The following is a 55854-nucleotide window of genomic DNA, read 5'->3' as shown; positions in this document are numbered from 1 at the left end:
GCCAGCCCGGACGACACCACCCCCGGCTCCCGCCCGATCAACAACAACTGCCTGTCGCTGCCGACCGAGCTGCCCGGCGTCATCGCCGTCTCCGCGGTGGGCGTCAACGGCGACAAGTCGTACTACTCCAGCTACGGCAAGGGCGTCGTGACCGTCGCCGCGCCGGGTGGCGACGCGCGCCAGATCCCGAACACCCCGGACAAGAACGGTCGCATCCTGTCGACCATCCCGGGCAACAAGTACGGCTACAAGCAGGGCACTTCGATGGCCACCCCGCACGTCACCGGTGTGGTCGCGCTGCTCGCCAGCACCTTCCCGTGGGCCAGCCCGGACGAGCTCACCGAGCTGCTGACCAACCAGGCCGAGTCCCACGCCTGCCCGACCGGCGTCTACAACCCGACCGGCAACGGCCAGTACAACGCCACCTGCGAGGGCGGCGCGGACGACAACGGCTTCTACGGCGCGGGCATCATCAACGCCGAGAAGGCGGTTCAGTGGTGGCGCTGAGGCGCCGATCGCGGTGACCTCCTGGCGCTGAGGACGGAGCGCTGAGTACGGAGCACTGAGCCGGGGAGCGGGGCCCATCGGGTCCCGCTCCCCGGCGGCGTTTCGGCGCCGGCCCCGCAGCCCGTCCGAACCCCGCTTCCGGGGGCCGGAGTTCACTCGAAGTGATGCTCCCAGACCGTCTCCACCGACGGCTTGCCGTGCAGGTCCGGCACCTCCTGCAACCAGGCCGGCCGCCCGGCCCGGCTGCGGGCAGCCTGCCGCCGCTCGGCCTCGCGCAGCTGCTCCGGGGTGGCGAAGCCCTCCGGCAGCCACTCCTCGGAGAGCACCACCCGGGCGGCCAGGTGGGTGACGTACGCGTGCCGGACGGCGTCCACCGAGTCGAAGCCGGGCTCGTCGGCCAGCCACTCGTCCGGGACCAGCGCCAGCACCTCCTCCAGCAGCTCGACGGTGACCAGCGGCCCGAGGTCCTCGTCGGCCAGCCGGACGTCCGGGGCCGAGCCGCCGAGCGCGTGCGCGCTGAGGTCGTAGCGCTTGCCGACCGCCGCCTCGGCGGTGGCCCAGCGGTGGTGGAAGATCAGCGCGGCGCCGTTGTCGATCAGCCAGAGCCGCCCGTGCCAGACCACCAGGTTGGGGTTGTGGACGGTGCGGTCGACGTTGCCGGTGAGCGCGTCCAGCCAGACCACCCGCCCGGCCTCGACGGAGTCCACCGGGATCGCCCCCGGCTGGAAGTCCCGTGCGCCGGGCAGCAGGTCCATCCCGAGGTTGAGGCCGGCACTGGCCTTGAGCATGTCCTGGATCTCGGCGTCGGGCTCGTCCGCGGCCACCGCCGGGTCGAAGTCCACCAGCCGCAGCTCCGGCACCCGCAGCCCCAGCCGCCGGGCCAGCTCGCCGACGATCACCTCGGCCACCAGCGCCTTGCGCCCCTGGGCGGCACCGGTGAACTTGACCACGTACGTTCCCAGGTCGTCGGTCTCCACGATGCCAGGAACCGAGCCGCCGGCTCGCAGCGGATCCACATAGCGCAGGGCGGTCACCAGATCGAGCACACCGGCCACCCTATCCCGCCGCGTCGCGGGCGCGCCGCTGTGATTGGCTTGCCGGACAGAGCGGTACCCACCACATGAGGAGAGCAAGGTCATGGGACAGGTGCAGGCCACCACCGAGCGGGTCTACGACGCCGCCCCCGAGCGGGTGTACGAGGCGCTGGCCGACTACCAGGTGACCCGCCCGAAGCTGCTGCCCGCGCAGTACAGCGAGTACGAGGTCCGGGTCGGCGGCACCGGCGCGGGCACCCAGGTGCACTGGAAGCTGCAGGCGACCGAGAAGCGGGTGCGCGACTGCCTGTTCACCGTGTCGGCGCCCAAGCCCGACCAGCTGGTGGAGAAGGACGCCAACTCCAGCATGGTGATCACCTGGACCGTCTCGGCCGTCGGCGAGGGCCGTTCCAGGGTGACCGTCACCGCGACCTGGCAGGGCGCGACCGGCATCGGCGGCTTCTTCGAGCGCACCTTCGCGCCCAAGGGCCTGAACCGGATCCACGACCAGGTGCTGGCCAACCTGGCCGCCGAGGTCCGCTGAGCGGTCCGCCGAACCCGGACCCCGACGGGATTCCGGTGAGCCGGGCGAATCGCCCGGAATGTCGAGTGGTCCGTCCACCCGTACGACTCGAAAGCCGTACGGGTGGACGGACCGCCCCCTGCGGGTGACGGGGGCCGTCCGGCGCGGGGGAGCCACCCTAGGCTCGCCGCCGTGCATATGACGATCCTTCACATTTCGCAGCCGGTGGACGGCGGGGTGGCCCGCGTCGTCGCCGATCTGGTCCGGGGGCAGCGCGAGGCCGGACACCGGGTGCTGGTCGCCTGCCCGACCGGCGGCCGACTGGCCGAGGAGGCCGCCGCGGTGGGTGCGCTGGTCCAGGACTGGCCCGCCTCGCGCTCGCCCGGCCCGGCCACCGCCGCCGAGGCCTGGCGGCTGCGCCGGATCGTCCGGGCCGCCGCTCCCGACGTCGTCCACCTGCACAGCGCCAAGGCCGGACTGGCCGGCCGGCTGGCCGTGCGCGGCGCGGTGCCGACCGTCTTCCAGCCGCACGCCTGGTCCTTCGCCGCCGTGGACGGCGCGCTGGCCGCCGCCACCCTGCGCTGGGAGCGCTTCGCGAGCCGCTGGGCGCACCGGCTGCTGTGCGTCAGCGTCCAGGAGCGGGCCGACGGTGTGGCCGCCGGGGTGCACGCCGACTGGGCGGTGGTGCCCAACGGCGTGGACGTGCGCCACTACGCGCCCGCCGACCGCCGGGCCGCCCGGATCGCGCTCGGCCTCGACCTGGACGCCCCGCTCGCGGTCTGTGTCGGGCGGTTGTGCCGGCAGAAGGGCCAGGACGTGCTGCTGGCCGCCTGGCCGGAGGTGCTGCGCCGGGTGCCGCAGGCCCGGCTGGCGCTGGTCGGCGGCGGGCCGGAGGAGCAGCGGGTGGCGGAGCTGGTCCGGGGGACGGCCGGCCCGAGCCGGGTCCGGCTGGTGGGGGACGTGCCGGACCCCCGCCCGTGGCTGGCGGCGGCCGATCTGGTGGTGCTGCCCTCGCGCTGGGAGGGCATGGCGCTGGCGCCGCTGGAGGCGATGGCGGCCGCCCGTCCGGTGCTGCTGACCGATGTGCCGGGTGCCCGGGAGTGCCTCCCGCCGGCCGAGTGGGCGCAGTCGGTCGTACCGCCCGAGGACGTGACCGCACTCGCCACACGGATGGCGGAAGCGCTGTCGGATCCGATCGAGTGTGAGCGGCGCGGCGCCCGGCTGCGCGACCACGTGAGGACGCGGCACGACGTGCGCACCGTGGTCGAACAGGTGGACCGCCTCTACCGCCACCTGCTGGGTGCCGGACCGGCCGCCGGGCGGCGCCGGGCCCGTGTCCCAGAGCGGATCTGATCGTTTCACATGCCGTGAATGCCCGCCGTTTCCGGTGCTGTCGTATTCGCACCCTCAGCCGGATATAGGGCGAGGCATCAAATCAGAAATACCTATTAATGGGCGGCTGGAATGAAACGGCAAGTCAACTTCCGGTCGGTGTGGCCCGGTTCGGTATTGTCGGATTTTGCCTGCTTCGTTCAGATTTCATTCCGGGGATTCGCGGCCGGGCCTTTCGCAACCGAGTCCTCCGCGACCGGTCCCTTCGCGATCGGCCCGTTCGCGGGACCACCGGCAGGAGAACCGAAGGCCGCCCGCGGCAGCAGGTGTCAGGACCGCGCCCACCGGGCCGGGACGGCCTCCCCACGCCGATCGGCGCCGGGGCGCCGTCACCCCGGGCACACAGCAGGGGAGTTCGTGCGCTGATGACCATTGACCACGACAGTGTGCCGCGATCCGGTGGGCCTCTGTCCGGCCCGCGCAGGCCCGGTACCGGGCTGCTCGACCGGCCGACCGGGACGGCGCACACCCGGACGGTGTCGACGCCCCGGCGGTACCGCACGTCGGTCCGCTCCCGGCTCGCCCTGCCGCTGGCGCTGGTCCAGGTCGATGCGATCGCGCTGTGCACCAGCACCGGCATCGCCAACCGGGCGATCGACCCGGCCGCCCCGCTCGATCCCCTGCTCGGCGTCCCCGCCGTCCTGCCCCTGCTCCTGCTGCTCAACCTGGCCGGCGGCCTCTACCGCGCCCGGCTCACCCTCTCCGTCCTGGACGAACTGCCCGCGCTGGCCGTGCGCGCCGTGGTCGCCACCGCCTTCGCCGTCACCCTGGCCGGTTGCATGGACGGCCGCTGGCCCGACTGCGGCCCGGCCACCCCGGCCCGGCTGACCGTCCTGCTCGGCGCCCAGCTGGTGATCGCCACCGTCGGCCGCGGCTTCCTCTACCACCTCGTCCGGCGGATCCGCCGCGGCCGCCCCAGTCCCGCCCTGGTGCTCGGCGCGGGCATGCTCGGCCGCAAGGTCGCCACCGCCCTCAGCGAGCACGGCGAGTACGGGATGCGCCCGGTCGGCTTCCTGGACGCCGACCCGCCGCTGCTCGCCGGAGACAGCGGCCTGCCCGTCCTCGGCGGCCGCGAGGTGCTGGAGCGCGAGGTCCGCCGCCACCGGGTCCACCACGTGATCGCCACCGCCGGCGCCGCCGACGAGGCCGAGACCGCCGCCACCCTGCGCGACGCCGCCCGACTCGGCTGCCAGGTCTGGCTGGTGCCCGAACTGCGCGAGTACGGCTCGCTGCCCGGCACCCCGATGGCCGGCGGCGACCACCTGTGGGGCTTCCCCTGCCTGCGGGTCGACCGCCCCGCGATGCGCCGCCCCGGCTGGGCCGTCAAGCGCGCCCTGGACGTCACCGTCGCCGCGTTCGGCCTGCTGCTGCTCGCCCCCGTCCTCGTCCTCTGCGCCCTGGCCGTCCGCTTCGACACCGGCCCCGGCGTGCTCTTCCGCCAGCAGCGCACCGGCCTGGACGGCAAGGTCTTCACCGTCCTGAAGTTCCGCACCCTGCGCCCGAGCAGCGAGCACGAGTCCGCCACCCGCTGGAACATCGCCCAGGACCACCGGATGGGCGCCGTCGGCCGCCTGTTGCGCAGGAGCTCGCTGGACGAGCTGCCGCAGCTGTGGAACGTCCTGCGCGGTGACATGAGCCTGGTCGGCCCGCGCCCCGAACGCCCGTACTTCGTCATGCGGTTCAGCCAGGCCTACCCCGAGTACGCGGACCGCCACCGCGTCCCGGTCGGCCTCACCGGCCTCGCCCAGGTCAACGGCCTGCGCGGGGACACCTCCATCGAGGACCGGGCCCGTTTCGACAACCGCTACATCGAGAGCTGGAGCCTCTGGCAGGACGTCAAGATCCTCTGCCGCACCGCGGTGCTGATGCTCCACCCGGACGGGAGCTGACCCCGCGTGGCCCTGACCCTTCCCGCCCTGCCGCGGCCGGCCTTACGGCGGGCCCTGCCCGCGCTCGCCGACCGGCCCAGCCTGCTCGCCGCGGCCACCGTCCTGCTGGTCTGCGTGCCCAGCGGCGAGAAGGACGTCACCGCCGCCGTCCACGTCACCGCCGCCGACGTGGCCTCGCTCGCCCTGGTCGCCCTCACCGCGCTGAACCTGCTGCGCGGACGGCTGCCCGCGCTCGGCCGCACCGCCTGCGTGCTGTTCGGCGGGATCGTGGTCTCCGCCGCCGTCGCCACCGTCGGCTCGATCGACCCGGCCACCAGCGTCACCGGCTTCGTCCGGCTCACCCAGGTGTTCGTCCTGGTGCCCGCCTCCGTGCTCTGCTCGCTGCGCGACCGCACCGACCAGCGCCTCGTCCTCGGCTCCTTCGTGCTCGCCGCGCTGATCCAGGGCGTGGTCGGCGCGGACCAGTACCTCACCCGCACCGGCGCCTCCTACACCGGCCAGCCGATCCGGGCCGTCGGCACCTTCGGCGCGCTGGACATCATGGCGATGTCCAGCGTGGTCAGCTACGGACTGCTCGCCGCCCTGGCCCTGGCCCTCGGCGAACGCGGCCCCGGCGGCGACGCCCGGCTGCGCCGTGCGATGTTCGCCGCCGCCGCCTTCCTCACCTTCCCGCTCGCCGTCTCCTTCAGCCGCGGCAGCTGGATCGCCACCGGCGCCGCCGTCCTCGTGCTGCTGCTGCGCGCCGACGCCCGGCTGCTGGTGCGCGGCGCGGTGCTGGGCCTGGCCGCCGCGGTCGTGCTGGTCGGCGGGTTCGGCCTCGGCGCCTCCGGCGTCACCGAACGGCTCAGCTCGATCGGCTCGATCTCCGCCGCCCCCGACCAGTCCGTCTCCGACCGCTACGACCTGTGGGCCACCGCCGGACGGATCTGGCAGGACCACCCCGTCCACGGCGCCGGACCGAAGTCCTTCCCGCAGCTGCGCGACGGCCACGCACCGCTGCGGCTCTCCTCCGGCAGCGACGCCGCCGACGCCACCATCGGCTTCCAGCGCGAACCGCTGCTCTCCCCGCACAACATGTACTTCCTGGTGCTCAGCGAGCAGGGCCTGATCGGCATCACCGCCTACGCCGCGCTCTTCCTCGGCCTGCTGCTCGGCTGCCTGCGCAACCGCCGCGGCCTCGGCGCGCTCGCCCTGCTCACCTGGGTGCTGGTCGACTTCCTGTACGCCGACATCGGCGGCGCCACCACCGTGCTGACCTCCGTCATCCTCGGCCTCGCCGCCCACGCCGCCGTCCGGGAGGCGGACCACCAGTGACCACCGACCGGCCGGCCGCCCTCACCCCCATCCTCCCGGCCCCGCGCAGCGCCCCCGCCCAGGAGTCCACCCCCGGGCCGCACCAGGCGCCCCGGCGCGGCTTCCTCGCCAAGGCCTTCGGCATCACCGCCCTGCTCAGCGCGGCCGGCTCCGGCCTCGGCCTGCTGCGCGACCTGCTGCTCGCCCGCTACTTCGGCGCGAACCAGGGCACCGACGCCTTCCTGGTCGCCTGGACCGTCCCGGAGACGGCCGCGCCGCTGCTGATCGAGGACGCCATGTCCTTCCTCATGGTGCCCGCCTTCGCGCTCGCCCTGGTGCTGCGGGAGGAGGACCCGGACGCCCCCGACCCGGTCCGCCAGCTGGTCCGCGCCACCCTGCCCTGGCTGCTGCTCGCCCTCAGCGGGCTCGTCCTGGCCGTCGCCCTCGGCGCCCCCCGGCTGGTCGACCTGCTCGCCCCCGGGCTCCGGGACCCGGGCCTCGCCGTCTCCTGCACCCGGATCACCGCGATCACCGTGCTGCCCTTCGGCGTGGCCGGCTACCTGGCCGCCGCCCTGCGCGCGCACCACCGCTTCACCGCCCCGGCCGGGATCTACGTCGCCTACAACCTCGGCATCCTGGCCCTGCTGCTCGGCTTCCACGCCGTCCTCGGCGTCCGCTCCGCCGCCCTCGGCGTCGCGCTCGGCAGCCTGCTGATGGCCGGCCTGCTGGTCGGCCCGTTCCTGCGCGGACTGCGCCGGGGCCGGTCCGCGGCCGGGCGCGGCCGGCGCTCCCGCGACACGTTGGTGCTGATGCCGCTCGCCCTGCTGCCGGTGGCGGCCTTCACCCTGACCCGGCAGTCGCAGGTCTTCGTCGAGCGCTACCTCGGCTCGGCGCTTCCGCCCGGCACCATCTCGCACCTCAACTACGCCGCCAAGGTCTCCCAACTCGCCATGACGGCGGGCATCCTGATCTGCACCGTCACCTTCCCCCTGGTCGCCAGGGCGCTCGCCGCGGGGGACCTCACCGCCGCCCGCGACCGGGTCGAGAAGGACCTCGGCCAGGCCGCGGCGGTCGTCCTGCTCGGCACCGCCTTCCTGATGGCCTGCGCGCCCTCGGTGGTCTCGCTGCTGTTCGAGCGCGGCGCCTTCGGCCCCCGGGACACCGCCGCCACCGCCGCCGTCATCCGGGTGTACAGCTTCGGCCTGCCCGCCCAGGCGCTGCTCGGTGTGATGATCCGCCCGTACTTCTCGCTGCGCCCGGTGGTCCGCCGCGCGAACGACCAGGGCACCGAGGACGGCGGCCGCCGGCTGCTGGACTGGTACCCGGTCGCCGCGATGGTGCTCGGCCTCGGCGTCACCGTCACCGTCGGTCTGCTCGCCACGCCCGGCTTCGGAGCCCTGGGCCTGGCGGCCGGCAACGCGGCCGGGATCACCACCACAGCCGGGCTGCTGCTGCACGGCCTGGTGCTGCGCGGCATCCCGCTGCGGCTGCGCCGGGTGCTCGGCGGCCACGGCCGGCTGGTCGCCGCCGCGGCCGGGGCCACCGTGCTCGGCGGCGTCGTCGCCGACCTGGCCGTCGATCCGCTGCTCTCGACCGCCCTCGGGGGTCTCACCGTGGCGCTGGTCTTCGCCGCTCTCGGCACCCTCCTCGGCGCCCGCGAGGTGCGCGGCCCGCTCCTCGCCGTCGCCCGACTCAGGCTCGCCCCGAACCCGCCAACCGCCGCCGATGAAGGGAAGCCTCCCCATGGACAATGAACGGGGAACCGTCCGTTCGGCCCGGGCGGGCGTCACCAACGCCCCGCCCGCCCGGGCGCGACTGCCCAGGAGCCGCCGCCCGGTCGGCGAACCGGCCGCACCGGGGTCCTCCTGGCCGTGGATCCTGATGTACCACTCGGTGGCGGTCGAGGAGGAGGACCCGTACCAACTCACCGTCAGCCCCGATCGGTTCGCCGAGCAGATCGCCTGGCTGCACCGGCGCGGGCGGCGCGGCGTCTCGGTCCGCGAGCTGATCCGGGCCCGCGAGCTCGGCCGCGACGACGGGCTGGTCGGGCTGACCTTCGACGACGGCTACGCGGACTTCGCCCGGTACGCCGTACCGATCCTGCAGGCGTACGGCTTCACCGCCACCGCGTACGTGGTCGCCGACCTGCTCGGCCAGGACAACGGCTGGGACGCCGAGGGCCCGCGCAAGAAGCTGCTCACCGTCCCGGAGGTCACCGAACTCGCCGCCGCGGGTTGGGAGATCGGCTCGCACGGCCTCGGCCACCAGGCGCTGCCCGGCCTGTCCGCCGAGACCCTCGCGGCGCAGACCCGGGAGAGCCGGCGGTTGCTGGAGGAGGTCGTCGGCGGCCCGGTCACCGGCTTCTGCTACCCGTACGGCGCCGTCGACCTGCCGGCCGCCCAGGCCGTCCACGACGCCGGGTACGACTACGCCTGCGCCATCGCGCACTCCCCGCTCACCGGCCGCTTCGCCCTGCCGCGCTGCTACGTCGGCGCCCGCGACGGCGCCTGGCGGTTGCGGGCCAAGCGCGGCCGCCACCGGCTGCGCGACACCGTCGCCCGGCTGCGGCGCGGGCGGAGGGGGGCCAGGCCGTGAGGGTCCTGCACATCGTCACCGGGCTCGCCTCCGGCGGAGCCGAGCGCCAACTCCAGCTGCTGCTGCGCCACTTGCCGCCGCACCAGCGCTGCGAGGTGCTGACGCTGACCAACCCCGGCGCGGTGGCCCGGGCGCTGCGCGCCGACGGTGTGACCGTGCACCACCTCGGCATGCGCGGCAACCGGGACCTCGGCGCACTGCCCCGGCTGGTCCGGCTGGTCCGGGCCGGCCGCTACGACCTGGTGCACACCCACCTCTACCGGGCGCAGCTGTACGGCCGGCTGGCAGCCCGGCTGGCCGGGGTGCGCGCGGTGGTCTCCACCGAGCACTCGCTGCACGCCGGGGTGATCGAGGGCCGCCCGGTCACCCGGGGCGTCAAGGGCCTCTACCTGGCGGCCGAACGGCTCGGCAGCACCACCGTCGCGGTCTCCCGGCAGGTCGCCCAGACGCTGCGCTCCTGGGGCGTCCCGCCGGCCCGGATCGAGCTGATCCCGAACGGCATCGACGTCGCCGGCTACCGCCGCCCGCCCGCCGAACGCTCCGCCGCCCGCCGCCGGGTACGGGCCGAACTCGGCCTGCCGGAGGGCGGTTGGGTGGTCGGCGGGATCGGCCGGCTGGCCCCCGGCAAGCGCTTCGAGGTGCTGCTGGAAGCCCTGGTCGACCTCGACCCGGCCACCCGGCTGGTCCTGGTCGGCGAGGGCCCCGAGCGTGCCGCACTGGAGCGCCGGGCCGCCGAACTCGGCGTCCGGGAAAGGCTGGTGCTCACCGGCGAGCGCGACGACGTCCCCGACCTGCTGGCCGCCATGGACGTGCTCGCCTCCCCCTCCACCGCGGAGACCTTCGGCCTCGGCGTCCTGGAGGGCCTCGCCGCAGGGCTGCCGGTGCGGCACAGCGCCTGCCCCGCGCTCGACGAACTGCCGCCCAGCGCCGCCCCGCAGGCCCGCCGGATCCCCTCCGAGCCCGCCGCGTACACCGCCGCGCTGCGCGACCTGCGGCAGCTGAGCGGCCACACCGCCGACCCGCTGCCGCACCCGCCGGCCGTCGGCCACTACGACATCGCCCGGGTCGCCGCCGACCTGGGCGCCCTCTACGACCGGCTGGCCCGCGTCTGACCGCCCGCCGCCGGAACCGCCGTACCAGACCCAAGGAGCAACACCCATGACCACACCGCGCCGAAGCGCCCGTCGCCTGGTCCGCCGCTGGTGGCCGGTGGCGCTCGCGGTGCCGCTGGGCGCCGCGGCCGGCGGCGGGTACGCCGTCGTCTCGCACCCCTCGTACACCGCCACCGCCTACGTCCTCGTGGCGCCGCAGAACCCGGGGGAGTCCATGACCGCGACCAACTTCGCGCAGGCGTACGGGCGGCTCGCCGGCCAGCCGCAGGTGCTCGCGGTCGCCGCCGCCGAGACCGGCCACACCCGGGCCGAGCTGGCGACCCTGGTGCACGGGACGACCTCCCCGGACGCCCCGATGATCGAGATCAGCGGCACCGGGCGGCGCCCCCGGGATGCGGCCAGGACCGCCGACGCGGTGGCCGAGTCGCTGGTCGCCTTCGCCAACACCAGCAGCAAGGACACCAACGTCCGGCTGGTGACGCTGGCACCGGCCGCCGCGCCGGACAAGCCGACCACTCCCTCGGGCAGGTTGGACGTGGCGGTCGGCGCGGCGGCGGGGGTGCTGCTCGGGTCGCTGGTGATGATGACCCGCCGCCGGGGACCGGCCGCCGCTGAGCCCGCCGTCGCCGAGGCCGCGACCGGGCCCTCTGCTGAGGCCGATGCCGTGGAGCCCGTCGCCGTCGAGCCCGTTGCCGCGGAGTCGGCCGCCGTCGAGCCCGACGCCGTGGAGCCCGTTGCCGCGGAGTCGGCCGCCGTCGAGCCCGACGCCGTGGAGCCTGTCGCCGTCGAGCCCGTCGCCGCCGAGCCGGGCGCCGTCGAGGCCCCGTCGGCCCCGGAGCCGCCCGAGGCGGAGACCCCGGCCCCGACCCCGCCGCGCCAGCGCACCGAGGAGCAGCCGGTCGAGCCGAAGGAGCCGCAGGAACCCCGGGCCGGGGCGGAGACCGAGCCCGGGACCGAGCCCGAGTCGTCGCAGGAGCCGTCGGCGAAGGCGAAGAAGAAGGCCGACGCCGGGAGCGAACGATGAGCACCGAGGCCCGCGCCTCCCGCCCGCCGGCGCGGGCGGCCGTGCCGGTCTGGACCACCGAGCTGCGCCGCGAGGACGACGCCCTGGACACCCTCGCCGAGGAGTGGGACGACCTGGCAGCCCGCTGCCGGACCGCCACCTTCTTCCAGGCCGCCGACTGGCAGCGCTCCTGGTGGCGCCACTACGGCCGCCCCGGCGCGCTGCTGGTGGTGCTGGTCCGCCGGGACGGCCGACTGGTCGGCGCGGGCGCCTTCCTGCGGCGCGGCGGCCCGTTCGGCGGGCTGACCGGCCTGGGCGCCGGGCTGGTCGACTACACCGACGTCCTGCTCGACGACGGGTGCGCCGACCGGGCCGCCGCCGAGTTCGCCGCCGCCCTGCCGCTCACCCGCCCCTGGCACTGGCTGGAGCTGCGCGAGGTGCACCCCGAGGCGGCGGCGCAGCGGGTGTACGCGCACTGGCGCGGGACCCGGCGCCGCTACCGGGACTCGCTCTGCCAGTACCTCCCGGCCGTCCCGATGGAGCGGCTGCTCAAGCGGGTGCCCGGCAAGACCGCCCAGCGCAGCCGGGTGAAGCTGCGCAAGATCGCCGAGGCCGGGGTGCAGGTGCGCAGCACGCCGGTGGCCGAGGTGCCCGCCGCGCTGGAGGGGCTGCTGAGGCTGCACTTCCTCCAGTGGCAGGAGCGCGGCGTCACCGCCGAGCACCGCACCGAGCGCTTCGCCCGGCACCTGACCGAGTCCACCACCGGCCTGGTCGCCACCGGCCGGGCCGCCGTTCACCGGTTCCACCTGGACGGCGAACTGGTCGCGGTGAACCTGCTGCTGCTCTGCCCGTCCTTCGGCGGGCTGTACATGTACGGCGCGCACCCGGTGCTGCGCGAGCGGCTGGACATCGCCGGGCTGCTGTTCAGCGCCGCCCTGGACGAGACGGTCGGCGCGGGCGTCCCGCTGCTCGGCCTGCTGCGCGGTCAGGAGCCGTACAAGCAGCGCTGGCGTCCGGACCGACTCGCCAACCAGCGGCTGCTGCTGGGCCCGGTGGGAGCGGCCCCCGCGGCCGCCGTCCGGGCCGGTGCGGTGCGCCTGCGGCAGTCGGCGGCGCAGGTGCTGGGCACCCGCTTCCCCCGGCTCAAGCAGGCCTTGCTGGCCCGCCGCCGGGGCTGACGGGCGCTCACCGCCGCGAGGGCGTTCCCGCCGCCGAGGGGCTGTGCGGCGGCGGGGACGCCGGGGGACGCGCCGAGGGGCCGGCCGGCCCGTCCACCCTGACGGGCAGGGCCGGCGGGGTGGGCAGGGTAAGCGGGGTGGGGAGGACGGGTGCGGCCGGGGCCCCGGGCATCGCCGGCGCCCCCCTCGACCCGGACATCAGCTGCTTGAACAGCGAGGCCGAGCGCGGATTGCGGTCACACCGGAAGAAGCCGTGCGGACAGTAGTCGGTGACGGTCTGGTAGGCGGTGTCGTGGGTGCGCATCCAGTCGACCATCCGCTGCACGAACTCGGGGTTGTCGCCGTTGCGGAACAACCCCCACTCCGGGTACGAGACCGGCTTGCCGCGCTTGGCGGCGAACTCGACCTGGTCCTGAAGGCCGTACGGCTCGCGCACGTAGTCGTCGAAGGTGCTCCCGGCCGGCTGGTCGTAGTTGTCCATGCCGATGATGTCGACCACGTCGTCGCCCGGATAGCACCTGGTCCACGGGATCGCGTCCAGGCCCCGGCTCGGGGCGAAGTCGAAGCGGAACCGCTGCCCGGGCACCGAGCGCATCGCCCCGACGATCCGCCGCCAGTACGCCTTCCACGCGGTGGGGTCGGGCTTGCAGCGGTGGGTGTAGGTGACGCCGTTCATCTCCCAGCCGAGGGTGAGGACGGTGTCCGCGCCGCCGCTCGCGACCAGTCGGCGGGCGAGCCGCAGGAAGTGCCCGTCGAAGTCCCCGCGCGCGCCCTGGTCGAGCAGCTTGGCGACCTCGGCGTCCGGCACGTTCCCCTCGTTGGGCACCAGCATCGGCACGCCGAGCACCAGCATCCGGGACGGGTCGACCAGCCGCCACTGCGACCACATGCCGAGCACCAGCGGGTCGCCCTCGACGTCGCTCCAGTCGTTGCCCGCCAGATAGGTGTGGCCGACCTGCATGTTCGCGTCGCCCAGCCACTGCGCGTACTGGCCGATCTGCGGGATGTACTGGTCCCAGGAGCCGACGAAGGCGCCGAAGGGCGGTTCGTGCGGGGGCTGCTGGACCGGCGGGCGGGGGACGACGGGGCGGGGCTCGAAGGTGTCCGAGGGGAAGGCGTGCCGTTCGGTCTGGCTGAGCGGCGTCCCGGCCGGGACGCTGGCCGTGGCCATCAGCAGCAGGGCGGCGGCGGCCAGCGCCAAGCGGCCGATTCGCATGGTCTCTCCTCCGGACGTCGCGAGACGGGGGCGGACGTGACGACGTGAGCGGACGGTGGCGCCACGCTCGCCGACAGTAGGCCCGACGGAGCACGGAAATGCCGAATGTCACCCTAAAGTGGGCGATATTCGAACGCCGTCCGTCACGAGGCCCGCGTGGCGAGGCCCGCATGTATCAGCTCTGTAACGGTCCGGCCGGCCTCCCGCGGCCCGCTCCGCGACCCCCGGCGACCCGGCCGGGGAGCCGACGGCGCAGGTCGGCGGGCGGGCGTGCGGTACGGGCGCGCACGGGCGGGCCCAGGGGCGGTGCGGCGGGCCGACACCGATTCCGGGCTGACTCGCGCGCCCGGCGAAAGGTACGCTCCGGCCGTGTCCTGGAAGCCGCTGCGTGTACTCACCCCCCGCTCGATCCTGCCTGCCCTGGCGGTGATGCTGGTCCTTGCGGCCGGTGCGGCGGCGCACGCCAACAAGCCGGTGCCGTTCGGCGACCGGGTGGCGGGGCCGAGCGGCGCGGAGGCGACCCCGGTGAACTCGGAGTCGCTCAGCGCGGCCGACCTGGACCTCAAGGTGGTCGGCCCCGGCCTGGAGGCGTACCACAAGCAGACCGGCGAGCGGGCCTGGTCGTACCGCCGCGAGGGCGCCGAGGCGCTCTACCTGGCGATGGCCGGGGACAACGCGATCGTGGTCTGGGACGACGGCCTGATCACCTCGGTGCGACCCGGCGACCACGAGGTGCGCTGGCACCGCGCCGTGCCGGGCCTCGCGGACTACCTGCGCGGCGACGGCGAGCCCGGCGCCGACAAGCGGACCGACGCGCAGCGCAAGCAGGCCGCCGTGCAGCGGGCCGCCGCCGCGCTGCACACCGTCCAGCGGGACGGCTCGCCCTGGCTTGCCGTGGTGACGCCGAACCTGACCATGGGCCTGCGCGACGCCGACGGCGACCTGCGCTACAACGACCGGCCGTCCAGCGGCTGCCTCTACGACCCGCTGCGCACCGTCCACACCGACTACGCGGTGCTCATCCCGCGCAGCTGCACCAACAGCAGCGGGCAGGCCGTCTCCGGCGGCATCACCGGCTACCGGCTGGACAGCAACGGCTGGGCGATGAGCGCCGGCCCGACGGCGACGGTCAAGGTGCTGGACGCCGCCCGGGTGGAGGTCACCGACGGCCCGATCGTCCCGCCGAAGGTGTTCGACACCAAGGCGGCCGCGCCCGAGACGGCCTGCGGCAGCCTGGACGCGCCGTTCGCCGCGGTCCGCCCGCAGGGCGGCTGCGCGGACCCGTCGGCCGCCCCGGCCTCGGACGCCCCCGCCGCCCCGGCGCCGACCGGGGGAGACCAGCCGCAGCAGTAGGGCCCGTCTCCCGGGTTCTGCCGGACCCGGCAAGGACCCGGGAGCCAGGCCCGAGGCCCTGGTGCCCCGAGGCCCTGGTACCCCGGGGCGGTAGTCCCCGGGGTGTTCCGCGCGGCCCGGTAGACTGGCCGCCATGGCTATCTTCTCCGGGCAATAGCGGGCGGCGGCGCCCCCATCCACCGCGCCGACCGCCGATGAAGCCCCCTTTCCGCTGCCCGGGTCCGCACCCGGCCGCCCGCCCACGTCCCAGGAGTAGTCCCCAGCCATGATTTCCGCCAACGCCCTTGAGCTGCGTGCCGGTGCCCGGATCCTGATCGAGTCCGCGAGCTTCAAGGTCGCCGCCGGCGACCGGATCGGCCTGGTCGGGCGCAACGGCGCCGGCAAGACCACGCTCACCAAGGTGCTGGCCGGCGAGGGCCTGCCCGCCGCCGGTACCGTCACCCGCTCGGGAGAGGTCGGCTACCTGCCGCAGGACCCGCGCACCGGCGACCTCGACGTGCTCGCCAAGGACCGCATCCTGTCCGCCCGGGGCCTCGACACCGTGCTGAAGAAGATGCGCGAGAACGAGGACCGGATGGCCAACGGCAAGGGCGCCACCCGGGACAACGCGATGAAGAAGTACGCGCGCCTGGAGACCGAGTTCCTGACCAAGGGCGGGTACGCGGCCGAGGCCGAGGCCGCCACCATCGCGGCCGCGCTGGGCCTGCCGGACCGCATCCTCGGCCAGCCGCTGCACACCCTCTCCGGTGGTCAGCGCCGCCGCGTCGAGCTGGCCCGGATCCTCTTCTCGGACTCCGACGTGCTGCTGCTCGACGAGCCCACCAACCACCTGGACGCGGACTCGATCGTCTGGCTGCGGGACTTCCTGAAGACCTACAAGGGCGGCTTCATCGTCATCTCGCACGACGTCGACCTGGTCGAGACGGTCGTCAACAAGGTCTTCTACCTGGACGCCAACCGCTCCTGCATCGACGTCTACAACATGGGCTGGAAGCAGTACCAGCAGCAGCGCGAGGACGACGAGAAGCGCCGCAAGCGCGAGCGGGCCAACGCGGAGAAGAAGGCCGCGACCCTGAACGCCCAGGCCGACAAGATGCGCGCCAAGGCGACCAAGACGGTGGCCGCGCAGAACATGGCCCGCCGCGCCGACAAGCTGCTCTCCGGCCTGGAGCAGGTGCGCCAGAACGACAAGGTCGCCAAGCTGCGCTTCCCGGAGCCGGCCCCCTGCGGCAAGACGCCGCTGACCGCGAGCGGCCTGTCCAAGTCGTACGGCTCGCTGGAGATCTTCACCGACGTGGACCTGGCGATCGACCGGGGCTCCCGGGTCGTCGTGCTGGGCTTCAACGGCGCCGGCAAGACCACCCTGCTGCGGATGCTGGCGGGGGTGGAGCAGCCGGACACCGGCGAGGTGGTCCCGGGCCACGGCCTGAAGATCGGCTACTACGCCCAGGAGCACGAGACGCTCGACCCGGACCGCAGCGTCCTGGAGAACATGCGCTCGGCCGCGCCGGACACGGACCTGGTGCAGATCCGCAAGATCCTCGGCTCGTTCCTGTTCTCCGGCGACGACGTGGACAAGCCGGCCGGGGTGCTCTCCGGTGGTGAGAAGACCCGTCTGGCGCTGGCCACCCTGGTGGTCTCCTCCGCCAACGTGCTGCTGCTGGACGAGCCCACCAACAACCTCGACCCGGCCAGCCGCGAGGAGATCCTGGGCGCGCTGCGCGAGTTCTCCGGTGCGGTCGTCCTGGTCACCCACGACGAGGGCGCGGTCGAAGCGCTCCAGCCGGAGCGGATCATCCTGCTGCCCGACGGGGTGGAGGACCTGTGGAACCCGTCCTACGCCGATCTGGTCTCGCTGGCCTGACCGGAAGTAGACGCCCCATCCGCTTTTCGGACCAGAATATCTAGTCCTTTCGGCGTGTCCGGGAATGAAGAAGACCCGGATTCCGTTTAAGGACTTCCCGTCGGCCCGCCACTCGATCGTGGTCGGGCCGACGTTGCTGATCAGCCCTTTTTCAGCGAATGGCGGCAGCCGCCCGGGGGCGTGCACTCTGCGTGAGCGCCCCAGTGCACTCGGAACACCACCGCAGGACTGCGCATTTGCGACATCGACCTTGTCGAATGGGTGGCCAGGACGCGGTGGATGGGTGATCATGGGAATCTGACCGAGCAACGCTACGAGGAGGCACGGGTGGCCGAGACTCTGAAAAAGGGCAGCCGGGTGACCGGTGCCGCGCGTGAGAAGCTCGCGGCCGATCTCAAGAAGAAGTACGACTCCGGGGCGAGCATTCGCGCTCTCGCGGAGGAGACCGGTCGTTCGTACGGCTTCGTGCACCGGATGCTGAGCGAGTCCGGAGTGATCCTCCGGGGCCGCGGCGGTGCCACGCGGGGCAAGAACAAGGCGACTGCCGGAGCCAATTCCTGACTCTTCGTCAGGTCTGGGCCGGATGACGCGGCGGCACGGCGCCGGCCGAGGAGACGACAGCTGACAGCGGCTGGGCGTCCGCCCTCGGACCGAGCGGACCGGCCGCCGATCGTCATGTCCGGGTGTCCGTCGCGCACCCGGCGCCGACCTTTCCGGGCCGGGGCCCTGCCCAGTCGCGTCCAGGTTTGTTACTCTCCGGTAGCCAAGTCCCTCGCCACCGGAGGTTCCCGCATGACCGCTCCCGTCACCGACCCGCAGGCCCCGAGCTGGGAGCGGGACGGCGTCCGCCTGGAGATCGACGGCGAACTCGCCGTCGTCACCCTCTGTCAGCCCAAGCGGCGCAACGCGCAGTCGCCCGCGCTCTGGCGCGCCCTCGCCGCCGTCGGGCGCGAACTGCCCGGAAGCGTCCGGGTCGTGCTGCTGCGCGCGGAGGGCGTCTCCTTCTCGGCCGGGCTGGACCGGGCCATGTTCACCCCCGAGGGCATCCCCGGCGAGCCCACCTTCGTCCAGCTCGCGGGCTCCGCCGACCAGGAGCTGGACGAGGCCATCGCCTCCTACCAGGAGGCCTTCACCTGGTGGCGCCGCCCCGACCTGATCTCCATCGCCGTCGTCCAGGGCCACGCCGTCGGCGCGGGCTTCCAGCTCGCCCTCGGCTGCGACCTGCGGGTGGTGGCCGACGACGTGCAGTTCGCCATGAAGGAGACCTCGCTCGGGCTCGTCCCCGACCTGGCGGGCACCAAGCCGCTGGTCGAACTCGTCGGCTACGCCCGGGCGCTGGAGATCTGCGCGACCGGCCGCTGGGTCGGCGCCGAGGAGGCCGCCGCGATCGGGCTGGCCAACCTGGCCGTCCCCGGCACGGAGCTGGACGCCGCCGCCCGGGACCTCGCCGCCGCCCTGCTGGCCGCTCCGCGCGGCGCCGTCATCGAGACCAAGGCGCTGCTCCAGGGGGCGTCGGGCCGCTCCTACGACGAGCAGCGCTCGGCCGAACGGGCGGCGCAGGCCCGTCGGCTGCGGGAGCTCGCCGGGATCGGCGACTGACACCGGCCGGCTGCGGAGGAAACGCTTCCGACGACTGGGCCCGGCCCGGGGAACACCCCCGGGCCGGGCCCTCGGCGTTCCCGGGGGCAGGGGTGGCTCGGAGGGCGCTCCCGGCGGGCGGGGAACGCGGCGAAATGCCAGAGTTGGGGAGGTTTGCGATATAGCTGGAGCCGTACGACGGGAGATGCGCCCCCATGCCTGACACTCCGACGCCCGCGACCCTGCACAAGCACCCCGGCCACGCCCCGACCCCCGGTCCGCCCGGCGGCGCCGGCGGGGCCGGCGCCTCGGGCGCCTCGGGCGCCTCGGGCGCCTCGGGCGCCACCGGTGCGACCGGCGCGACCGGTGCGAAGCCCTCGTCCGGGCTCCCGTCCGGCGACGGCGCGAGGCCGGCGCAGGAGCGGGGGCGGACGGCGCTGGCGGTCGGGGTGGTCGAGAAGATCGCCGGGATGGCCGCCCGCGAGGTCTCCGGGATCCACGCCCTGGGATCGGGGCTGGCCCGTACCTTCGGCGCGATGCGGGACCGGGTGGGGCCCGGCGGGAAGTCCAGCGTCGGGCGCGGGATCAAGGCCGAGGTCGGCGAGAAGCAGACCGCGATCGACATCGCCCTGGTGGTGGAGTACGGCGTGGTGATCCCCGAACTCGCCCGGCAGGTGCGGGAGAACATCATCGAAGCGGTCGAGCGGATGACCGGCCTGGAGGTCGTCGAGGTCAACATCGCGGTCAACGACGTCCACCTCCCGGACGAACCGGAGTTCGAGGAGGAAGAGGAGCCGGTGCCGGCCCCGGGGCAGCGGCCGAGGCTCAAGTAGCGCCCGGCGGTCGGACCCGGCGGAGGACGAGGGAGTAGCGGATGAACCTGGCCATCGTCGGCCTGGTGGTGGGCATGGCCCTCGGCTTCGCCGGGTACTTCGGCGGATTCGCGGCGTTCCTGCTGGTGGCCGCGCTCGGGCTGGTCGGCTTCGTGGTCGGGCGGCTGCTGGAGGGCGACATCGAGCTCGGCGACCTCGGGGACCTGCTCCGCGGCCGCGACCGGCGGCGCTGATGGCGGGTTCGGGCGCCGCCGCCGTGCCCGGCCGCCGGGGGCGGCTGCGGGTCGCGGACCGGGTCTACGCCCGGATCGCCGGTCAGGCCGCCCGGGAGGTGCTCGCGGAGGCCTGGGCCGGGCGGTCGACGGCGGGGGCGCCGCCGAGGGTGTCGGTGGTGCGGCCGGGCAGCACGGTGACGGTCCGGATCGTCGTCGAACTGGCGTTCCCGGCCGACTTCGCGGGCCTGGCCCGGGGTGTGCGGGAGCGGGTGGCGGAGCGGGTGGCCGGGCTGACCGGGACCAGGGTGTCGGAAGTGGTCGTGGTGGTCGAGAAGTTGGTCCCGAGGGGAGCGTGGTGAGCGGCGAGCCGCAGGAGGCGTCCGCGGAGAGGCCGGAGAAGGCGCGGCGGCTGCGGGCCTCGCGGGCCGGGGCGGCGGCCCTGGTCTCGACGGCGGTGCTGGTGGGGGCGGGGGCGCTGCTGTACGACGTGATCGCGGTACGGGCCGGGCAGCCCGCCCGGCGGTGGCGGGCGCAGATCGCGGACGAGCTGGCCACCCGGCACCTCGACGATCTGGGGGTGCTGGTGGGCGCGGGGGTGGCGGCCCTGCTGGGCGGGTGGCTGCTCTGGCTGGCGGTCGCGCCCGGGCTGCGGCGGTGGCTGGTGCTGCGCCCGTACGGGGGGACGAGTGCGGCCGTCGACCGGGCCGGGATCGGGCACCTGCTGGCGGACCGCGCGGCGGGCCTGACCGGCATCGACCACCTGCGGATCCGGGTCGGGCGGCGGCGGGTCAGGGTGACGGTGAGCGGGCCGGCCGATCCGGCCTCGGTGCAGCGGCAACTGCGGGAGGAGCTGGCGCGGGTGGGGGTGGCGCGGCCGTTGCGGCTGGACGTGCGGACGGTGGCCGGGCCGACCGGAGGGGAGGCGGAGGGGTGAGGCGGACGGTCGTCAACCGGGTGCTGCTGGGGGTGGCGGGGGCGGTGCTGCTGGGGGCCGGGGTGCTGGTGCTGGCGGGCGGGCTGGACCTGTACCGGCGGCTGGGCGTCGATCCGCCGCGGTGGTGGCCGCTCACCTCGCCGGACCAGCCGGTGGTGAGCGAGCGGTCGCGGGTGCGCTGGGTGGCGTCCTCGTGGTGGTGGCCGACGGTGATCGGCGGGCTGTCCGTCCTGGTGGCGGGGACGGCGTGGTGGCTGGTGGCGCAGCTGCGGCGGACCGGGCTGTCGAGCATCGCGGTGCCGACGCCGGGGGTGGGCGGGCTGCGGCTGCGGGTGAGTGCGCGGGCCCTGGAGGAGGCGCTGGAACGCGGGACGGAGGTGCTGCCGGAGGTCGACCGGGCGGTGGTGCGGCTGGTGCGGGCGCCGGGGCATCCGCGGCTGCGCGGGGCCGTACGGCTGACGCCCGGCGGGGACCCGGCGGCGCTGGTGGAGCACTTCGAGGACGGGCCGCGGGGGGACGCCCTGCACAGTCTGGGGCTGGCGGAGCTGCCGGCCGAGCTGCGGGTCCGGGTGCTGCAGGAGGCCCCCGCCGAGCGTCGGCACGTCTGGCCTCGGCGGAGGCGGCGGGGGCGTTCGAGGGTGGAGTGACGCGGGCGCGTCCCTCTCCGGGGGGCTCAGAGGGAGCGGAGGGCGCCGCCGTCGACGGGGACCATGATGCCGGTCAGGTAGGAGGCGGCGGGGGAGAGCAGGAAGGCGGCGACCTTGCCGAACTCCTCGGGGGAGCCGTAGCGGCGGAGCGGGATGGTGCCGCCGGCCTGGGCGCGGGCGGCCTCCGGGTCGGGGGCGAGGGCGTCGAGTTCGCGGACCCGGTCGGTGTCGATCCGGCCGGGGAGCAGGCCGAGCACCCGGATGCCGCGCGGGCCGAGCTCGTCGGCGAGGGTCTTGGCGGCCATGGCGAGGCCGGGGCGCAGTCCGTTGGAGATGCCGAGGCCGGGGATGGGCTGGCGGACCGAGGTGGAGAGCACGAAGCCGATCACGCCGCCGGAGGGGAGGGTGGCGGCCGCGGTGCGGGCCAGGCGGAGGGCGCCGAGGAAGACGGATTCGAAGGCGTCGCGCCAGGCGGACTCGGGGGCGGTCTCGACCGGGCCGGCCTGGGGGCCGCCGACGCTGATCAGGATGCCGTCGAGGCCGCCGAAGCGGGACCGGGCCTCGGCGACGAGGCGGTCGGCGGTGTCGGGGGCGGCGTTGTCGGCGACGACGCCGTGGGCGGAGCCGAGGGTGTTCAGCTCGGTGACGGCGGCGTCGACGGCCTCCTGGGTGCGGCCGCTGATCAGCACGTGGGCGCCGTCGGCGGCGAGTTCGCGGGCGGCGGCCAGGCCGAGGCCCCGGGTGGCGCCGGTGACGATGTAGGTCTTGTTCTTGAGTCCTAGGTCCATGGGGACATCTTGCCGGGTGGTGCCGGGGAGGCCGGAGCAGACCGCTGGCGTTGACGCCGGGGGGAAGGTTTACCGTCGGTGGCGGAAGCGCGGGAGGAGCCGGGAATGCGGATCGGGGAGCTGGCGGAGCGGGCCGGGACGACCACGCGGGCGCTGCGGTACTACGAGGAGTTGGGGTTGCTGCCCGCTCGACGGGCGGGCAACGGGTACCGGGCGTACGACGAGGGGGATCTGCGACTGCTGCGGCAGATCCGGCTGTTGCAGGACTTCGGGTTCGGGCTGGAGGAGACCAGGCCGTTCGTGGAGTGCCTGCGGGCCGGGCACCCGGAGGGGGACTCGTGTCCGGCTTCTCTGGAGGTCTACCGGCGCAAGCTGGCCGAGTTGGACGAGTGCATCGCGCGGCTGCAGGACGTACGGGCCCAGGTGGCCGGGCAGTTCGAGCGGGCGGTGCGGGCGCGGGACGAGTTGGCGGCGGAGGAGCTCCGGCCGCCTCGGTGCGAGTGGGAGGAGTAGCGGATGAACGGTGTGCCGGCGGTGACGGACGAGACCTTCGCGGCGGAGGTGCTGGCGGCCGAGGGGGCCGTGCTGGTGGACTTCACGGCGGACTGGTGCCCCCCGTGCCGGATGATGGCGCCGGTGCTGGCGGACATCGCGCGGGAGGAGGCGCACCGGATGCGGGTGGTGAGCCTGGACGTGGACCGCAATCCCCGCACGCAGGCGGCGTACGGGGTGCTGTCGATGCCGACGCTGATGCTGTTCCGGGACGGGGAGCCGGTGCGGTCCGTGGTGGGGGCGCGGGCGAAGGCCCGGCTGCTGCGGGAGCTGGACGACGCGCTCTGACGGGCCAGGGCTGAAGCTTGTCGCGGAAGGCTCAGGCCGGGAGGGGTTCGGTGACGGTCTCGGGTTCGGCGGCCTGCTTGCGGTCCTTGGCCTCGCGGCGGGCGAGGATCCAGACGCCGACCGGGATCATCGCCGTGAACAGCCACCACTGGATGGCGTAGGCCATGTGCGGGCCGATGTCCGAGTGGTTGGGCTCGGGGATCAGCTCGGGCTGGTCGGCGGGGGCCGGGGTGGTGGCGGAGAGTTCGAGGTAGCCGCCGAGGAGGGGGGCGCCGGTCTTCTCGGCCTGCTCGTCGGTGTTGATCAGGTTGAACTGGCGGTCGGGCAGGCCGGTGCGGTCCTTGATGCCGCTGGCGCCGTAGGTCTCCTGGGCGCGCAGGCGGCCGGTGAGGGCGACCTCGCCGGCGGGGGCGGCCGGGACGGGCGGGTACTCGGTGGCACCGGCGCCGGAGGCGACCCAGCCGCGGTTGACCAGGACGGTGCCCTTGCCGTCCGAGAGCTTGAGGGGGGTCACGACGAAGTAGCCGATGGTCCCGTTGGAGTCGGTCCGCTTGCGGACGACGAACTCGTGCGCCGGGTCGTACTGCCCGGTGGCCGTCACGGCGCGCCACGTGAGGCCGGAGGGCACCGCGAAGCCGGGGGTCGGCGACAGGGTGTCGAAGGGGACCGGGGCGGCCGTGAGGGCCTTGCCGATCAGCTCGTTCCGGGCCACCCGCGCCTCGTGGCGGTGCAACTGCCAGAAGCCCAGCTTGATCGTCGCGGGGATCAGCAGCAGCGCGATCAGCATGGTGATCAGCCACTGCCGGGTCAGCAGAAAACGGTACACATGGGAACGGTACGCCGACCTCACACCCGGTTCACGCACCGGGGTGCGGGGCGACCTCGCGCAGCAGTTGGAGGAAGGCGTCCTCGGTGATCACCGGGGTGCCGACCTCGCGGGCCCTGCGGGCCTTTCCGCTCCAGCTGGTCGGTTCGTTGGTGACCAGCAGGCTGGTGAGCCGGCTCACCGAGGTGGCGATGTGCAGGCCGGCCTCGACGGCGCGGTCCTCCAGCACCTCGCGGTCGGTGGCGGTGTCGCCGGTGAAGGCCACCCGCATGCCCTGGACCAGCGGTTTTCCGTCCTCCCAGCGCCCCGGGTTGGGGTACGGGCACGGCGGGCGCTTCTTGGCCTGGCGGTACTGGGAGCCGGTCCAGTTGCCGCGGCCGGGGGTGGTGGGCTCGTCCTCGCCGAGGTCGGTGACCGCGACGCAGGTCTGGAGCGGCAGCGGGACGCCGGCCTGGCGGGCCAGGTGCAGGCTTGGGCGGAAGGCCTCGGCGAGCACCCGCGCGTCGTCCAGGGCGTTGTGGGCGTGGCGCTGCTGGACGCCGAAGTGGGCGGCGAGCGAGGCGAGCTTGCCGTTGGGCAGCGGCAGGCGCAGGTCGCGGGAGAGGACCATGGTGCACAGCCGCTGCTCGACCGGGGCGCGCAGGCCGGCCCGGGAGAACTCGCGGGAGATCATGTTCCAGTCGAAGAGCGCGTTGTGCGCGACCAGGACGCGGTTCGCCAGGCGGGTGGCGAACTCCTCGGCGATCTGCGGGAAGATCGGGGCGGTGCCGAGCAGTTCGGCGGTGAGGCCGTGGATCCAGACCGGGCCCGGGTCCCGCTCGGGGTTGACCAGGGTGTACCAGTGGTCGGTGACCTCGCCGTCCGGGTCCAGCTGGTAGACGCCCGCCGAGATGACGCGGTCGGACCGGCCGAGACCGGTGGTCTCGACGTCGACGACCGCGAAGCCCTCGGCGGGGGCGGCGGAGCGCTGGGCGGGGACCGCGGCGGTCCGCGGCGCGCCGTACGTCTCGGGCTGGATCGGTTGCATGGTCCAACAGGATAAGGGGCGCGGTGGTCGGGTCCGGCCGGAATGTTCCGACTGATCGGCCGGAATAGAGTGGTCGACGGGGGTGTCGTACACCTGGTCGAGATCGTTTTCGGTAAGGAACAACAATGCGTGCCACCGTGATTCACGGACCCAACGACATCCGCATCGAAGAGGTGCCGGACCCGGTGATCCAGCAACCGACGGACGTGGTGCTCCGAGTGGTGAACGCCTGTATCTGCGGCAGCGACCTGTGGGCCTACCGAGGGGTGGCGCAGCGGGTGGCCGGGCAGCGGATCGGGCACGAGTTCCTGGGCGTGGTCGAGGACGCCGGCTCCGAGGTGCGGGGCTTCGCCAAGGGCGACTTCGTGGTGGCGCCGTTCGTCTGGTCGGACGGCGTCTGTGACTTCTGTCTCGAAGGCCTCCAGACCTCCTGCCCGCACGGCGGGTTCTGGGGGCAGGTCGGTTCGGACGGCGGCCAGGGCGAGGCGGTGCGGGTGCCGTTCGCGGACGGGACGCTGGTGAAGCTGCCGAAGGAGACGGCGGGCGACGAGAAGCTGCTGCCGGGGCTGCTGGCGCTGTCGGACGTGATGTCCACCGGGCACCACGCGGCGGTCTCGGCGGGGGTGCGCCCGGGGGCGACGGTCGCGGTGGTCGGCGACGGCGCGGTGGGCCTGTGCGGCGTCCTGGCGGCGCACCGGCTGGGCGCGGGCCGGATCATCGCGTTGGGCCGTCACCCCGCCCGGACGGACCTGGCCCGGCGCTTCGGGGCGACGGACGTGGTGGCCGAGCGGGGCGAGGCCGCGGTCGAGGCGGTGAAGGAGCTGACCGGCGGGCAGGGCGCGCACGCGGTGCTGGAGGCGGTGGGCACCGAGGAGTCGATGCGCACGGCCGTCTCGATCGCCCGGGACGGCGGCGCGGTCGGCTACGTGGGTGTGCCGCACGGCGGCAGCGCGGGCGTGGACATCGGTCAGATGTTCGGCAGGAACGTTTCGCTGAACGGCGGGGTCGCGCCGGCCCGGGCGTACATCCCCGAGCTGCTGCCCGACGTCCTGTCCGGTGCCATCGAGCCGGGCCTGGTCTTCGACCGCACGGTGGGCCTGGACGGGGTGCCGGACGGCTACCGGGCGATGGACGACCGCTCGGCGCTGAAGGTCCGGATCGCCTTCTGAGGCCCCCGGCGCAGCGCCGGAAGAGGGGCCTGACGCGTAGTCAAAAGGGGCGGCACCGTTGGTCGGTGTCGCCCCTTTCGGCTGTGTGTGCGAGTTCCAGGAGTGGCGAGAGTAATGATTTTCGGCCAATTGGATGATGGGAGGGGCTGAGCAGTCGACTGATCGTAGTGAACCCCTTTCGGGGCGGGCAGGACGCTCCTAGCATTGCGCGGCGCGCACCGGAATGTGACACCCCTCATGCTCGCCCGCTCCCCGGGGCGGCGCCGCGTATTCGAAGGAGTGAGGAGACAGCGTGGATTCGCCGCCGATCACCACCGACGCCACGGAAGTCCAACTCATAGACGAAAGCCCGGAGTTCAGAAGTCTGCGGAGCTCGTTCCGGAGCTTCGCCTTCCCGGTCACCATCGGCTTCGTGCTCTGGTACCTGCTCTACGTCCTGCTCTCCTGCTACGCCCCCGGGCTGATGGGCACCAAGGTCCTCGGGCACGTCAACGTGGCCCTGGTGCTCGGACTGCTCCAGTTCGTCACCACCTTCGCCATCGCCGCCTGGTACGCCCGCTACGCGGGGCGGCGGATCGACCCGTCCGCCACCGCGATCCGCGAGGCCCACGGTGCCGTCGTCCACGCCCCCCGGGAGTCCGCCGAATGACCGCGCTCGCCAGCTCCGCCACCGAGCACCGCGGCCTGACGATGACGCTGTTCGGACTGTTCGTGCTGGCCACCCTGGCCATCACGGTCTGGGCCGGGCGGCAGAACCGGAGCGCCGCCGACTTCTACGCCGGCGGCCGCGGCTTCACCGGCTTCCAGAACGGCCTGGCCATCTCCGGCGACTACATGTCCGCCGCCTCCTTCCTCGGCATCGCCGGCACCATCGCCCTGGCCGGCTACGACGGCTTCCTCTACTCGATCGGCTTCCTGGTCGCCTGGCTGGTCGCGCTGCTGCTGATCGCCGAGCCGCTGCGCAACTCCGGCCGCTTCACCATGGCGGACGTGCTCGCCTTCCGGATGCGCCAGCGCCCGGTGCGCACCGCGGCCGGCGTGTCCACCATCGTCGTCTCGATCTTCTACCTGCTCGCCCAGATGGTCGGCGCCGGTGCGCTGGTCGCCCTGCTGCTCGGGGTCACCGGGGAGGGGGCCAAGCGCTGGACCATCCTCGCGGTGGGCGCGCTGATGATCATCTACGTGGTGATAGGCGGGATGAAGGGCACCACCTGGGTGCAGATCGTCAAGGCGGTGCTGCTGATCATCGGCGCCGCGCTGATGACCGTCCTGGTGCTGGCCAAGTACCACTTCAACCCCTCGGAACTGCTCGGCGCGGCCGCCTCCGCCAGCGGCAAGGGCACGGCCTTCCTCGAACCGGGGCTGAAGTACGGGGCCAGCAACACCTCCAAGCTCGACTTCATCAGCCTGGGGATCGCGCTGGTGCTCGGCACCGCCGGCCTGCCGCACATCCTGGTCCGCTTCTACACCGTCCCCACCGCCAAGGCGGCCCGGAAGTCGGTGCTCTGGGCGATCGGCATCATCGGCGTCTTCTACCTGATGACCCTGGCGCTCGGGTTCGGTGCGGCCGCGCTGGTCGGCAGGAGCGGCATGGTGGCCGTCGAGGGCAAGACGCCGTCGGGCAACACCGCCGCGCCGCTGCTGGCCGAGCAGCTCGGCGGCGGGGCCGGCAGCACCGGCGGGGCGATCATGCTCGCGGTGATCTCGGCGGTCGCCTTCGCCACCATCCTGGCCGTGGTCGCCGGACTCACCCTCGCCTCCTCGGCCTCCTTCGCGCACGACCTGTACGCCAACGTGATCCGGCGCGGGAGGGCGAGCGAGCGGGAGGAGGTGCTGTCGGCGAAGTGGGCGGCCGTGGCGATCGGCGCGATCGCCGTCGTGCTCAGCCTCTTCGCGGGCAAGCTCAGCACCGCCGCCCTGGTCGCGCTGGCCTTCGCGGTGGCCGCCTCGGCGAACCTGCCGACCCTGCTCTACTCGCTGTTCTGGAAGCGCTTCACCACCGCGGGCGCGGTCAGTTCGGTCTACGCCGGTCTGATCAGCTCGGTGGCGCTGGTGGTCTTCTCCCCGGTGCTGTCCGGCGGGAAGAACTCGCTCTTCCCGCACTCCGACTTCCACTGGTTCCCGCTGGAGAACCCCGGCCTGGTCTCCATCCCGATCGGCTTCCTGGCCGGCTGGCTCGGCACCCTGCTGTCCAGGGAGCGGCCCGACCAGGCGAAGTACGCTGAACTGGAGGTCCGCTCGCTCACGGGGCTGGGGGCCCACTGATCGTCCTGGCATGACTATGCTGGCCCGGCCCCGCCGTGACGGTGGCCGGGCCGGCCGCCATTCGGGAAGGGACGCACGTGCTGCTCGACACCTTCGGACGACAGGCCGTCGACCTGCGGGTCTCCCTGACGGACCGGTGCAACCTCCGGTGCACCTACTGCATGCCGGAGGAAGGCCTCCAGTGGCTGGCCAAGCCCGACCTGCTGACCGACGAGGAGATCGTCCGGCTGGTCACCCTGGCCGTGCGCGACCTGGGCGTGCGCGAGGTCCGCTTCACCGGCGGCGAGCCGCTGCTGCGCCCCGGGCTGGTCGCCGTCGTCGCCGCCTGCGCGGAGCTGGAACCGCGCCCCGAGCTGTCGCTGACCACCAACGGCATCGGGCTGGCCCGCACCGCGACGGCACTGCGCGGGGCCGGGCTCGACCGGATCAACGTCTCGCTGGACACCCTCGACCCCGAGGTGTTCTTCACGCTCACCCGCCGACGGCGCCACCAGGACGTGCTGGACGGGCTGGCCGCCGCCGAGGCGGCCGGGCTGGCGCCGGTGAAGCTGAACGCGGTGCTGATGCGCGGGGTCAACGACCACGAGGCGGCCGACCTGCTGGCCTGGTGCCTGGAGCGGGGCTACGAGCTGCGCTTCATCGAGCAGATGCCGCTGGACGCCCAGCACGGCTGGGACCGCTCGGCGATGGTCACCGCGGGGGAGATCCTGGACCTGCTGCGCGCCCGTTTCGCGCTCACCCCGGAGCCGTCCGCACGCCGGGGCGCGGCGCCGGCCGAGCGCTGGCTGGTGGACGGCGGTCCGGGCCGGGTCGGCGTGATCGCCTCCGTCACCCGGCCGTTCTGCCGGGCCTGCGACCGGACCAGGCTGACCGCCGACGGGCAGGTGCGCAACTGCCTCTTCGCCACCGGGGAGACCGACCTGCGCACCGCCCTGCGCGAGGGGGCGGACGACGCGGAGCTGGCCGCGCTGTGGCGGGCGGCGATGTGGGGCAAGAAGGCCGGGGCCGGGATCGACCAGCCGGAGTTCCATCAGCCGGACCGGCCGATGTCCTCGATCGGGGGCTGAGCGGGCTGGTCGGCCCCGGGGGTCGGCGGCTAGGCCGGCTGGTCGGCCTCGGGGGTCCAGTCGGCGAGGGCGACGACCTCCTTGAGGAAGCCGCGCACGCCCAGGAACTGGGACAGGTGCTCGCGGTGCTCCTCGCAGGCGAGCCAGGTCTTGCGGCGGTCCGGGGTGTGCAGCTTGGGGTTGTTCCACACCAGCACCCAGTGGGCGTCCGCCCGGCAGCCCTTGGCGGAGCAGATCGGGGTCTGCGGGGTGTCCATCGGGCCGTCCTCAGCGCTCGGCGGGTTCGTCGTCACCGCCAGTCTCCCATGCCGGTTTCATCCGCCGGTTCCACCCGCGGGGTTCCGGGCATGGCGACGCCGGGCAGCCACGGGGGGAGCCGCCCGGCGTCGGTCCGTCGCTCCGACGGGGGATGCGGAGCGCGTACGCAGTATGTCACGCCAGGACCCTTGGATGGGGAGGTCTTGCATGATTAATCTGAGCTTCTTTTGAGCTTTCGCCGAACCTATTCGGGCTCAACCAGCCTTAAAGGGACAGTCAGTTCGCGTCCTGTGAAGCTTCGGTGCCGGGCGCCTTTGCCTCTCCTGTACCACGGGGCGCACCCGCCCCACCCGTACCACCGGGGCCGAGCATCAGCGGGGTGTCGTGCGGGATGTCGAAGGTGCTCGGCAGACCGGGCGCCCGCTCCCGGCCCGCGTTGGCGATGAGCACCGCGAAGTACGGCAGCAGCACGGCGCCCGCCAGCGCCGTGAAGGCCAGCCAGCGCTGGACGTCCCAGAGCACCACCGCGAGCAGCACGCAGAGCGTACGGACCAGCATCGAGATGACGTAGCGGCGCTGGCGCCCCCGGACGTCCTCGGTGAGACTGCTGCGGGCCCCGGTGATCCGGAAGACCTCTCCGCCGTCGGCGCTCTTGCCCATGTGTCCTACCGCCCTCGTCCACGCACTCGCGCGACGGGCCGCGCGGCCTCCTCACGGTACGCCCGGACGGCGGGGGCGACGAGACCGGGTGGGCCGGGCCCACCCGGTCGGGCGTGGTAGAGGGCCGTCCGGCGCTAGGGCGTGCCCTCGCCGGTGTTTCAGGAGCGGCGGGAGAGGTACTGCGGGGGGACGGCGTCGGTGAGCCAGACGCCGTTGTCGCTGAGCCGGAACTCGTGGCCGGCCGCCGTCATCGCGGCCGCGTTCACGGTCAGCACGACCGGGCGGCCGTGCCGGGCGCCGACCCGGGTCGCCGTCTCGGTGTCCGCCGACAGGTGCACGTCCTGGCGGGCCATCGGGCGCAGGCCCTCGCGGAAGATCGACGCCAGGTGGCGGTCGGCGGTGCCGTGGTACAGCACGGGCGGCGGCACGGTGGCGGCCAGACCGAGGTCGACCGCCACCGTGTGGCCCTGGTTGGCGCGGATCGAGAGACCGTCCGGCGAGTAGCCGAAGCGGCGCTTGTTGTTGGTGGCCACGACGTGGTCGAGCTCCGCCCTGGTGAGCGGTCTGCCCTTGGCTCTCAGGGCGGCGAGCAGCACGTCGATCCGGACCCAGCCGGATCCGTCCAGCGTGAGCCCCACCAGTTCCGGCTCGTGCCGCAGGATGCGCGACAGCATCCTGCTCGACCTGACCAGCCGCTTCTCGTCCATCATGTCTCTCGTATCCCCCGTTGGTCAGCGGCTATGAGGCCTGGCTGACCGAACTCATGTTGAAGTCCGCGACACGCACGGGTGGCATCGCGGTGCGGGTGAACCAGTCGTTCCACTCGCGGGGCAGGCAGCGCTCGGTGCGGCCCACCTCGGTGATCCGGCCGAGCAGGTCGACCGGGGACTCGTTGAACCGGAAGTTGTTGACCGCGCCGACCACTTCGCCGTTCTCCACCAGGTACACGCCGTCCCGGGTGAGGCCGGTGAGCAGCAGCGTCGACGGGTCCACCTCGCGGATGTACCAGAGGCAGGTGAGCAGCAGACCGCGCTCGGTGCGGGCGATCATCTCGTCCAGGGTCGGCGCCGACTCCTGGTCGGCCGTCTCCAGCACCAGGTTGTCGATCGACGGACGCAGCGGCAGGCCGGTGAGGGCGGCCGCGTGGCGGCTGGTGACCAGGTCGGTCAGCACGCCCTCGCGGATCCACTCGGTGGCGGTGATCGGCTCGCCGTTGTCGAAGACCGAGACGTCGCCGCCGGTGGCGTGCGCCAGCACGAACGGCGCCGCCTCCAGGCCGTTCTCGCGCGGGTCGGCGCGCAGCGTCAGCGGCAGGCCGGAGAGCTTGTCGCCGATCCGGGTGCCCCCGCCGGGCTTGGAGAAGACCGTCCGGCCCTCGTGGGCGTCCCGGCCGCCGGAGGACCAGTGGAGGTAGACCATCAGGTCGGCGACGGCCGAGGGCGGCAGCAGCGTCTCGTACCGCCCGGCGGGCAGGTCGACCTTGCGGGCGCCCCAGCCGAGGCGCTTGGTGAGCTCGGCGTGCAGAGCGGGCACGTCCACGTCGGTGAAGTCCTGGGTGGCGGCGCCGATCCAGGCCGAGCCGGTGAGGTCGGCCGTCTTGGCGTTGAGCTCGACCGTGCCGGTGGGCTGGTCGTGGCGCAGCCGCAGGCCGGTGGAGCTGCCCAGGTAGCTGGTGGTGATCTCGTGCCGGGCGAAGCCGTACAGCAGCTCGCCCTGTGCGGTGGCGCGGGCGAAGGCCTCGCCGAGGGCCGGGCCGAAGGCGTCGAACACCTCGATGGAGGTCTCCGCGGGCGGCTGGGTGAAGTGCGGGGACGGCGGCTGGTCGGCGACCAGCGGCTGGGCGTCCTCGGCCGGGCCGGCCGCGCGGGCGGCCTCCTCGGCGGCCCGCACCAGGCCCTCGACCTCCTCGGCGGTGACGGCCTCGCGGGAGACCACGCCGGAGGCGGTGCCCTCGGCGCCGGCCACGGTGGCGATCACGGTGAGGCGGCGGCCGCGGGTGACGCCGTTGGTGGTCAGCGCGTTGCCGGCCCAGCGCAGGTTGGCGGTGGACTCCTCGTCCGCGATCACCACGCAGCCGTCGGCGCGGGAGAGGCCGAGCGCCAGCTCGACGAGTTCGTGGGGCTGTGTCGCGGTCATCAGTGACCCGCCTCCTGCTGGGTGTTGAGCACGTTGACGTTGCGGAACAGCGCCGACGGGCAGCCGTGGCTGACCGCCGCGACCTGGCCGGGCTGCGCCTTGCCGCAGTTGAAGGCGCCGCCGAGGACGTAGGTCTGCGGGCCGCCGACCGCGGCCATCGATCCCCAGAAGTCGGTGGTGGTGGCCTGGTAGGCGAAGTCCTTGACCTGGCCGGCGAGTTCGCCGTTCCTGATGGCGTAGGCGCGCTGGCCGGTGAACTGGAAGTTGTAGCGCTGCTGGTCGATGGACCACGAGCGGTCGCCCACGATGTACAGGCCGTTCTCCACCCCGGCGAACAGGCCCTCGGTGTCGGGGCCGTCGGCGGCGGGCTGGAGCGAGACGTTGGCCATCCGCTGCACCGGGACGTGCGCGGGGGAGTCCGCGAAGGCGCAGCCGTTGGAGCGCTCGAAGCCCTTCGACCTGGCGATGCCGCGGTCGAGTTGGTAGCCGACCAGGACGCCGTCCTTGATCAGGTCCCAGGACTGGGTGGCCACGCCCTCGTCGTCGTAGCCGATGGTGGACAGGCCGTGCTCGGCGGTGCGGTCGCCGGTGACGTGCATCAGCTCGGAGCCGTACCTGAGCGAGCCGAGCTGGTCGAAGGTGGCGAAGGAGGTGCCGGCGTAGGCGGCCTCGTAGCCGAGCGCGCGGTCCAGCTCGGTGGCGTGGCCGATCGACTCGTGGATGGTCAGCCAGAGGTTGGACGGGTCGATGACCAGGTCGTAGCGGCCGGGCTGGACGCTGGGGGCCTTCATCTTCTCGGCCAACAGGTCGGGCAGCTCGGCGAGTTCGGCGTCCCAGTCCCAGCCGGCGCCGCTCGCGCCCCGGCCGGGGGCCCCCGCGACGAACTCCCAGCCGCGGCCGACCGGCGGCGCCAGGGTCTGCATCGAGTCGAAGGCGCCGGTGCGCTCGTCGACCGAGGTGGCCTCCAGGTCGGAGTAGACCCGGATCCGCTGCTGGGTGGTCATGGTGCCCGCGGTGTCCGCGTAGAACTTGTTCTCCTGGACGGTCCGCAGGGCCGCCTGGACGTGCGAGACGCCGGCCGCGGCCAGCAGCCGGGAGCTGCGCTCGGCGAGCAGGGCGGTCTTCTCGGCGTCCGGCACCTCGAAGGGGTTGATCTCGTACGCGGAGACCCAGGTGACGTCCCGGTGCACCGGCTCGTCGGCCAGTTCGACCCGCTCGGTGGAGCCGGCCGCGCGGCTGATGCCGCCGGAGAGGCGGGCCACCGCGACGGCCTGTTCGGCGACCTTCGCCGCGGCTCCGGGGGTGAGGTCCACCCCGGCGGCGAAGCCCCAGGCGCCGTCCAGCAGCACCCGGACGGCGAAGCCGAGCTGCACGCTGTCGGAGGTGCCGGCGGGACGGGCGTCGCGCAGCCGCCAGGAGGCGCTGCGGACCCGCTCCAGGCGGAAGTCGGCGTGGCTCACGCCGAGTTCGCGCGCCCGGGTGAGGGCGGCGTCGGCGAGGGGGCGCAGCGGGAGGGCGAGGAACAGCGGGTCGACGGCGCGCCCGTGCGGGGCGCCGGCGCTGTCGGCCGGAGGGATCGGAGGCAATCGGGCTCCCAGGTCGCGGAGGGTGACGGTGCGGAGCCACAGGGGCGTCCGCACCGCATCATTTCCCGTCCACCGGGTTTCCGGCCAGCGCATTTCGACCGGTGCGCCATGGTTTCGGCCGCCGTGCTCCGGCCGGTGCGCCGCCGGCTCCGGTCCTCCCGGTCACCTCAGGAGACGGACTCCCACCAGCCGTCCAGCTCCGGCGGGTTGTCCACGTCGATCCGTTCGCCGGGGCGCGGCACGGCCAGCGGGACGGCCTGAACCTTGGCCTCCTTGAGCAGCCGTTCGACCGGCTCGGCCCACGGGTGCAGGCCCAGGCTGAAGGTGCACCAGTGGACCGGCACCAGCAGCCCGGCCCGGAGGTCGCGGTGGGCGAGGACGGCGTCCTCGGGGGTCATGTGGATGTCCGACCAGGCCTCGTCGTAGGCGCCGATCTGCACCAGCGCGGCGTCGAAGGGGCCGTGCTGCTCGCCGATCCGGGCGTAGCCCTCGAAGTAGCCGGAGTCGCCGGTGTAGAAGACCTTGCGGCTGGGGCCGGCGATCACCCAGGAGCCCCACAGGGTGGTGTTGCGGGCCAGGCCTCGGCCGGAGAAGTGGTGCGCGGAGGTGAGGGTGAGCACCAGCTCGCCCAGGGTGCAGGTCTCGTCCCAGTCCAGCTCGATGATCCGGTGCTCCGGGACGCCCCAGCGGCGCAGGTGGCCGCCGATGCCGAGCGGCACCGCGAAGGGCGCGGACTGGCTGCGCACCAGTCGCTTGACGGTGGCCATGTCGAGGTGGTCGTAGTGGTCGTGCGAGATCAGCACGGCGTCGACCGGCGGCAGCTCCTCCAACTCGACCGGCACCGGGTGCAGCCGCTTGGGGCCGACGTGGGTGGCGGGGGAGCAGCGGTCGCTCCAGATCGGGTCGAGCAGGACGCGGGAGCCCTCGATCTCGACCAGCGCGGAGGCGTGCCCGTACCAGGTGACCTCGACGCCCTCGGCGGCCGGGCCGGGCGTGGTGTCGGGGCGGACGGTGGGCACCGGGTGCGCGGGGACGCGGCCGGCCCGCTCGAACAGCATCCGACGGACGGTGGCCGGGTCGACGCCGGGGGCGCCGGCGGTGCGGGCGAGCTTCGAGGGTGCGTTGTGGAAGACGCCGTCGCGGTACTGCGGCGAGTCGCGCACCCGCTCCTCGCGCTCGCCGTCCGGGCGCCGTCCGAACGCCGCGGGAAGGTCGCGCAGCGACCAGGCGGTCGCGCCCAGGCCCGCGGCCAGGGCGGTCAGCGCGAGCAGGCGTCCGCGTCGGTGGGTGCTCCCGGGCCGTGCCTTGGTCATGCGCCCTGCCTTCGTTTCCTCGCCGGGACGCATCGGGGGTCGGTACGGTCGGTCCCGAGTCGGCCCGCACCACGGGGGCAACGGGTGCGCCCGCCCGTGTTGTTCCCGTACAGTCGCCCCGATCGTGCAGGCGCCGCGGCCTGCGGAGCACCGGTGGTGGGAACCTGGTGCCGGGAGCGCGGATTGTCGGATTGCGACAGTTCCTCCCCTGCGGCGCTGTGGGAGCCCGATGCGCCGCCGCCGCCGACCGCCCGATAGCGTCACACTGCGTACGCATTCCGACGTACGTGCTCACACACGGAGAGAGGTGGATCGTTGAGCCGCTCGGTTCTCGTCACCGGAGGAAACCGGGGCATCGGCCTCGCGATCGCCCAGGCCTTCGCCGAGGCGGGCGACAAGGTGGCCATCACCAGCCGCTCGGGCGAGGTGCCGGAGGCGCTGGCCAAGTACGACGTCCTCGCGGTGCGCTGCGACATCACGGACGCCGCGCAGGTCGACGCCGCCTTCACCGAGATCGAGCAGAAGCACGGCGCGGTCGAGGTGCTGGTCGCCAACGCGGGCATCACCAACGACACCCTGCTGCTGCGGATGTCCGAGGAGGACTTCACCTCCGTCCTGGACACCAACCTCACCGGTACCTTCCGGGTGGTCAAGCGCGCGTCGAAGCTGATGATGCGGGCCAAGAAGGGCCGTGTCGTGCTGATCTCCTCCGTGGTGGGCCTGTCCGGCTCGCCGGGCCAGGCCAACTACGCCGCCTCCAAGGCCGGCCTGGTCGGCTTCGCCCGGTCGCTGGCGCGCGAGCTCGGCCCGCGCAACATCACCGTCAACGTGGTGGCTCCCGGCTTCGTGGACACCGACATGACCGCCGTGCTCAGCGACGAGCGCCGCGCGGAGATCGTCTCGGGCGTGCCGCTGGGCCGCTACGCGGCGCCCGCCGAGGTCGCCTCCACCGTGCGGTTCCTCGGGTCGGACGAGGCCGCGTACATCACCGGAGCCGTCATTCCCGTCGACGGCGGATTGGGCATGGGTCACTGATCATGAGTGGAATCCTCGAAGGCAAGCGGATCCTGATCACCGGCGTGCTGATGGAGTCCTCCATCGCCTTCCACGCCGCCAAGCTCGCCCAGGAGCAGGGCGCGGAGGTCATCCTCACCGCCTTCCCGCGCCCGACCCTGACCGAGCGGATCGCCAAGAAGCTGCCGCACCCGGTCAAGGTGCTGGAGCTGGACGTCTCCAACCCGGAGCAGCTGGCCGGCATCGCCGACCAGGTCCGCGAGCACCTGCCGACCCTGGACGGCATCGTCCACTCGATCGGCTTCGCCCCGCAGGACGCGCTGGGCGGCAACTTCCTGGACACCCCGTGGGAGTCCGTGGCCACCGCGATGCACGTCTCGGCGTACTCGCTGAAGTCGCTGACGATGGCGCTGCTGCCGCTGATGCAGGACGGCGGCTCGGTGGTCGGTCTGACCTTCGACGCGCAGTTCGCCTGGCCGCAGTACGACTGGATGGGCCCGGCCAAGGCCGCCCTGGAGTCGACCAACCGCTACCTGGCGCGCTACCTGGGCGAGCGGGACATCCGCTGCAACCTGGTCTCCGCCGGCCCGCTGGGCTCGATGGCCGCCAAGTCCATCCCGGGCTTCGGCGACCTGGCCGACACCTGGAACCACCGCTCCCCGCTGAAGTGGGACCTGAGCGACCCGGAGCCGGCCGGCCGCGGCATCGTCGCGCTGCTGTCGGACTGGTTCCCGAAGACCACCGGCGAGATCATCCACGTCGACGGCGGTCTGCACGCCATCGGCGCCTGACCTGCCGAAACGCCGCTGCCCGGCACCCCCGCGGAGGGGGTGCCGGGCAGCGGCGTTTCCCGCCCCGAGCCGAAGGGGGCGCGCCAGCCGTCGGCGCCGGGTCGGGAGCGCCCGGAGGCGAGCGGGCGAGTCGGAGCTACGCGTCCGCGGTGGCGCAGGCGCCGATGGCGCGGCCGGCCTCGAAGGAGGCGCGCTGGGCGTCGCCGTCCCGGATGGCGTCCCGGATGGCGGCGTGGCCGATGTAGCGCTCGGCGATCAGCTCGGGACCGACGTCGTTGCGCAGGTGCTCGCGGGTGACCTCGCCGAGGTCGGCGTAGACGGCGAGCAGCACGTCGTTGTGGGCGGCGGCCACCACGGCCTGGTGGAAGGCGGCGTCGGCCTGGACAAAGTCCTCGGCGTCGCCGGAGTGCCAGGCGCTCTCGCGGCGGGCGAGCGCGGCGTCCAGCAGGTCGAGGTCGCGCTCGGTGCGGCGGACGGCGGCCAGGCCCGCGGCGGAGGTCTCCAGCGTCGCCCGCAGCTCGGCGACCTGCTCCTGCTCGGCGTCGGCGAAGCGGCGGTGCATCACCCCGGCCAGCTCGCTGGTGGCCAGGACGTACGTGCCGGAGCCCTGCCGGATGTCGAGCAGTCCGTTGTGGGCGAGGGCGCGGACGGCCTCGCGGACGGTGTTGCGGGCCACGCCCAGCTGCTCGACCAGAGCGGCCTCGGTGGGGATGCGCGAGCCGACGGGCCACTCCCCGGAGGTGATCTGGGCGCGCAGCTGAGCGATCACCTGGTCGGACAGCGGGGTGCGCCTCGGCGAGGACAGCGCCACGGGGACTCCTTGCGGCTACGGGTCGGGTGGGCCCTGGGGACAGGTGGTGGCCGGTGGATGAACGGTCGGCACATCATGCCAATTCCAAGGTGCATCAATTCATCCCATCATTCTATGATGGCGCACATGCCTCCCGCAGCAGACACCACCGCCTCCCCACGAACCGAGGCCCGGCCGCAGACCGAGCGGCCCTCCCAGCCCCCCAAGTACCTCGGCTGGCTCTTCGTCGTCGCGATCGCCGCCGCCGCCTTCAACCTGCGCCCCGTGGTCACCAGCCTCGGCCCGCTGCTCGTCCAGGTCCGTACCGACCTCGGGATGAACCCGACGCTGGCCGGGCTGCTCGCCGCCGTCCCGTCGCTGTGCTTCGCGCTGTTCGGCTTCGCCGCCCCCGCGGCGGCGCGCCGGATCGGCCCGATCGCGGTGATCACGGCCGGCATGGGCGCGATCACGGCAGGCGTGCTGGCCCGCTCCTTCGCCGGCGGTACGGCGGTGTTCCTGCTGCTGACCGCGCTCGCGCTGGCCGGGGTGGCGGTCTCCAACGTGCTGCTGCCGGTGGTGATCAAGCGGTACTTCCCGGAGAGGGTCGGTCCGATGATCGGCCTGTACTCCATGGCGCTGTCCGCCGGCACCGCGCTGGCCGCGCTGGTCAGCGTGCCGCTGACCAGCGCGCTCGGCGGCGACTGGCGCTACGGCCTGGGCAGCTGGGCCGCCCTGGGCGCGCTGGCCCTGGTGCTCTGGCTGCCGCTGCTGATCGCCAAGCGCGAGCGCGGCGAGCGGGCCGACGGCGCCGCCGCCCCCGCCAGGCTGCCGATCACCCGCAGCCGCACGGCCTGGGCGCTGGCCTGCTTCTTCGGCCTCCAGGCCACCGGTGCGTACGTGGTGATGGGCTTCCTGCCGACGATCTTCCAGGACGCCGGCATCGACAAGGGCACCTCCGGGGTGCTGCTCGCGGTCACCATGATGATCGGTGTGCCGGTCTCCTTCGTGCTGCCCAACCTGGCCGCCCGGCGCGGCGACCAGCGGCTCTTCGTGGTCGTGCTGGCCGCCTGCGGCATCGTCGGGTACGCCGGCCTGGCGCTCGCCCCGGCCGGCGGGGCGTGGGCGTGGGCCGTACTGGTGGGCCTGTCCAACTGCGCGTTCCCGCTGGTGCTGACCATGATCGGGCTGCGCGCCCGGACCGCGGGCGGGGTGGCGCAGCTGTCCGTCTTCTCCCAGGGCGTCGGCTACCTGATCTCCATCCCGGGCCCGATCCTGGTCGGCCGGATCTACCAGGCCACCGGCGAGTGGTACGGGCCGCTGGGCTTCCTCGCGCTGCTGCTGGTGCCGCAGATGCTGTTCGGTCTGCGCGCCGCGCGGGCCCGGCACATCGAGGACGAGGCCGTCCACCCGGAGGCGGCGCAGGTCAAGGCCTGACCGGAAAGGTCAAGGCCTGGCCAAAGCGGCGGGGCCAGCGCGGGACGGGCGTGTTCGGGGTGGGAGAATCCCGACATGCCCGTTCTCGATCCCAATCCGACCGACGGCCGCAAGCAGCTCGGCCGTATCGCCTTCGCCATCGTCGGCATCGTGGTGCTGGTGGCGATCATCGCCAGCTTCGCCGACGCGCTCGGCTGACCGCCTCCGTCCGGCACCTCCGGCCGTCCGGCCGTCGCACTCCCGCCCCCCTGCTCCGGCCGGGGTGACTCCCGCCGCGGCGACTCCCGGTGGCGCTCCGGCGAACGGAGCGCGATGGCACCCGCCGCCTCCGGGAGTGGCGGCAACCGGGGGCGTCGCGCCCCCGGGCGGCTTTTCTGCCAAGCTTGCTGGGTATGAGCGCCGACACGCCCCGCAGGATCATCGTTCTCCGCCACGCCAAGGCCGACTGGCCCAACGGCGTGGACGACCACGAGCGGCCGCTGGCCGACCGGGGCCGCAACCAGGCCCCGGACGCCGGCCGCTGGCTGGCCGACTCCGGCATCAACCCCGAATACGTGCTCTGCTCCACCGCGCTGCGCACCCGCGAGACGTGGAAGCTGGCCGCGCACGAGCTGCCCAAGCGGGCCCGCAAGACCGTGTACGAGGACCGGATCTACGAGGCCAGCCCGGGCGAGATCATCGCCGTCCTCCAGGAGACCCCGGAGGAGTACGCGGACGTGGTGCTGGTCGGCCACAACCCCGGCGTGCTGGGCCTGACCCAGGTGCTGGCCGGGGACGCGGGCGACCGGGACGCGCTGGAGCGGCTGCGGCTGGGCGGCTTCCCGACGGCGGCGATCGCGGTGCTCAGCTTCTCCGGCTCCTGGAAGGGCGTCGAGCCGGGCGTGGCGGAGCTGGTCTCGTACCACACGCCGCAGGACTGACCTCCGGTCCACACGCCGCAGGACTGACCTCCGGTCCGCACGCCGCAAAACTGACCTCCGGTCCGCACGGCGAGGACCGACGTCCGGTCCCCGGGCGGGGCCGACGTCCGGAACGTCAGCGAGGGGCGTGCGGATCGGATCCGCACGCCCCTCGGTTGCTTCCGCAGGCCCTACTCGGTCGGGGTGCCGTCCAGCACGTCGGCCGCCTCGACCTCCTCGCGGGTGATGCCCAGCAGGTACAGCACGGTGTCCAGGAACGGCACGTTCACCGCGGTGTCGGCGGCCTCGCGTACCACCGGCTTGGCGTTGAAGGCCACCCCGAGCCCGGCCGCGTTCAGCATGTCCAGGTCGTTGGCGCCGTCGCCGATCGCCACCGTCTGCTCCAGCGGAACCTTCGCCAGCTCGGCGAAACGGGCCAGCCAGCGGGCCTTGCCGGCCCGGTCCACGATCTCGCCGACCACCCGGCCGGTGAACTTCCCGTCCACCACCTCCAGGGTGTTGGCGGCCGCGAAGTCCAGCCCCAGCAGCTCCACCAGGTGGTCGGTGACCTGGGTGAACCCGCCGGAGACCACGGCGACCTGGAAGCCCAGGCGCTGCAGCGTCCGGATCAGGGTGCGCGCGCCCGGGGTGAGCCGGACCTCCGAGCGGACCTTCTCGGTCACCGAGGCGTCCAGCCCCGCCAGCAGCGCCACCCGGGCGTGCAGCGACTCGGCGAAGTCCAGCTCGCCGCGCATCGCCGCCGCCGTCACCTCGGCCACCTGCTCCTCGCAGCCCGCGTGGGCGGCGAACAGCTCGATCACCTCGTCCTGGATGAGCGTGGAGTCCACGTCCATCACCACCAGCCGCTTGGCCCGGCGCTCCAGCCCGGCCGCCACCACCGCGACGTCCACCCGCTGGGCGGCCGCCTCCGGGGCCAGCTCGGCCCGCAGCTCCTCGGTGGCCACACCCGAGACGGCCAGCTCGACGGCCGTCACCGGGTACTTGGCGAGCCGGAAGACCCGGTCGATGTTGCCGCCCGCCGCGGTGATCCGGGAGGTGAGCGCGGAGACGGCGGAGGCGGTCAGCGGGTTGCCGAGCACCGTGACGTGCGAACGGCCCTCGCGGCGCGGCCGGTTGTCACCGATGCCGGAGAGGATCTCGGCCTGAAGCTTCTGCTCCTCCGCCCAGCGGTGGACGGTGGCGCGCAGGCCGCCCTCGGCGCCGGGGGCCGAGGGCGGGGTGACCAGGGCGCACAGCGTGATGCGGCCACGGGTGACGACCTGCTCGATGTCGATCACGTCGACGCCGAAGCCGGCGAGGGTGGCGAAGAGGCCGGCGGTGATGCCGGGGCGGTCCTTGCCGAACACCTTGACGAGCAGGGTGCGCGAGTCCGCGGTCCGGGGCTGGGAGGCGGGGAGGGGCTCAGCGGCCAAGGGCGATGCGTTCATGGTGCCTCCCACGCTACCCGCCGGCCGCCGGCCCCAGAGCACCCGTCCCACGAGGCGGGATACCGGAGTGCACGGATCCGTAGCAGCCTGGTCACAGTCACCCGGGGTGACTTTCGTCGGCCGACCGGCGGCTGGAATGATTCCCCCCGTCAGTCAGAGGAACAGTGCGTCCCCGGCCGGGGGCCACAAATCGGGGGAACCGAGAGAGCGGGGCAGGCGAGCAGTGCCGCAACTCGTCATCGAGATCAACGGACAGCAGCGGACTCTGGAGCCCGGGCGGTCCTACACCATCGGGCGCAACCCGCAGTCGGACTTCCCGTTCGAGGACGCCAGGGTCTCCTGGCAGCACGGGACCATCAGCTTCAACGGCAGCGGTTGGCAACTGGACGACCACGGCAGCACCAACGGCACCTTCGTGGCCGGCGCCCGCACCACGCAGGCCCAGCTGTTCCCCGGCGCCGTGGTGAACCTGGGCAACCCCGAGAACGGCCCCCGGCTCGCCTTCTCCGCACCGGTGCACGCCGCCGCCCCGCAGCACTCCCCGGTGCACGACGCCGCCACCGCCCGCGGCCCCGTCCCGACGCCCCAGCCGCCCGGCCCGCAGCAGGCCTGGCCGCCGCAGGACCCGTACCAGCAGCAGCCGGCGCAGCATCAGCAGGCCTGGCCCGGCCAGCCGCAGCCCCAACAGCAGTACGCGCCGCCGCAGCAGTACGCGCCGCAGCCGCAGCCCCAGCACCCGGGCTTCCCGCAGCAGCAGGCCCACCCGCAGCAGCCGCCGGCGCACGACTCCGGCAGCGGAGGCCCGCAGCCGACGATCATCCGCAACCTGACGGCCGCCATGCGCACCGTCAGGATCGGCCGCGCGCTCGACAACGACATCGTGGTGTCCGACCTCCAGGTCTCCCGCCACCACGCCGAGCTGCGCCAGCTGCCGGACGGCCGCTACGAGATCGTCGACCTCGGCAGCCACAACGGCATCTACCTCAACGGCCAGCGGGTGCAGCGTCAGCTGATGGGCCCGAAGGACCGGCTGACGGTCGGCCACTCCGGCTTCGTGCTGGTCGGCGACCAGCTCCAGGAGTTCGTCGACACCGGCGCGGTCTCCTTCTCCGCCCGCCACCTGACCGTCGAGGTCGAGCACAAGGGCGGCAGGAAGATCCTGCTCGACGACGTCAGCTTCGGCGTCCCGGAGAAGTCCCTGGTCGCCGTCATCGGCCCGTCCGGCTCCGGCAAGTCCACCCTGCTGCGCGCCCTCACCGGCTACCGCCCGGCCGACCGCGGCGAGGTCCTGTACGACGGCCGCAACCTCTACAAGCAGTTCGCCGAACTCCGCTCCCGCATCGGCCTGGTGCCGCAGTCGGAGATCCTGCACCGCGAGCTCACCGTCCGGAACGGCCTCAAGTACGCGGCCCGGCTGCGCTTCCCCGGCGACACCGAGGCCCGCGAGCGCGAGGCCCGGATCGACGAGGTGCTGTACGAGCTGCGCCTGGACAAGCGCGCCGACAACAAGATCACCGCGCTCTCCGGCGGCCAGCAGAAGCGCGTCTCGGTCGCCCTGGAGCTGCTCACCAAGCCCTCGCTGATCTTCCTGGACGAGCCCACCTCGGGCCTCGACCCGGGCATGGACCGCGAGGTCATGCAGATGCTGCGCGGCCTGGCCGACGACGGCCGCACCATCCTGGTCGTCACCCACTCGGTGGCCGAACTCGCGCTCTGCGACCGACTGTTGGTGATGGCGCCGGGCGGCTCGGTGGCCTACTTCGGCCCGCCGGACGAGGCGCTGCACTTCTTCGGGTACGAGACCTGGGCGGACGTCTTCCAGGCCTTCGAGAACTTCCCGGACCACGACTGGGCCGGCCGCTACCGCGGCTCCGTGCACTACCAGCAGTACTCCGCCCCCACCGTGGAGGCGGGCGAGGTGCAGCACGCTCAGGTCGCCCAGGAGGCCGTCAGGCCGCCCAAGCCGCAGAGCTGGGGCTCGCAGCTGTGGACGCTGATGCGCCGCTACATGTCGGTGCTCGCCTCGGACCGCGGCTTCCTGGCGCTGTCGGTGCTGCTGCCCGCGGTCATCGGCGCGGTGAGCGTGCTGGTGCCCAACGAGGCCGGACTGGCCCGGAACGCCAAGAGCCAACTGGGGCTCAACGGCGGAGCCGCGACGATCATCATGATCCTCGCGATCGGCGCCTGCTTCTCCGGAGCGGCCAACTCCGTCCGGGAGCTCATCAAGGAACGCGCGATCTACGAACGGGAACGCGCCACCGGGCTCTCCCGCTCGGCGTACATGATGTCCAAGGTCATCGTGCTGGGCATCTTCAGCGTGATCCAGGGCGCCATCATCTCCGCCGTCGGCTTCCTGCCGCGCAAGCTGCCCGAGCACGGCCTCATCGTGAAGAACCTGCCGGTCATCGAGATGACCATCGGCATGATCCTGCTCAGCTTCACCGCGATGATGTTCGGCCTGATGATCTCGGCCCTGGTGAAGACCTCCGAGAAGACCATGCCGCTGCTGGTCATGTTCGCCATCGTCCAGGTCGTCTTCACCGGCTGCCTCTTCCAGATCTTCAGCAAGCCCGGTCTGGAGCAGGCCGCCTGGCTGATGCCGGCCCGCTGGGGCACCGGCATCGTGGCCACCACGCTCGACCTGTCCAAGCTGATGGGGCCCTGGAACAAGGACTTCCAGAACCCCAACTACGACCCGCTGTGGAAGAGCAGCGTCGCCCAGTGGGCGATCGACGCCGGCGTGCTGATCGTCATCTCGATCGTGATCGGCGTGATCGTGACCCGGCTCCAGCGCCGGCACGAGCCCGAGGTCATGCAGAAGGGCTGACCCGTGCCACGGAAGGGCGCTCTCCCCGGTCGGGGGGAGCGCCCTTCGCGTTGGCCGGGCCGGGCACCGAGCGGCGGGCGCCGGACGGCGGAGGGCCGTGACGACCAGTGCTGGGCCCACCGGCCTAGGGCCCTGGACGGACGCGGCCGCGCCTGCGGCGGCGGTAGTTTGGCGGTATGCCCCGCACCACCGGAGACCACCGGGCCCCCGCCGACCCGCCGCCCGCCTGCGACCCGCTGACCGGCATCGAGGCCGTCAGCCAGGCGCTGCTGGCGATGAGCCGGCACCTGGAGGTCCGCGAGGTGCTGCGCCGCATCACCGCCTCCGCCCGGGACCTCCTCGGCGCCGAGTACGCGGCCCTGGGCGTGCCCGACGACCACGGCGGCTTCGCCCAGTTCGTCGTCGACGGCGTCACCGACGAGCAGTGGCGGGCGATCGGCCCGCTGCCCCGTCAGCACGGCGTGCTCGCCGAACTGCTGCACGAGACCGGCCCCACCCGCCTCGCCGACGTCCGCAGGGCCCCCGCCTTCGAGGGCTGGCCCGCCGCCCACCCCGAGATGGACGCCTTCCTCGGCATGCCGGTCCTGGACACCGAGGCCGACGAGGACGAACCCCAGGTGATGGGCGTCATCTTCCTCGCCAACAAGCGCGGCGGCGGCCTGTTCACCGACCACGACGAGGAACTGCTGCGGATCCTCGCCGCCCACGCCGCCCTCGCCCTCTCCAACGCCCGCCTGTACGAGCGCAGCCGCGAGCTCACCCTGGCCGGCGAGCGCGCCAGGATCGCCCACGACCTGCACGACGCCGTCTCGCAGAAGCTCTTCTCGCTGCGCCTCACCGCCAAGGCCGCCGCCACACTGGTCGACCGCGACCCGGCCCGCGCCCGCGCCGAACTCGCCGAGGTCGCCCGGCTGGCCGCCGAGGCCGCCGACGAACTGCGCGCCGTGGTGGTCGAACTGCGCCCCGCCGCCCTGGAGGAGGACGGGCTGAGCGCCACCCTCGCCTCCCAGGTGCAGGTCCTGGACCGCGCCCACGCCGCCGACGTCGCCTTCGCCGCCGACGGCGTCCGCGCCCTGCCGCCCGCCCAGGAGGCCGCCCTGCTGAGGGTCGCCCAGGAGGCGCTGCACAACGCGCTGCGCCACTCCGGCGCCCGCCGGGTCACCGTCACCCTGGTCGGGACGCCCGCGCGCGGCGCCGTGCTGCGGGTGCGCGACGACGGGCGCGGCTTCGACCCCGAGTCCGTCCGCCGGGCCGGCCGCCACCTCGGCCTGGCCTCGATGCGCGACCGCGCGGCCGCCGTCGGCGGCACGCTCACCCTGGAGTCGGCCCCCGGCCGGGGGACGCTCGTCGAGATGGAGGTCCCCGGTGCCTGAGAGCACGCCGTCGATCCGCGTCCTGCTGGTCGACGACCACCAGGTGGTCCGCCGCGGGCTGCGCACCTTCCTGGAGGTCCAGGACGACATCGAGGTGGTCGGGGAGGCCGCCGACGGGGCCGAGGGCGTCGAGCGCGCCCGCGAACTCGACCCGGACGTCGTCCTGATGGACCTCAAGATGCCCGGCGTCGACGGCATCGAGGCGCTGCGCACGCTCAAGGACGAGGGCAGCCGGGCCCGGATCCTGATCGTGACGAGTTTCACCGAGCACCGCACCATGGTCCCCGCGCTGCGGGCCGGCGCCGCAGGGTACGTCTACAAGGACGTGGACCCGGAGGCGCTGGCCGGGGCGATCCGCTCGGTGCACGCCGGACACGTGCTGCTCCAGCCCGAACTGGCCGAGGCCCTGCTCTCCGACGACGGCCCGCGCGCCCCGCAGGGCCGCGGCGGCACCCTCACCGAGCGCGAGCGCGAGGTGCTCGGCCACATCGCCGACGGCCGTTCCAACCGGGAGATCGCCCGCAGCCTGCACCTGTCGGAGAAGACGGTGAAGACGCACGTCTCCAACATCCTGATGAAGCTGGACCTCGCCGACCGCACCCAGGCCGCGCTCTGGGCCGTCCGGCACGGCGAGGCCCGGGAGGTTTAGGCCCGGGAGGTCTGAGGCCCGGCAAGGCCGGAGCGGTCGGGGGAGTCCTAGCGCTCCTCGCGCTCGTCGACCATGGCGTTGTAGGCGGCCACCTGGGCACGGCGTGCGGTGCGCCACAGCGGCGCCAGGACGGACTGGCGGGCGGCCATCTCCGAGGCGCTGACCGCCGCGCCGTGCCCGCCGGAGGCGATCGTCAGCAGTGCGGACACCTGTCGGGCCGACTCCAGGATCCGGACGGCGCGCGGCGGGTAGCCGGGCGCGAGCAGCTCGCCGTGGCCGCGCCGACGGTAGGCGTCGAGGGCGCGCAGCGCCTCCGGCCCGGCACCGGCCACGTCGAGCCGGGAGAGCAGGACGGTCGCCTCGCGCAGCCCGTCCGCCAGCTCGCGCTCGGCCTCGTGCAGCGAGGGCACGTCGGCCGGCGGGGCGTCGTTGACCTCGGAGCAGCGCCACAGCACGGTGGCCGAGCGGTCCCCGGCCGGGCCGAACACCTCCACCTCCGGCACCAGCCCGAGCGGCACCCCCACCGCGAGCACCGCCTCGCCCGCCTCCATGGCCCGGGCGTTGAAGTCCGCCGGGCCGGTCAGCCCCAGCGGGTGCCCGGTCGAGGGCAGCGCCAGCCGCAGGCCCTTCACGCCCAGCACCCGCAGCCGGCCCAGCGCCCAGGTCAGCCCGTGGCGCTCGCCCGGGGCGTCCCCGGGCAGCCCGGTCACCCGGTGGCCCTCGTCGGCGCCCAGGACGGCCGTGGCGGCGTCGTCAGGCGCCACCAGGCCGCTCAGCAGGGCGTTGCCCCAGGCGGTCAGCCGCCCCGAACGGGGCTCTTCGTACGGATTGTCGGCAGGTGTGGCGAGCATCCGGCCAGCCTACGGAATCGGCGGTCATCCGCGTGGCGTAGGTTTGCCCATGCGTGTGCGGCGCACCCACCCCGTGCCCACCGGCTGCCGGAGTAGGCGCGCCGCCCGCACCGACGGCCGAGATTTTTTGTTTGGGGAAGGCATAGGCATGAGCGACGTGCTGGAGCTGGTGGACGTATCCGTGGTCCGGGAGGGGCGCGCGCTGGTCGACCAGGTCTCGTGGTCCATCTCGGAGGGTGAGCGCTGGGTCATCCTGGGCCCGAACGGCGCCGGCAAGACCACCCTGCTGCAGATCGCCTCCTCGTACCTGTTCCCGACCTCGGGCAAGGTCTCGGTGCTGGGCGAGAAGCTCGGCGAGGTCGACGTCTTCGAGCTGCGCTCCCGGATCGGGCTGGCCGGCGCCGCCATGTTCGACAAGCTGCCGGCCGAGCAGACCGTGCTGCAGACGGTGCTCACCGCCGCGTACGGCATGACGGTCAGCTGGCAGGAGACCTACGAGCAGTCCGACGAGGGCCGTGCCCTCGCCCTGCTCGACCGCCTCGGCATGGCCAACCTCACCGGCCGCAAGTTCGGCACCCTCTCCGAGGGCGAGCGCAAGCGCACCCTGATCGCCCGGGCCCTGATGACCGACCCCGAGCTGCTGCTGCTCGACGAGCCTGCGGCCGGCCTGGACCTCGGCGGCCGAGAGGACCTGGTCCGCCGGCTGGGCGCGCTGGCCCAGGACGAGTTCGCCCCGGCCATGGCGATGGTCACCCACCACGTCGAGGAGATCGCCCCCGGCTTCACCCACGTCCTGATGATCCGTCAGGGCAAGGTGCTCACCGCCGGCCCGATCGACACCGAGCTGACCGCCCGCAACCTCTCCAAGTGCTTCGGTCTGCCGCTCACCCTGGAGCGCCACGGGGACCGCTGGTCGGCCCAGGGCCTGCCGCTGGGCTGAGCCCCCGTCCGCCCCGTCGCGGGGCCCCACTCGTCCGTCACACGGAAGGCCGTCGGGACCGGTCGCACGCGCGACCGGTTTCCGCCCCTCGACCTGCGGGAACCGTCCCCTGAAGGCCCTTCGCTCCCTAGGATGGACGTGTGGACAGCTGGATCTGGTGGCTCCTGGCCGCCGCGGCCCTCGGCATACCGCTGGTGCTCACCGCGATGCCGGAGTTCGCCATGTTCGCCGTCGGATCGCTGGCCGCCGCCGGCGTGGCCGGACTGGGCGGGGGAGTGGTCCTCCAGGCCGTGACCTTCCTCGTGGTGTCGGTCGCGCTGGTGGTCGTCGTCCGTCCGATCGCCTACCGGCAGCTCCAGAAGGGCCCGCAGGTCAAGATGGGCATCGAGGCGCTCCAGGGCGCCACCGCGGTCGTCGCGGAAACCGTCGACGGGGAGGGCGGACGGATCAAGCTGAACGGCGAGATCTGGTCGGCCCGCGCGCTCCACCCGGACCAGGTCTACCAGCCCGGGCAGCAGGTCGACGTCGTCGAAATCCAGGGCGCGACCGCCCTGGTCGTCTAGGGGAGAGTCCGTGGAACCCGTCCTTATCGTTTTGGTCGTCCTGGTCGTGGTGGCCTTCATCGCGCTGATCAAGACGATCCAGGTCATCCCGCAGGCCAGCGCCGCGATCGTGGAGCGCTTCGGCCGCTACACCCGGACGCTCAACGCAGGGCTGAACATCGTCGTCCCGTTCATCGACCGCGTCCGCAACCGGATCGACCTGCGCGAGCAGGTCGTGCCGTTCCCGCCGCAGCCGGTGATCACCCAGGACAACCTGGTCGTCAACATCGACACCGTCATCTACTACCAGGTGACCGACGCCCGCGCCGCCACCTACGAGGTCGCCAGCTACATCCAGGCGATCGAGCAGCTGACCGTCACCACGCTGCGCAACATCATCGGCTCGATGGACCTGGAGTCGACCCTGACCTCGCGCGAGGTCATCAACGCCGGCCTGCGCGGCGTCCTGGACGAGGCCACGGGCAAGTGGGGCATCCGGGTCAACCGCGTCGAGCTGAAGGCGATCGAGCCGCCGACCTCCATCCAGGACTCGATGGAGAAGCAGATGCGCGCCGACCGTGACAAGCGCGCCGCGATCCTCACCGCCGAGGGCCAGCGCCAGGCCCAGATCCTCAAGGCCGAGGGTGAGAAGCAGGCCGAGGTGCTCAAGGCCGAGGGTGAGGCCCAGGCCGCGGTGCTGCGCGCCGACGGTGAGGCGGCCGCGATCCGGACGGTCTTCGAGGCGATCCACGACGGCGACGCCGACCAGAAGCTGCTCGCCTACCAGTACCTCCAGACCCTGCCCGAGCTGGCCAAGGGCGACTCCAACAAGCTGTGGATCATCCCCAGCGAGGTCGGCGACGCGCTCAAGGGCCTCGGCGGCGCCTTCACCGGTCTGACCGGCAACGGCGGCGGCGTGAACGGCGGCGCGCTCGCGGCGCCGAGCGTCCCGCAGGCGGCCCCGGCGGCCACCCAGGTGCCGATCGACCCGGCGGCCGGGCCGCGCCCGGTGGACGTCGAGAAGGGTGCCGCCCGTCCCCGGGTGGACCCGGCGCGGGAGTACCGCAAGATCGACCCGGAGTGATCGGTCGAACATCCCGTCAGGGGCCCGCTGCCACGGGGCGGCGGGCCCTCGGCGTTCCCGGTGGCACTGTGGCGTGCGTCCCGAATGCCGGGAGGGTCTGGTCCGGCCGCCGGAGGTCCGGCATGATCCCCCTCGGACAGGACCGAGAGGAGAGGTGACCCATGACGCTCTGGGAGGCGATCGCCGTCCTGGTGGCCGGTGTCGGTGCCGGGATGATCAATGTGATCGTCGGCTCCGGCACCCTGATCACCTTCCCGGTCCTGCTCGCCGTCGGCATCCCACCGGTCACCGCGAACGTCTCCAACTCCTTCGGCCTGGTGCCCGGCTCGCTCAGCGGTGTGATCGGCTACCGCCGCGAACTGGCCGGCCAGGGTCGTCGGCTGCTGCGCCTGGGCAGCGCCTCGCTGCTCGGCGGACTGGTCGGCGCGCTGCTGCTGATCAAGCTGCCGAAGGGCGCCTTCGACGCGATCGTGCCGGTGCTGATCCTGCTCGCCCTGGTCCTGGTGGTGATCCAGCCCTGGGTGGCCAAGGCCGTCGCCGCCCGTCGCCGCCCCGGCGGCGACCCGGACGGCAGCCTGGTGCTGCTGGTCGGGGTCTTCCTCACCGGCATCTACGGCGGCTACTTCGGCGCCGCCCAGGGCGTCCTGCTGATGGCGCTGATGGGCATGCTCCTCCAGGAGGACCTGCAGCGGATCAACGCGGTGAAGAACGCCCTGGCGCTGATCGTCAACGGGGTCGCCGCACTGTTCTTCCTGTTCACCTCGACGGTGAACTGGACGGCCGCCGGGCTGATCGCGGCGGGCTCGCTGGTCGGCGGCCTGCTCGGCGCCAAGGTCGGCCGCCGGATGCGGCCGGCCGCGCTGCGCGGGGTCATCGTGGTGGTCGGACTCGTGGCCGTCATCAGGCTGCTGGCGAGTTGACGGTCCGTCAGTCCACTGGACCAGTAGGTTGGACCGGTTCGCAGCTCGACCGACCACGAACGGGAGCGCACCGATGAGCAGCAGGGAACGGCTGACCGAGGACGAGATCAGGACGGCGCTGGCGGCCGTGCCGCTCTGGAGCCGGGAGGGCGACAGCATCGTCCGCAGCGCCGACGCCCCGGACTTCCCGGCGGCGATCCGGGTGGTCGTCGCCGTCGCCGAGCAGGCCGAGGCGCTGGACCACCACCCCGACGTCGACATCCGTTGGCGCACCCTGCGCTTCGTCCTGTCCACCCACAGCGCCGGCGGGCTCACCGGCCTGGACTTCACCCTCGCCGCCCGCATCGACGAGGCCCTGCACGCCGAGTCGGCGGCCTGAGGCCGGCCCGCCGGGCGGGCGTCGAGGGCCCGGACGGCGCGCCCGCGCGGGCGTGAGATGCTGACTGCCGCAAGCGGCAGGCGGCCGGGGGCTGGGAGGGACGGAACGATGGCGCAGGAGCCCTTCGGAGACCCCCACGCCCAGCAGCAGCCGTGGTACCCCCAGGAGCAGCAGGACGGGTACTACGGGCAACCCCAGTCCCAGCCCCAGTCTCAGTCCCATCCCCTGCCCCAGCAGCGGACGCCGCAGCAGGCGCAGTGGCCGCAGGAGGGCTACGGCCCGGTCGAGTACGGGCAGCAGCCGCAGTACGGGCAGTCCGAGTGGTCGCACGGTCAGGGCGGTTACGGTCCGACCGGGTACGCCGAGGGCGGCTACGTCCAGGGGGCGTACGGCGAGCAGGGGCAGTACCAGCCGTACCAGCAGCAGTACCCGCCGTACGCCGCCGAGCAGCAGCAGCCCGCGCAGGAGGGGCTGTACGTCCCGGCGGGGGCCGAGTACTCCGCCGACGGCTACGTGCACCTGGAGGAGCCGGAGCCCGTACCCGAGGCCGGGGAGGAACAGCCCCCCGCCGAGTCGTCCGAGTCCGAGCCGGAGTCCGACGCCAAGCCCGCCGCGCCGTCGCGGGCCGCCGCCCGTCGTCGGGGCGGCTCCGGCTCCGGAGGGGCGCTGGCGGCCAGGGCCAGGGCGGCCGCCGACTCCGTACTGACCGGGGAGCACGTGCCCGGCCGCCGGGCCCTGCTGGTGCGGGCCGGGGCCGGGGTGGCCGCGCTCGGGGTGCTGATCGCCGCCGCGCTGACGGTCGGCGCCGAGGGCGGTGGCAGCGCGGTCGCGTCCGGCGGCGGCGAGCCCGGGTTCGCGGTGGCGCACACCAAGGCGTGGTCCGTGCAGGCGGCCGGCGCCGGGCAGACCGGGCAACCCGGGCAGACCGGGCAACCCGGGCAGACCGGGCAACCGGGGCAGCCCGGGGGAGACGACACGCTGGTCGGCAGCTGGTTGCTGACCGACGCGGTGGTCCGGGCCGACGGATCGGGCGTGCACGCGTACGACCGGGCGGCGGGCAAGCCGGCCTGGTCGGTCGAGCCGCCGGCGGCCGGGGCCGTCCCCTGCGGACTGTCGGCGGGCGTGAACCCGGCCGGGCTGGGGGCGGTCCTGTTCCGGCCGCAGGCCGACCCGAAGAGCCCCTGCACGCTGGTGGCCGCCGTGGACACCAAGACCGGCAAGACCGCCTGGACCAAGACCCTCTCGGACGCCAAGGACTCGTACGGCGCACGGATCGGCGTCACCGAGGACAAGGTGATCGCGGTCGGCGACGACCGGGTGGTGGCCTGGGACACGGCCGAGGGCAAGGACGTCTGGCAGTACACCGGGCAGGGCAAGTTCTGCACCCTGTCCGGCGGTGTGACCGGCAAGACCGTGCTGGTCGCCTCCACCTGCGCCGACTCGACCCCGGCCGACCAGGCCGTCGCACTGAACACGGTGGACGGCAAGGTCGCCTGGTGGCGAGGACTGAACAACCAGCCGAAGACGGTGACGGTGCTCTCCGCCGAGCCGGCCGTGGTGCTCACCACCGGCGGGAAGCCGGAGGACGACCGGGTGTTCGCCTGGGGTGCGGCCGGTGACCCGGCCGCCGAGATCCCGGTGGTCGTGGACGGCGGCCGCCTGGACGTCTCCCACGGTACGTTTTCGGCCACTCCCGACGTGTTCTTCGAGGGCCGCACCATGGTCGCCGCCCTGGTCCCGGCGAACGGCGGCGGGCCGGTGTCCGCGGTCGGCTACGACCTGGACACCGGCAAGCAGCACTGGAAGGCGCCGGTCACCGCCAAGGGCACCGTCCGGGCGGTCGGCATCGACGGCGGCTCGCTGGTGCTCGCCGCCGACGAACGCCGCGACCAGCCCGCCCACCTCATCCGCTTCCCGCTGGCGGGTGGCCAGGAGGCGGTCGGCGGCAACTTCCCGCCCGGCACCGGCTCGCTGCTGGTCTCCGGGCGGGTGGCGATCGGCGGCGGGCAGGTGGTCGTGGTGCCCGAGCACTCGGCCAACTTCGGTACGGCGGCGGGCTACCAGGCGAAGGACTGAGCCCGGCTCCCGCGGTTCTCAGGCCGCTTCCGGAGCCCCTCTCAGGCCGCCGGGGCCGGCTGCCCCGGTATGGCCGGCAGCCAGTCGGCGAGCTCCCGGGCCTCCGAGCCGCGCAGCCCGAGCGCCAGCATCAGGGTGGCCTGCGGCGTCGGCACGAACGGCCGCCGCAGCAGCTTCATCCCGGCCTGCTCCGGTGTCCGGTCGGCCTTGCGCTGGTTGTCCTCCGCGCACGCGGCCACGGTGTTCATCCAGCTGTCCGCACCGCCGCGCGACCTGGGCTGGAGGTGGTCCACCGTGGTGGCCCGGCGCCCGCAGTACGCGCACAGGTGCTGGTCCCGGGCCAGCACGCCCCGTCGGGACCACGGGGCCTGTTGTCGGAACGGCACCCGTACGTACCGTTGCAGTCTGATCACCCGGGGCACCGGGACGGTGACGCCCGTACCTCGTATCGAGCGCAGCGGATGCGCCTGCTCCACCACCGCCTTGTCCTGGAGCACCAGGACGACGGCGCGCTGGAGCGACACCGTCGTCAGGGGCTCGTAGCTCGCGTTCAGAACCAGCGTGTTGCGCACTCGGCACACCCTTCCCACGGGCGTGCCACGGCGGCACGACCGTCTCCACACACGTCACTGCCGCCGTACGGCGGTGGAACCACTCTGAATGGGCCCGCAGCCGACGAACAACGGAATTTCCGGTATCGGCGGCACCTCGCGGGAGTGCCTCGGGGAAAACTCGCTGGCCGGAACCGCGTAGGCTCTATCAGGCTGGAGTCGTACCGACCCGGGGGCCCGACCGAACCGGGCCGTCGCCGGGCGGACGCCCGATCGAAGGAGAAGCGTGACCGTGACGGACATCGTCGACGAGCTGCGGTGGCGTGGGCTGATCGCCCTGTCCACTGACGAGGACGCACTGCGCAAGGCGTTCGCGGACGGCCCGGTCACGTTCTATTGCGGCTTCGACCCGACGGCCCCCAGCCTGCACCTCGGCAACCTGGTGCAGATCCTCACCATGCGCCGCATCCAGCAGGCGGGGAACCTCCCGCTCGGCCTGGTCGGCGGCGCCACGGGCCTGATCGGCGACCCGAAGCCCACCGCCGAGCGCGTGCTCAACGACCCCGAGACGGTGGCCGGCTGGGTGGAGCGCCTGCGCGGCCAGATCTCGCGCTTCCTCGACTTCGAGGGCCAGTACGCGGCGCGCATGGTCAACAACCTGGACTGGACCTCCGGGATGTCGGCCATCAGCCTGCTGCGCGACGTGGGCAAGTACTTCCGCGTGAACAACATGATCGCCAAGGAGGCCGTCGCCCGACGGCTCAACTCCGACGCGGGCATCAGCTACACCGAGTTCAGCTACCAGATCCTCCAGGGCATGGACTACCTGGAGCTGAACCGCCGCTACGGCTGCACCCTGCAGACCGGCGGCAGCGACCAGTGGGGAAACCTCACCGCCGGCACGGACCTGATCCGCAAGGCCGACGGCAAGTCCGTGCACGCGCTGGCCACGCCGCTGATCGTCAAGGCCGACGGCACCAAGTTCGGCAAGACCGAGTCCGGCACGGTCTGGCTCGACCCCGAGCTGACCACTCCGTACGCCTTCTACCAGTTCTGGCTGAACGCGGACGACCGGGACGTCCCCAACTTCCTGCGGATCTTCAGCTTCCGCTCGAAGGAGGAGATCGAGGAGCTGGAGCGCGAGACCACCGAGCGCCCCGCCGCCCGTCTCGCCCAGCGAGCCCTGGCCGAGGAGCTCACGACGTTGGTGCACGGCGCCGAGCAGTACGAGCGCGCGGTCGCCGCGTCCAAGGCGCTGTTCGGGCAGGGCGACCTGGCCGACCTGGAGGCCCCGACCATGGCCGCCGCCCTGGCCGAGGTCCCGAAGGCCGAGGTGTCCGAACTCCAGCCGGTGGTCGACCTGTTGGTCGCCGTCGGCCTGGCGCCGAGCCGCTCGGCCGCCCGCCGGACGATCAAGGAGGGCGGTGCCTACCTCAACAACGTCAAGGTGACGGACGAGGAGGCAGTGCCGACCGAGGCCGACCTGCTGCACGGCCGCTGGCTGGTGCTGCGTCGCGGCAAGCGCAACCTGGCCGCGGCCGAGCTGGTGCCGGCGTCGGCGTGACCGAAACCCGACGCCGCTGACCTGCGGCTTTGACGAACGAGGGCGGGATCCAGCCGGATCCCGCCCTCGACGTTTGACGTTGTCCTCCGAGTGGCCTAGTGTGGAACGAGTCGCTAGAGCGGCCACCCCACTCAGCAAGACCCACCCTCACACTTTGGCGCCCATTCAGTTGGGTCCATTGGCGTCCCGTCAATCGGGTGTGAGCGTGAATTTCGAGATAACTCTCGGAATGCGCTAACGTGGTGGTCGTCGCGAAAAGCGGCCCCGGCCAGTTCGGGAAATCGGATGAATGAAACTCCGGAAAACGGAGCGGAAAACATCTGATAAGCTGGAAACACGAAAGAACGAAGCGCCCGGAGGGCCCGCTGGAAGGCGGCTCGAAGGAAGCGTCCGTTCCTTGAGAACTCAACAGCGTGCCAAAAGTCAACGCCAGATATGTTGACATCCCCGGCCTCAGATTCTTCTGGGGTTGGAGATTCCTTTTGAAATAACACTAGCGAGGACGCAGTGCGCGGGACCACCCTATTCCGGTGGTTGCCGTGCCGCTCAACGCGGGTGTGGACCCGAGGCTTTTAATTAAGCACTGCCGGGTAAACATTCACGGAGAGTTTGATCCTGGCT

At 73.3% G+C, this 55854-nt stretch carries 55 protein-coding genes (1 of these 55 only partly in view); 40 read left to right on the top strand and 15 right to left on the bottom strand.

Features of this window, described 5'->3' with window-relative positions:
* Positions 1–507, top strand: partial view of a S8 family serine peptidase gene (locus RZ50_RS00640; RefSeq protein WP_196951022.1) — the final stretch only. The gene continues 978 nt to the left of window position 1, outside the view; the window shows 507 of its 1485 coding nt (coding positions 979–1485); the start codon falls outside the window, past its left edge; it ends in the stop codon at positions 505–507.
* Positions 508–659: 152 nt separating this feature from the next.
* Here RZ50_RS00640 and RZ50_RS00635 read toward each other — a convergent pair whose 3' ends face one another.
* Complete coding sequence (locus RZ50_RS00635; RefSeq protein WP_196951021.1) at positions 660–1553, bottom strand: HipA family kinase; 894 nt, start codon at positions 1551–1553, stop codon at positions 660–662.
* 91 nt (positions 1554–1644) lie between these two features.
* Here RZ50_RS00635 and RZ50_RS00630 point away from each other — a divergent pair, with 91 nt between their 5' ends.
* From RZ50_RS00630 to RZ50_RS00590, 9 genes are all read left to right on the top strand, one after another.
* The gene (locus tag RZ50_RS00630) at positions 1645–2085 is read left to right on the top strand and encodes an SRPBCC family protein (protein ID WP_196951020.1); all 441 of its coding nucleotides are present in this window, start codon (positions 1645–1647) and stop codon (positions 2083–2085) included.
* Between the two features lie 177 nt (positions 2086–2262).
* Positions 2263–3417, top strand: a complete 1155-nt coding sequence (locus RZ50_RS00625) for a glycosyltransferase (protein ID WP_196951019.1) — start codon at positions 2263–2265, stop codon at positions 3415–3417.
* A 404-nt stretch (positions 3418–3821) separates the two neighbouring features.
* Positions 3822–5345 (top strand): sugar transferase, encoded by a 1524-nt coding sequence (locus RZ50_RS00620; protein ID WP_196951018.1) that lies wholly within the window; start codon positions 3822–3824, stop codon positions 5343–5345.
* 6 nt (positions 5346–5351) lie between these two features.
* Entirely contained in the window at positions 5352–6659 is a 1308-nt protein-coding gene (locus RZ50_RS00615) for an O-antigen ligase family protein (RefSeq protein ID WP_308271072.1), read from the top strand.
* A complete protein-coding gene (gene murJ / locus RZ50_RS00610; RefSeq protein WP_196951017.1) occupies positions 6656–8392 on the top strand; it encodes a murein biosynthesis integral membrane protein MurJ in 1737 nt (578 codons plus the stop codon). The genes RZ50_RS00615 and murJ overlap by 4 nt, the downstream gene beginning before the upstream one ends.
* A complete protein-coding gene (locus RZ50_RS00605; protein WP_196951016.1) occupies positions 8382–9233 on the top strand; it encodes a polysaccharide deacetylase family protein in 852 nt (283 codons plus the stop codon). The genes murJ and RZ50_RS00605 overlap by 11 nt, the downstream gene beginning before the upstream one ends.
* Positions 9230–10345: a glycosyltransferase gene (locus tag RZ50_RS00600; RefSeq protein ID WP_196951015.1), complete on the top strand. Its 1116-nt coding sequence runs from the start codon at positions 9230–9232 to the stop codon at positions 10343–10345. Before RZ50_RS00605 ends, RZ50_RS00600 begins: the two co-directional genes overlap by 4 nt.
* Positions 10346–10391: 46 nt before the next feature.
* The gene (locus RZ50_RS00595) at positions 10392–11369 is read left to right on the top strand and encodes a Wzz/FepE/Etk N-terminal domain-containing protein (RefSeq protein ID WP_196951014.1); all 978 of its coding nucleotides are present in this window, start codon (positions 10392–10394) and stop codon (positions 11367–11369) included.
* Positions 11366–12526, top strand: a complete 1161-nt coding sequence (locus RZ50_RS00590) for a GNAT family N-acetyltransferase (RefSeq protein WP_196951013.1) — start codon at positions 11366–11368, stop codon at positions 12524–12526. The genes RZ50_RS00595 and RZ50_RS00590 overlap by 4 nt, the downstream gene beginning before the upstream one ends.
* Before the next feature lie 7 nt (positions 12527–12533).
* Here the strand turns inward: RZ50_RS00590 and RZ50_RS00585 are convergent, their stop codons facing one another.
* Positions 12534–13742: a glycoside hydrolase family 26 protein gene (locus RZ50_RS00585; RefSeq protein ID WP_196951012.1), complete on the bottom strand. Its 1209-nt coding sequence runs from the start codon at positions 13740–13742 to the stop codon at positions 12534–12536.
* Positions 13743–14111: 369 nt separating this feature from the next.
* Here RZ50_RS00585 and RZ50_RS00580 point away from each other — a divergent pair, with 369 nt between their 5' ends.
* The 9 genes from RZ50_RS00580 to RZ50_RS00540 all read left to right on the top strand — a co-directional run bounded on the left by RZ50_RS00580 (position 14112) and on the right by RZ50_RS00540 (position 21166).
* Complete coding sequence (locus RZ50_RS00580) at positions 14112–15095, top strand: hypothetical protein (protein ID WP_196951011.1); 984 nt, start codon at positions 14112–14114, stop codon at positions 15093–15095.
* Positions 15096–15360: 265 nt separating this feature from the next.
* A complete protein-coding gene (locus tag RZ50_RS00575) occupies positions 15361–16959 on the top strand; it encodes an ABC-F family ATP-binding cassette domain-containing protein (RefSeq protein ID WP_196951010.1) in 1599 nt (532 codons plus the stop codon).
* Between the two features lie 327 nt (positions 16960–17286).
* Complete coding sequence (locus RZ50_RS00570; RefSeq protein ID WP_196951009.1) at positions 17287–17520, top strand: helix-turn-helix domain-containing protein; 234 nt, start codon at positions 17287–17289, stop codon at positions 17518–17520.
* A 231-nt stretch (positions 17521–17751) separates the two neighbouring features.
* Positions 17752–18558: an enoyl-CoA hydratase/isomerase family protein gene (locus RZ50_RS00565; RefSeq protein WP_196951008.1), complete on the top strand. Its 807-nt coding sequence runs from the start codon at positions 17752–17754 to the stop codon at positions 18556–18558.
* A gap of 194 nt (positions 18559–18752) precedes the next feature.
* Positions 18753–19370, top strand: a complete 618-nt coding sequence (locus tag RZ50_RS00560) for an Asp23/Gls24 family envelope stress response protein (protein ID WP_254801937.1) — start codon at positions 18753–18755, stop codon at positions 19368–19370.
* Positions 19371–19411: 41 nt separating this feature from the next.
* Positions 19412–19603, top strand: coding sequence for a hypothetical protein (locus RZ50_RS00555; protein WP_196951007.1), 192 nt, complete (start codon positions 19412–19414; stop codon positions 19601–19603).
* A complete protein-coding gene (locus tag RZ50_RS00550) occupies positions 19603–19944 on the top strand; it encodes a hypothetical protein (RefSeq protein WP_196951006.1) in 342 nt (113 codons plus the stop codon). The genes RZ50_RS00555 and RZ50_RS00550 overlap by 1 nt, the downstream gene beginning before the upstream one ends.
* Positions 19941–20519 carry a DUF6286 domain-containing protein gene (locus RZ50_RS30005; RefSeq protein WP_196951005.1) on the top strand — a complete coding sequence of 193 codons (579 nt, stop codon included), beginning with the start codon at positions 19941–19943 and terminating at the stop codon, positions 20517–20519. Before RZ50_RS00550 ends, RZ50_RS30005 begins: the two co-directional genes overlap by 4 nt.
* Positions 20516–21166, top strand: coding sequence for an alkaline shock response membrane anchor protein AmaP (locus tag RZ50_RS00540; protein WP_196951004.1), 651 nt, complete (start codon positions 20516–20518; stop codon positions 21164–21166). The genes RZ50_RS30005 and RZ50_RS00540 overlap by 4 nt, the downstream gene beginning before the upstream one ends.
* Before the next feature lie 26 nt (positions 21167–21192).
* Here the strand turns inward: RZ50_RS00540 and RZ50_RS00535 are convergent, their stop codons facing one another.
* Positions 21193–21954 carry an SDR family oxidoreductase gene (locus RZ50_RS00535; protein WP_196951003.1) on the bottom strand — a complete coding sequence of 254 codons (762 nt, stop codon included), beginning with the start codon at positions 21952–21954 and terminating at the stop codon, positions 21193–21195.
* 105 nt (positions 21955–22059) lie between these two features.
* On the opposite strand from RZ50_RS00535, the gene RZ50_RS00530 reads away from it, so the two are divergent.
* Together RZ50_RS00530 and trxA are read left to right on the top strand one after the other, a co-directional pair.
* Entirely contained in the window at positions 22060–22467 is a 408-nt protein-coding gene (locus RZ50_RS00530) for a MerR family transcriptional regulator (RefSeq protein WP_196951002.1), read from the top strand.
* 3 nt (positions 22468–22470) lie between these two features.
* A complete protein-coding gene (gene trxA, locus RZ50_RS00525; RefSeq protein ID WP_254801936.1) occupies positions 22471–22794 on the top strand; it encodes a thioredoxin in 324 nt (107 codons plus the stop codon).
* Between the two features lie 31 nt (positions 22795–22825).
* Here trxA and RZ50_RS00520 read toward each other — a convergent pair whose 3' ends face one another.
* Positions 22826–23620, bottom strand: a complete 795-nt coding sequence (locus RZ50_RS00520; RefSeq protein ID WP_196951001.1) for an SURF1 family protein — start codon at positions 23618–23620, stop codon at positions 22826–22828.
* A 31-nt stretch (positions 23621–23651) separates the two neighbouring features.
* Positions 23652–24647 (bottom strand): DEDDh family exonuclease, encoded by a 996-nt coding sequence (locus tag RZ50_RS00515; protein ID WP_196951000.1) that lies wholly within the window; start codon positions 24645–24647, stop codon positions 23652–23654.
* 125 nt (positions 24648–24772) lie between these two features.
* On the opposite strand from RZ50_RS00515, the gene RZ50_RS00510 reads away from it, so the two are divergent.
* The 4 genes from RZ50_RS00510 (at position 24773) to moaA (ending at position 29148) form a co-directional block, all read left to right on the top strand.
* Positions 24773–25816 (top strand): zinc-dependent alcohol dehydrogenase family protein, encoded by a 1044-nt coding sequence (locus RZ50_RS00510; RefSeq protein ID WP_196950999.1) that lies wholly within the window; start codon positions 24773–24775, stop codon positions 25814–25816.
* 292 nt (positions 25817–26108) lie between these two features.
* The gene (locus RZ50_RS00505) at positions 26109–26465 is read left to right on the top strand and encodes a DUF485 domain-containing protein (protein WP_196950998.1); all 357 of its coding nucleotides are present in this window, start codon (positions 26109–26111) and stop codon (positions 26463–26465) included.
* Positions 26462–28081, top strand: coding sequence for a cation acetate symporter (locus RZ50_RS00500; protein ID WP_196950997.1), 1620 nt, complete (start codon positions 26462–26464; stop codon positions 28079–28081). The genes RZ50_RS00505 and RZ50_RS00500 overlap by 4 nt, the downstream gene beginning before the upstream one ends.
* A 77-nt stretch (positions 28082–28158) precedes the next feature.
* Positions 28159–29148 carry a GTP 3',8-cyclase MoaA gene (gene moaA, locus RZ50_RS00495; RefSeq protein ID WP_217680164.1) on the top strand — a complete coding sequence of 330 codons (990 nt, stop codon included), beginning with the start codon at positions 28159–28161 and terminating at the stop codon, positions 29146–29148.
* A 29-nt stretch (positions 29149–29177) separates the two neighbouring features.
* Here moaA and RZ50_RS00490 read toward each other — a convergent pair whose 3' ends face one another.
* The 6 genes from RZ50_RS00490 to RZ50_RS00465 form a co-directional block, all read right to left on the bottom strand.
* A complete protein-coding gene (locus tag RZ50_RS00490; protein WP_196951025.1) occupies positions 29178–29405 on the bottom strand; it encodes a hypothetical protein in 228 nt (75 codons plus the stop codon).
* Positions 29406–29682: 277 nt separating this feature from the next.
* Positions 29683–30066, bottom strand: a complete 384-nt coding sequence (locus tag RZ50_RS00485; protein WP_196950996.1) for a DUF3099 domain-containing protein — start codon at positions 30064–30066, stop codon at positions 29683–29685.
* A 158-nt stretch (positions 30067–30224) separates the two neighbouring features.
* Positions 30225–30773, bottom strand: a complete 549-nt coding sequence (locus tag RZ50_RS00480; RefSeq protein ID WP_196951024.1) for an RNA 2'-phosphotransferase — start codon at positions 30771–30773, stop codon at positions 30225–30227.
* 31 nt (positions 30774–30804) lie between these two features.
* Positions 30805–32202 (bottom strand): metallopeptidase TldD-related protein, encoded by a 1398-nt coding sequence (locus tag RZ50_RS00475; RefSeq protein ID WP_196950995.1) that lies wholly within the window; start codon positions 32200–32202, stop codon positions 30805–30807.
* Positions 32202–33779 carry a TldD/PmbA family protein gene (locus tag RZ50_RS00470; RefSeq protein WP_374199891.1) on the bottom strand — a complete coding sequence of 526 codons (1578 nt, stop codon included), beginning with the start codon at positions 33777–33779 and terminating at the stop codon, positions 32202–32204. Before RZ50_RS00470 ends, RZ50_RS00475 begins: the two co-directional genes overlap by 1 nt.
* A gap of 176 nt (positions 33780–33955) precedes the next feature.
* Positions 33956–35101 carry an MBL fold metallo-hydrolase gene (locus RZ50_RS00465; protein ID WP_196950993.1) on the bottom strand — a complete coding sequence of 382 codons (1146 nt, stop codon included), beginning with the start codon at positions 35099–35101 and terminating at the stop codon, positions 33956–33958.
* 315 nt (positions 35102–35416) lie between these two features.
* Between RZ50_RS00465 and fabG the strand changes: the two genes are divergently transcribed.
* Both fabG and fabI read left to right on the top strand, forming a co-directional pair.
* Positions 35417–36136 (top strand): 3-oxoacyl-[acyl-carrier-protein] reductase, encoded by a 720-nt coding sequence (fabG, locus tag RZ50_RS00460; RefSeq protein ID WP_196950992.1) that lies wholly within the window; start codon positions 35417–35419, stop codon positions 36134–36136.
* Between the two features lie 2 nt (positions 36137–36138).
* The gene (fabI, locus tag RZ50_RS00455) at positions 36139–36906 is read left to right on the top strand and encodes an enoyl-ACP reductase FabI (protein WP_196950991.1); all 768 of its coding nucleotides are present in this window, start codon (positions 36139–36141) and stop codon (positions 36904–36906) included.
* Between the two features lie 136 nt (positions 36907–37042).
* Here fabI and RZ50_RS00450 read toward each other — a convergent pair whose 3' ends face one another.
* Positions 37043–37717: a FadR/GntR family transcriptional regulator gene (locus RZ50_RS00450; RefSeq protein WP_196947491.1), complete on the bottom strand. Its 675-nt coding sequence runs from the start codon at positions 37715–37717 to the stop codon at positions 37043–37045.
* Positions 37718–37834: 117 nt separating this feature from the next.
* Between RZ50_RS00450 and RZ50_RS00445 the strand changes: the two genes are divergently transcribed.
* The 3 genes from RZ50_RS00445 to RZ50_RS00440 all read left to right on the top strand — a co-directional run bounded on the left by RZ50_RS00445 (position 37835) and on the right by RZ50_RS00440 (position 40050).
* A complete protein-coding gene (locus tag RZ50_RS00445) occupies positions 37835–39130 on the top strand; it encodes an MFS transporter (protein WP_374199851.1) in 1296 nt (431 codons plus the stop codon).
* A 75-nt stretch (positions 39131–39205) separates the two neighbouring features.
* A complete protein-coding gene (locus RZ50_RS28735; protein ID WP_254801934.1) occupies positions 39206–39328 on the top strand; it encodes an SGM_5486 family transporter-associated protein in 123 nt (40 codons plus the stop codon).
* 194 nt (positions 39329–39522) lie between these two features.
* The gene (locus RZ50_RS00440) at positions 39523–40050 is read left to right on the top strand and encodes a histidine phosphatase family protein (protein ID WP_196947493.1); all 528 of its coding nucleotides are present in this window, start codon (positions 39523–39525) and stop codon (positions 40048–40050) included.
* Between the two features lie 170 nt (positions 40051–40220).
* Here RZ50_RS00440 and serB read toward each other — a convergent pair whose 3' ends face one another.
* Positions 40221–41477: a phosphoserine phosphatase SerB gene (gene serB / locus RZ50_RS00435; RefSeq protein ID WP_196947494.1), complete on the bottom strand. Its 1257-nt coding sequence runs from the start codon at positions 41475–41477 to the stop codon at positions 40221–40223.
* Positions 41478–41700: 223 nt separating this feature from the next.
* Here serB and RZ50_RS00430 point away from each other — a divergent pair, with 223 nt between their 5' ends.
* The 3 genes from RZ50_RS00430 (at position 41701) to RZ50_RS00420 (ending at position 46326) form a co-directional block, all read left to right on the top strand.
* Positions 41701–44304, top strand: coding sequence for an FHA domain-containing protein (locus RZ50_RS00430; RefSeq protein ID WP_308271056.1), 2604 nt, complete (start codon positions 41701–41703; stop codon positions 44302–44304).
* A gap of 176 nt (positions 44305–44480) precedes the next feature.
* Entirely contained in the window at positions 44481–45677 is a 1197-nt protein-coding gene (locus RZ50_RS00425) for a GAF domain-containing sensor histidine kinase (RefSeq protein ID WP_196947496.1), read from the top strand.
* Positions 45670–46326, top strand: coding sequence for a response regulator transcription factor (locus tag RZ50_RS00420; protein ID WP_196947497.1), 657 nt, complete (start codon positions 45670–45672; stop codon positions 46324–46326). Before RZ50_RS00425 ends, RZ50_RS00420 begins: the two co-directional genes overlap by 8 nt.
* 47 nt (positions 46327–46373) lie before the next feature.
* Here the strand turns inward: RZ50_RS00420 and RZ50_RS00415 are convergent, their stop codons facing one another.
* Entirely contained in the window at positions 46374–47177 is an 804-nt protein-coding gene (locus RZ50_RS00415) for a hypothetical protein (protein WP_196947498.1), read from the bottom strand.
* Between the two features lie 148 nt (positions 47178–47325).
* Between RZ50_RS00415 and RZ50_RS00410 the strand changes: the two genes are divergently transcribed.
* From RZ50_RS00410 to RZ50_RS00385, 6 genes are all read left to right on the top strand, one after another.
* Entirely contained in the window at positions 47326–48117 is a 792-nt protein-coding gene (locus RZ50_RS00410) for an ABC transporter ATP-binding protein (protein ID WP_196947499.1), read from the top strand.
* Positions 48118–48257: 140 nt separating this feature from the next.
* Positions 48258–48680, top strand: coding sequence for an NfeD family protein (locus tag RZ50_RS00405; protein ID WP_308271053.1), 423 nt, complete (start codon positions 48258–48260; stop codon positions 48678–48680).
* Between the two features lie 10 nt (positions 48681–48690).
* Complete coding sequence (locus RZ50_RS00400; RefSeq protein ID WP_196947500.1) at positions 48691–49743, top strand: SPFH domain-containing protein; 1053 nt, start codon at positions 48691–48693, stop codon at positions 49741–49743.
* Positions 49744–49904: 161 nt separating this feature from the next.
* On the top strand, positions 49905–50663 hold the full coding sequence (locus RZ50_RS00395; protein ID WP_196947501.1) for a sulfite exporter TauE/SafE family protein: 759 nt from the start codon (positions 49905–49907) through the stop codon (positions 50661–50663).
* A 73-nt stretch (positions 50664–50736) separates the two neighbouring features.
* Positions 50737–51042: a 4a-hydroxytetrahydrobiopterin dehydratase gene (locus RZ50_RS00390; protein ID WP_196947502.1), complete on the top strand. Its 306-nt coding sequence runs from the start codon at positions 50737–50739 to the stop codon at positions 51040–51042.
* Positions 51043–51150: 108 nt separating this feature from the next.
* Positions 51151–53118, top strand: coding sequence for a PQQ-binding-like beta-propeller repeat protein (locus RZ50_RS00385; protein WP_196947503.1), 1968 nt, complete (start codon positions 51151–51153; stop codon positions 53116–53118).
* A gap of 41 nt (positions 53119–53159) precedes the next feature.
* On the opposite strand, the gene RZ50_RS00380 is transcribed toward RZ50_RS00385, so the two are convergent.
* A complete protein-coding gene (locus RZ50_RS00380; protein WP_196947504.1) occupies positions 53160–53690 on the bottom strand; it encodes an HNH endonuclease in 531 nt (176 codons plus the stop codon).
* Between the two features lie 271 nt (positions 53691–53961).
* On the opposite strand from RZ50_RS00380, the gene tyrS reads away from it, so the two are divergent.
* Positions 53962–55233 (top strand): tyrosine--tRNA ligase, encoded by a 1272-nt coding sequence (tyrS, locus tag RZ50_RS00375; RefSeq protein ID WP_196947506.1) that lies wholly within the window; start codon positions 53962–53964, stop codon positions 55231–55233.
* Positions 55234–55854 lie beyond the last annotated feature (621 nt).

This window comes from Kitasatospora sp. SUK 42, from assembly GCF_015776785.2.
In the GTDB taxonomy this organism is placed as follows: Bacteria; Actinomycetota; Actinomycetes; order Streptomycetales; family Streptomycetaceae; genus Kitasatospora.
Note: the sequence above shows the minus strand (reverse complement) of the source record. Positions and strands in the feature narration are given on the sequence as shown.

Bases quoted from the DNA above. Each gene is read 5' to 3' on its own strand.
- RZ50_RS00530 (WP_196951002.1), top strand. From the start codon at position 22,060: ATGCGGATCGGGGAGCTGGCGGAGCGGGCCGGGACGACCACGCGGGCG.
- RZ50_RS00630 (WP_196951020.1), top strand. From the start codon at position 1,645: ATGGGACAGGTGCAGGCCACCACCGAGCGGGTCTACGACGCCGCCCCC.
- RZ50_RS00575 (WP_196951010.1), top strand. From the start codon at position 15,361: ATGATTTCCGCCAACGCCCTTGAGCTGCGTGCCGGTGCCCGGATCCTG.
- RZ50_RS00390 (WP_196947502.1), top strand. From the start codon at position 50,737: ATGAGCAGCAGGGAACGGCTGACCGAGGACGAGATCAGGACGGCGCTG.
- RZ50_RS00560 (WP_254801937.1), top strand. From the start codon at position 18,753: ATGCCTGACACTCCGACGCCCGCGACCCTGCACAAGCACCCCGGCCAC.
- RZ50_RS00565 (WP_196951008.1), top strand. From the start codon at position 17,752: ATGACCGCTCCCGTCACCGACCCGCAGGCCCCGAGCTGGGAGCGGGAC.
- RZ50_RS00475 (WP_196950995.1), bottom strand. From the start codon at position 32,202: ATGACCGCGACACAGCCCCACGAACTCGTCGAGCTGGCGCTCGGCCTC.
- RZ50_RS00500 (WP_196950997.1), top strand. From the start codon at position 26,462: ATGACCGCGCTCGCCAGCTCCGCCACCGAGCACCGCGGCCTGACGATG.
- RZ50_RS00385 (WP_196947503.1), top strand. From the start codon at position 51,151: ATGGCGCAGGAGCCCTTCGGAGACCCCCACGCCCAGCAGCAGCCGTGG.
- RZ50_RS00480 (WP_196951024.1), bottom strand. From the start codon at position 30,773: ATGGACGAGAAGCGGCTGGTCAGGTCGAGCAGGATGCTGTCGCGCATC.
- RZ50_RS00595 (WP_196951014.1), top strand. From the start codon at position 10,392: ATGACCACACCGCGCCGAAGCGCCCGTCGCCTGGTCCGCCGCTGGTGG.
- RZ50_RS00410 (WP_196947499.1), top strand. From the start codon at position 47,326: ATGAGCGACGTGCTGGAGCTGGTGGACGTATCCGTGGTCCGGGAGGGG.
- RZ50_RS00535 (WP_196951003.1), bottom strand. From the start codon at position 21,954: ATGGACCTAGGACTCAAGAACAAGACCTACATCGTCACCGGCGCCACC.
- RZ50_RS00485 (WP_196950996.1), bottom strand. From the start codon at position 30,066: ATGGGCAAGAGCGCCGACGGCGGAGAGGTCTTCCGGATCACCGGGGCC.
- RZ50_RS00425 (WP_196947496.1), top strand. From the start codon at position 44,481: ATGCCCCGCACCACCGGAGACCACCGGGCCCCCGCCGACCCGCCGCCC.
- RZ50_RS28735 (WP_254801934.1), top strand. From the start codon at position 39,206: ATGCCCGTTCTCGATCCCAATCCGACCGACGGCCGCAAGCAGCTCGGC.
- RZ50_RS00550 (WP_196951006.1), top strand. From the start codon at position 19,603: ATGGCGGGTTCGGGCGCCGCCGCCGTGCCCGGCCGCCGGGGGCGGCTG.
- RZ50_RS00490 (WP_196951025.1), bottom strand. From the start codon at position 29,405: ATGGACACCCCGCAGACCCCGATCTGCTCCGCCAAGGGCTGCCGGGCG.
- RZ50_RS00590 (WP_196951013.1), top strand. From the start codon at position 11,366: ATGAGCACCGAGGCCCGCGCCTCCCGCCCGCCGGCGCGGGCGGCCGTG.
- RZ50_RS00625 (WP_196951019.1), top strand. From the start codon at position 2,263: ATGACGATCCTTCACATTTCGCAGCCGGTGGACGGCGGGGTGGCCCGC.
- RZ50_RS00620 (WP_196951018.1), top strand. From the start codon at position 3,822: ATGACCATTGACCACGACAGTGTGCCGCGATCCGGTGGGCCTCTGTCC.
- RZ50_RS00440 (WP_196947493.1), top strand. From the start codon at position 39,523: ATGAGCGCCGACACGCCCCGCAGGATCATCGTTCTCCGCCACGCCAAG.
- RZ50_RS00555 (WP_196951007.1), top strand. From the start codon at position 19,412: ATGAACCTGGCCATCGTCGGCCTGGTGGTGGGCATGGCCCTCGGCTTC.
- RZ50_RS00395 (WP_196947501.1), top strand. From the start codon at position 49,905: ATGACGCTCTGGGAGGCGATCGCCGTCCTGGTGGCCGGTGTCGGTGCC.
- trxA (WP_254801936.1), top strand. From the start codon at position 22,471: ATGAACGGTGTGCCGGCGGTGACGGACGAGACCTTCGCGGCGGAGGTG.
- RZ50_RS00585 (WP_196951012.1), bottom strand. From the start codon at position 13,742: ATGCGAATCGGCCGCTTGGCGCTGGCCGCCGCCGCCCTGCTGCTGATG.
- RZ50_RS00445 (WP_374199851.1), top strand. From the start codon at position 37,835: ATGGCGCACATGCCTCCCGCAGCAGACACCACCGCCTCCCCACGAACC.
- RZ50_RS00510 (WP_196950999.1), top strand. From the start codon at position 24,773: ATGCGTGCCACCGTGATTCACGGACCCAACGACATCCGCATCGAAGAG.
- fabI (WP_196950991.1), top strand. From the start codon at position 36,139: ATGAGTGGAATCCTCGAAGGCAAGCGGATCCTGATCACCGGCGTGCTG.
- serB (WP_196947494.1), bottom strand. From the start codon at position 41,477: ATGAACGCATCGCCCTTGGCCGCTGAGCCCCTCCCCGCCTCCCAGCCC.
- RZ50_RS00415 (WP_196947498.1), bottom strand. From the start codon at position 47,177: ATGCTCGCCACACCTGCCGACAATCCGTACGAAGAGCCCCGTTCGGGG.
- RZ50_RS00465 (WP_196950993.1), bottom strand. From the start codon at position 35,101: ATGACCAAGGCACGGCCCGGGAGCACCCACCGACGCGGACGCCTGCTC.
- RZ50_RS00515 (WP_196951000.1), bottom strand. From the start codon at position 24,647: ATGCAACCGATCCAGCCCGAGACGTACGGCGCGCCGCGGACCGCCGCG.
- RZ50_RS00605 (WP_196951016.1), top strand. From the start codon at position 8,382: ATGGACAATGAACGGGGAACCGTCCGTTCGGCCCGGGCGGGCGTCACC.